The sequence below is a fragment of the Streptomyces sp. NPDC026394 genome (genome assembly GCF_055567735.1).
On sequence record NZ_JBVHPX010000015.1, the window covers coordinates 1 to 53939 of the forward strand.

The 53939-nt window shown below is 74.0% G+C and carries 53 protein-coding genes, 1 tRNA gene and 1 riboswitch (1 of these 55 running past the window's edge); of the genes, 14 read left to right on the forward strand and 40 right to left on the reverse strand.

Annotated features, from left to right (window positions below; genetic code table 11):
• Positions 1–154 precede the first annotated feature (154 nt).
• Complete coding sequence (locus ACZ4QV_RS29035; RefSeq protein ID WP_361155283.1) at positions 155–364, reverse strand: tautomerase family protein; 210 nt, start codon at positions 362–364, stop codon at positions 155–157.
• A 144-nt stretch (positions 365–508) separates the two neighbouring features.
• Positions 509–1303 carry an SDR family oxidoreductase gene (locus ACZ4QV_RS29040; RefSeq protein ID WP_361155285.1) on the reverse strand — a complete coding sequence of 265 codons (795 nt, stop codon included), beginning with the start codon at positions 1301–1303 and terminating at the stop codon, positions 509–511.
• 78 nt (positions 1304–1381) lie between these two features.
• On the opposite strand from ACZ4QV_RS29040, the gene ACZ4QV_RS29045 reads away from it, so the two are divergent.
• A complete protein-coding gene (locus ACZ4QV_RS29045) occupies positions 1382–2251 on the forward strand; it encodes a helix-turn-helix transcriptional regulator (RefSeq protein WP_361155287.1) in 870 nt (289 codons plus the stop codon).
• Positions 2252–2485: 234 nt separating this feature from the next.
• Here the strand turns inward: ACZ4QV_RS29045 and ACZ4QV_RS29050 are convergent, their stop codons facing one another.
• A complete protein-coding gene (locus ACZ4QV_RS29050; protein ID WP_361155289.1) occupies positions 2486–2791 on the reverse strand; it encodes a helix-turn-helix domain-containing protein in 306 nt (101 codons plus the stop codon).
• Between the two features lie 64 nt (positions 2792–2855).
• Between ACZ4QV_RS29050 and map the strand changes: the two genes are divergently transcribed.
• On the forward strand, positions 2856–3638 hold the full coding sequence (gene map, locus ACZ4QV_RS29055) for a type I methionyl aminopeptidase (protein WP_361634479.1): 783 nt from the start codon (positions 2856–2858) through the stop codon (positions 3636–3638).
• A 130-nt stretch (positions 3639–3768) separates the two neighbouring features.
• On the opposite strand, the gene ACZ4QV_RS29060 is transcribed toward map, so the two are convergent.
• The 3 genes from ACZ4QV_RS29060 to ACZ4QV_RS29070 form a co-directional block, all read right to left on the reverse strand.
• A tRNA-Ser gene (locus tag ACZ4QV_RS29060) sits at positions 3769–3855 on the reverse strand.
• Positions 3856–3923: 68 nt separating this feature from the next.
• Positions 3924–4457 (reverse strand): tRNA adenosine(34) deaminase TadA, encoded by a 534-nt coding sequence (gene tadA / locus ACZ4QV_RS29065; RefSeq protein WP_361634476.1) that lies wholly within the window; start codon positions 4455–4457, stop codon positions 3924–3926.
• A 24-nt stretch (positions 4458–4481) separates the two neighbouring features.
• On the reverse strand, positions 4482–5045 hold the full coding sequence (locus ACZ4QV_RS29070; protein WP_361155302.1) for a tRNA adenosine deaminase-associated protein: 564 nt from the start codon (positions 5043–5045) through the stop codon (positions 4482–4484).
• 769 nt (positions 5046–5814) lie between these two features.
• Between ACZ4QV_RS29070 and upp the strand changes: the two genes are divergently transcribed.
• Positions 5815–6450: a uracil phosphoribosyltransferase gene (gene upp / locus ACZ4QV_RS29075; RefSeq protein WP_030018025.1), complete on the forward strand. Its 636-nt coding sequence runs from the start codon at positions 5815–5817 to the stop codon at positions 6448–6450.
• Positions 6451–6555: 105 nt separating this feature from the next.
• Here the strand turns inward: upp and ACZ4QV_RS29080 are convergent, their stop codons facing one another.
• From ACZ4QV_RS29080 to ACZ4QV_RS29135, 12 genes are all read right to left on the reverse strand, one after another.
• Entirely contained in the window at positions 6556–7218 is a 663-nt protein-coding gene (locus ACZ4QV_RS29080) for a LytR C-terminal domain-containing protein (protein ID WP_361155304.1), read from the reverse strand.
• A gap of 179 nt (positions 7219–7397) precedes the next feature.
• Positions 7398–7694: a type II toxin-antitoxin system VapB family antitoxin gene (locus ACZ4QV_RS29085; RefSeq protein WP_003986294.1), complete on the reverse strand. Its 297-nt coding sequence runs from the start codon at positions 7692–7694 to the stop codon at positions 7398–7400.
• 404 nt (positions 7695–8098) lie between these two features.
• Positions 8099–8725: a hypothetical protein gene (locus ACZ4QV_RS29090; RefSeq protein ID WP_361614431.1), complete on the reverse strand. Its 627-nt coding sequence runs from the start codon at positions 8723–8725 to the stop codon at positions 8099–8101.
• Positions 8722–9438 carry an RNA polymerase sigma factor gene (locus ACZ4QV_RS29095; protein WP_361155309.1) on the reverse strand — a complete coding sequence of 239 codons (717 nt, stop codon included), beginning with the start codon at positions 9436–9438 and terminating at the stop codon, positions 8722–8724. The genes ACZ4QV_RS29090 and ACZ4QV_RS29095 overlap by 4 nt, the downstream gene beginning before the upstream one ends.
• A gap of 34 nt (positions 9439–9472) precedes the next feature.
• Positions 9473–9997 (reverse strand): LAETG motif-containing sortase-dependent surface protein, encoded by a 525-nt coding sequence (locus ACZ4QV_RS29100; RefSeq protein WP_467763589.1) that lies wholly within the window; start codon positions 9995–9997, stop codon positions 9473–9475.
• 115 nt (positions 9998–10112) lie between these two features.
• Complete coding sequence (locus tag ACZ4QV_RS29105; RefSeq protein WP_030018020.1) at positions 10113–10412, reverse strand: hypothetical protein; 300 nt, start codon at positions 10410–10412, stop codon at positions 10113–10115.
• A 160-nt stretch (positions 10413–10572) separates the two neighbouring features.
• Positions 10573–10977, reverse strand: a complete 405-nt coding sequence (locus tag ACZ4QV_RS29110) for a Fur family transcriptional regulator (RefSeq protein WP_361155315.1) — start codon at positions 10975–10977, stop codon at positions 10573–10575.
• The gene (locus ACZ4QV_RS29115) at positions 10962–12194 is read right to left on the reverse strand and encodes a GTP-binding protein (protein ID WP_361634471.1); all 1233 of its coding nucleotides are present in this window, start codon (positions 12192–12194) and stop codon (positions 10962–10964) included. Before ACZ4QV_RS29115 ends, ACZ4QV_RS29110 begins: the two co-directional genes overlap by 16 nt.
• A gap of 6 nt (positions 12195–12200) precedes the next feature.
• Positions 12201–12371, reverse strand: coding sequence for a 50S ribosomal protein L32 (gene rpmF, locus ACZ4QV_RS29120; protein WP_361587977.1), 171 nt, complete (start codon positions 12369–12371; stop codon positions 12201–12203).
• A 134-nt stretch (positions 12372–12505) separates the two neighbouring features.
• On the reverse strand, positions 12506–13912 hold the full coding sequence (locus ACZ4QV_RS29125) for a hypothetical protein (protein WP_467763590.1): 1407 nt from the start codon (positions 13910–13912) through the stop codon (positions 12506–12508).
• 92 nt (positions 13913–14004) lie between these two features.
• The gene (locus ACZ4QV_RS29130; RefSeq protein WP_361155323.1) at positions 14005–14454 is read right to left on the reverse strand and encodes a hypothetical protein; all 450 of its coding nucleotides are present in this window, start codon (positions 14452–14454) and stop codon (positions 14005–14007) included.
• Positions 14455–14567: 113 nt separating this feature from the next.
• Positions 14568–15404, reverse strand: coding sequence for a hypothetical protein (locus tag ACZ4QV_RS29135; RefSeq protein WP_361587981.1), 837 nt, complete (start codon positions 15402–15404; stop codon positions 14568–14570).
• A 325-nt stretch (positions 15405–15729) separates the two neighbouring features.
• Between ACZ4QV_RS29135 and ACZ4QV_RS29140 the strand changes: the two genes are divergently transcribed.
• Genes ACZ4QV_RS29140 through ACZ4QV_RS29150 form a run of 3 tightly spaced genes read left to right on the forward strand, consistent with a single transcriptional unit; the run spans position 15730 to position 18413 of the window.
• Positions 15730–16632, forward strand: a complete 903-nt coding sequence (locus tag ACZ4QV_RS29140) for an aminoglycoside phosphotransferase family protein (RefSeq protein ID WP_361587983.1) — start codon at positions 15730–15732, stop codon at positions 16630–16632.
• Positions 16629–18146 (forward strand): amidase, encoded by a 1518-nt coding sequence (locus ACZ4QV_RS29145; protein WP_361587985.1) that lies wholly within the window; start codon positions 16629–16631, stop codon positions 18144–18146. Before ACZ4QV_RS29140 ends, ACZ4QV_RS29145 begins: the two co-directional genes overlap by 4 nt.
• 39 nt (positions 18147–18185) lie before the next feature.
• On the forward strand, positions 18186–18413 hold the full coding sequence (locus ACZ4QV_RS29150; RefSeq protein WP_361587987.1) for a hypothetical protein: 228 nt from the start codon (positions 18186–18188) through the stop codon (positions 18411–18413).
• 49 nt (positions 18414–18462) lie between these two features.
• On the opposite strand, the gene ACZ4QV_RS29155 is transcribed toward ACZ4QV_RS29150, so the two are convergent.
• From ACZ4QV_RS29155 to ACZ4QV_RS29215, 13 genes are all read right to left on the reverse strand, one after another.
• Positions 18463–18993, reverse strand: a complete 531-nt coding sequence (locus ACZ4QV_RS29155; RefSeq protein ID WP_361155332.1) for a pyridoxamine 5'-phosphate oxidase family protein — start codon at positions 18991–18993, stop codon at positions 18463–18465.
• Positions 18994–18995: 2 nt separating this feature from the next.
• On the reverse strand, positions 18996–20513 hold the full coding sequence (locus tag ACZ4QV_RS29160) for a purine-cytosine permease family protein (protein WP_361587989.1): 1518 nt from the start codon (positions 20511–20513) through the stop codon (positions 18996–18998).
• Positions 20514–20770: 257 nt separating this feature from the next.
• Complete coding sequence (locus ACZ4QV_RS29165; RefSeq protein WP_361614416.1) at positions 20771–21832, reverse strand: ROK family protein; 1062 nt, start codon at positions 21830–21832, stop codon at positions 20771–20773.
• Between the two features lie 23 nt (positions 21833–21855).
• A complete protein-coding gene (locus ACZ4QV_RS29170) occupies positions 21856–22977 on the reverse strand; it encodes an iron-containing redox enzyme family protein (protein ID WP_467763591.1) in 1122 nt (373 codons plus the stop codon).
• On the reverse strand, positions 22978–23979 hold the full coding sequence (sbnA, locus tag ACZ4QV_RS29175) for a 2,3-diaminopropionate biosynthesis protein SbnA (RefSeq protein ID WP_361614411.1): 1002 nt from the start codon (positions 23977–23979) through the stop codon (positions 22978–22980).
• Complete coding sequence (locus tag ACZ4QV_RS29180) at positions 23976–25700, reverse strand: GMC family oxidoreductase (RefSeq protein WP_361155342.1); 1725 nt, start codon at positions 25698–25700, stop codon at positions 23976–23978. Before ACZ4QV_RS29180 ends, sbnA begins: the two co-directional genes overlap by 4 nt.
• Positions 25678–27234: a GMC family oxidoreductase N-terminal domain-containing protein gene (locus ACZ4QV_RS29185; protein ID WP_361614407.1), complete on the reverse strand. Its 1557-nt coding sequence runs from the start codon at positions 27232–27234 to the stop codon at positions 25678–25680. The genes ACZ4QV_RS29180 and ACZ4QV_RS29185 overlap by 23 nt, the downstream gene beginning before the upstream one ends.
• Complete coding sequence (locus tag ACZ4QV_RS29190; RefSeq protein WP_361587998.1) at positions 27231–27593, reverse strand: hypothetical protein; 363 nt, start codon at positions 27591–27593, stop codon at positions 27231–27233. Before ACZ4QV_RS29190 ends, ACZ4QV_RS29185 begins: the two co-directional genes overlap by 4 nt.
• A complete protein-coding gene (locus ACZ4QV_RS29195) occupies positions 27590–29056 on the reverse strand; it encodes an aspartate aminotransferase family protein (RefSeq protein WP_361155347.1) in 1467 nt (488 codons plus the stop codon). The genes ACZ4QV_RS29190 and ACZ4QV_RS29195 overlap by 4 nt, the downstream gene beginning before the upstream one ends.
• Positions 29049–30494 carry an NAD(P)/FAD-dependent oxidoreductase gene (locus ACZ4QV_RS29200; protein WP_361588002.1) on the reverse strand — a complete coding sequence of 482 codons (1446 nt, stop codon included), beginning with the start codon at positions 30492–30494 and terminating at the stop codon, positions 29049–29051. Before ACZ4QV_RS29200 ends, ACZ4QV_RS29195 begins: the two co-directional genes overlap by 8 nt.
• Positions 30491–31501, reverse strand: coding sequence for a glycosyltransferase family 2 protein (locus tag ACZ4QV_RS29205; RefSeq protein WP_361614405.1), 1011 nt, complete (start codon positions 31499–31501; stop codon positions 30491–30493). The genes ACZ4QV_RS29200 and ACZ4QV_RS29205 overlap by 4 nt, the downstream gene beginning before the upstream one ends.
• A gap of 62 nt (positions 31502–31563) precedes the next feature.
• Positions 31564–32799: a DegT/DnrJ/EryC1/StrS family aminotransferase gene (locus ACZ4QV_RS29210; RefSeq protein WP_361155352.1), complete on the reverse strand. Its 1236-nt coding sequence runs from the start codon at positions 32797–32799 to the stop codon at positions 31564–31566.
• Positions 32800–32923: 124 nt separating this feature from the next.
• The gene (locus ACZ4QV_RS29215; protein ID WP_361634459.1) at positions 32924–34246 is read right to left on the reverse strand and encodes a GNAT family N-acetyltransferase; all 1323 of its coding nucleotides are present in this window, start codon (positions 34244–34246) and stop codon (positions 32924–32926) included.
• Positions 34247–34718: 472 nt separating this feature from the next.
• On the opposite strand from ACZ4QV_RS29215, the gene ACZ4QV_RS29220 reads away from it, so the two are divergent.
• Together ACZ4QV_RS29220 and ACZ4QV_RS29225 are read left to right on the forward strand one after the other, a co-directional pair.
• Positions 34719–35030, forward strand: coding sequence for a hypothetical protein (locus ACZ4QV_RS29220; RefSeq protein ID WP_361155356.1), 312 nt, complete (start codon positions 34719–34721; stop codon positions 35028–35030).
• A 243-nt stretch (positions 35031–35273) separates the two neighbouring features.
• Positions 35274–36875, forward strand: a complete 1602-nt coding sequence (locus tag ACZ4QV_RS29225) for an ABC-F family ATP-binding cassette domain-containing protein (RefSeq protein ID WP_467763592.1) — start codon at positions 35274–35276, stop codon at positions 36873–36875.
• A 24-nt stretch (positions 36876–36899) separates the two neighbouring features.
• Here ACZ4QV_RS29225 and ACZ4QV_RS29230 read toward each other — a convergent pair whose 3' ends face one another.
• Together ACZ4QV_RS29230 and ACZ4QV_RS29235 are read right to left on the reverse strand one after the other, a co-directional pair.
• Positions 36900–37664, reverse strand: coding sequence for a class I SAM-dependent methyltransferase (locus ACZ4QV_RS29230; RefSeq protein WP_361155360.1), 765 nt, complete (start codon positions 37662–37664; stop codon positions 36900–36902).
• Between the two features lie 144 nt (positions 37665–37808).
• Positions 37809–38747 (reverse strand): alpha/beta hydrolase, encoded by a 939-nt coding sequence (locus ACZ4QV_RS29235; RefSeq protein ID WP_361155361.1) that lies wholly within the window; start codon positions 38745–38747, stop codon positions 37809–37811.
• Positions 38748–38859: 112 nt separating this feature from the next.
• Between ACZ4QV_RS29235 and ACZ4QV_RS29240 the strand changes: the two genes are divergently transcribed.
• Entirely contained in the window at positions 38860–39861 is a 1002-nt protein-coding gene (locus tag ACZ4QV_RS29240) for a GlxA family transcriptional regulator (RefSeq protein ID WP_361878858.1), read from the forward strand.
• Between the two features lie 164 nt (positions 39862–40025).
• The gene (locus tag ACZ4QV_RS29245) at positions 40026–40664 is read left to right on the forward strand and encodes an HD domain-containing protein (protein ID WP_467763593.1); all 639 of its coding nucleotides are present in this window, start codon (positions 40026–40028) and stop codon (positions 40662–40664) included.
• 39 nt (positions 40665–40703) lie between these two features.
• On the opposite strand, the gene ACZ4QV_RS29250 is transcribed toward ACZ4QV_RS29245, so the two are convergent.
• Positions 40704–41768 (reverse strand): LacI family DNA-binding transcriptional regulator, encoded by a 1065-nt coding sequence (locus tag ACZ4QV_RS29250; RefSeq protein WP_361155367.1) that lies wholly within the window; start codon positions 41766–41768, stop codon positions 40704–40706.
• Between the two features lie 596 nt (positions 41769–42364).
• Between ACZ4QV_RS29250 and ACZ4QV_RS29255 the strand changes: the two genes are divergently transcribed.
• Positions 42365–43324, forward strand: a complete 960-nt coding sequence (locus ACZ4QV_RS29255) for a carbon-nitrogen hydrolase (RefSeq protein ID WP_361155369.1) — start codon at positions 42365–42367, stop codon at positions 43322–43324.
• Between the two features lie 233 nt (positions 43325–43557).
• On the opposite strand, the gene alaS is transcribed toward ACZ4QV_RS29255, so the two are convergent.
• From alaS to ACZ4QV_RS29270, 3 genes are all read right to left on the reverse strand, one after another.
• Complete coding sequence (gene alaS, locus ACZ4QV_RS29260) at positions 43558–46209, reverse strand: alanine--tRNA ligase (protein ID WP_467763594.1); 2652 nt, start codon at positions 46207–46209, stop codon at positions 43558–43560.
• A 58-nt stretch (positions 46210–46267) separates the two neighbouring features.
• A complete protein-coding gene (gene tsaD / locus ACZ4QV_RS29265) occupies positions 46268–47332 on the reverse strand; it encodes a tRNA (adenosine(37)-N6)-threonylcarbamoyltransferase complex transferase subunit TsaD (RefSeq protein WP_467763641.1) in 1065 nt (354 codons plus the stop codon).
• Between the two features lie 211 nt (positions 47333–47543).
• Positions 47544–48140, reverse strand: coding sequence for a histidine phosphatase family protein (locus ACZ4QV_RS29270; RefSeq protein WP_467763595.1), 597 nt, complete (start codon positions 48138–48140; stop codon positions 47544–47546).
• 150 nt (positions 48141–48290) lie between these two features.
• Positions 48291–48372: riboswitch (cobalamin riboswitch) on the forward strand.
• Positions 48373–48426: 54 nt separating this feature from the next.
• Here ACZ4QV_RS29270 and ACZ4QV_RS29275 point away from each other — a divergent pair.
• Positions 48427–48645: a CbtB domain-containing protein gene (locus ACZ4QV_RS29275; protein ID WP_361878846.1), complete on the forward strand. Its 219-nt coding sequence runs from the start codon at positions 48427–48429 to the stop codon at positions 48643–48645.
• 15 nt (positions 48646–48660) lie between these two features.
• On the forward strand, positions 48661–49422 hold the full coding sequence (locus ACZ4QV_RS29280; RefSeq protein ID WP_361155377.1) for a CbtA family protein: 762 nt from the start codon (positions 48661–48663) through the stop codon (positions 49420–49422).
• Positions 49423–49645: 223 nt separating this feature from the next.
• Here the strand turns inward: ACZ4QV_RS29280 and ACZ4QV_RS29285 are convergent, their stop codons facing one another.
• Entirely contained in the window at positions 49646–50443 is a 798-nt protein-coding gene (locus tag ACZ4QV_RS29285; protein WP_467763596.1) for a CAP domain-containing protein, read from the reverse strand.
• Between the two features lie 290 nt (positions 50444–50733).
• Here ACZ4QV_RS29285 and guaD point away from each other — a divergent pair, with 290 nt between their 5' ends.
• Positions 50734–52113 carry a guanine deaminase gene (guaD, locus tag ACZ4QV_RS29290; protein WP_361878837.1) on the forward strand — a complete coding sequence of 460 codons (1380 nt, stop codon included), beginning with the start codon at positions 50734–50736 and terminating at the stop codon, positions 52111–52113.
• Between the two features lie 40 nt (positions 52114–52153).
• Here the strand turns inward: guaD and ACZ4QV_RS29295 are convergent, their stop codons facing one another.
• Together ACZ4QV_RS29295 and ACZ4QV_RS29300 are read right to left on the reverse strand one after the other, a co-directional pair.
• Entirely contained in the window at positions 52154–52714 is a 561-nt protein-coding gene (locus ACZ4QV_RS29295; RefSeq protein ID WP_361155383.1) for a glycoside hydrolase family 25 protein, read from the reverse strand.
• 361 nt (positions 52715–53075) lie between these two features.
• On the reverse strand, positions 53076–53939 hold the 3' portion of the coding sequence (locus ACZ4QV_RS29300; protein WP_467763597.1) for a DUF72 domain-containing protein. Its footprint extends 27 nt past the window's final position; 864 of the gene's 891 nt are visible here — the last part of the coding sequence; its start codon lies beyond the right edge, outside the window; the stop codon is at positions 53076–53078.

Consider the following 53939-nt stretch of genomic DNA (forward strand, 5'->3'; position numbering starts at 1 on the left):
AAATGGCCCTGGGGCCCCCTCGTCGACCAGCGCAGCGCCACCCACCCCGCCACCTTCGTCAACCCCATCGGCTGACCCCACCGCACTGCCGCACCCACCGACCGCACGACTCGCCCGGCCCGCACGCTCCCGCGCGGACCGGGCTCCTGTCTCGTCAGGCTTCGCCGTTGAGCATGGCGGCGGTCAGGACGTCGCCGGCGACGCCCCAGCCGCCGTCGGCGACCTCGTCGACCAGGACGACGGTGGTGGGGCGGGCCCGCTCGCCGTAGATCTCCGCGTACAGGTCGGTGGTGCGCTCGACGATCTTCTTCTTGTCGTCGGCGGTGACGGTGCCCGCGGGAACCTTGAAGTGGGCGAAAGGCATGGGTGTTTCTCCTTGATGTGGTTTCTTCCGGCTCTTCCGGAGTGGGGGGCGGGGAATCGGCTCGGCGGTGAAGCAGGCGTCAGGGAGGGCGGGGAACCGTCACGGGACGAGGAGCAGCCGACCCGCAGCACGTGTCGTTCCCGGTCACACCAGGCCGCCGTTGGCCCGCAGGATCTGGCCGTTGACCCAGTGCCCTGCCGGGCTGGTGAGGAAGGCGACCACCTGGGCGATGTCCTCGGGGGTGCCCAGCCGCTCCAGGGGCGGGGCCTTGGCGAGCTGCTCGACCTGCCCAGGCGTCTTGCCTTCGAGGAACAGGTCCGTGGCCGTGGGGCCGGGGGCGACGGTGTTGACGGTGATGTCCCGTCCGCGCAGCTCGCGGGCGAGGATCAGGGTGAGCGCCTCGACGGCCGCCTTGCTCGCCGCGTACGCGCCGTAAGCGGGGAACCGGGTGCCGACCACGGAGGTCGAGAACCCCACGAACGCGCCGCCCGCGCGCAGTCGGCGGGCGGCCTGCTGAGCGACGACGAAGGTGCCGCGGATGTTGGTGCGGTGTACGGAGTCGAGCACCGCCAGGTCGAGTTCGGCGATCGGTGACAGGGCGAGCCGCCCGGCGCAGTTCACCACGGAGTCCACACCGCCGAACTCCCGCTCCGCCCGGTCGAACAGGGCGGTGACCGCGTCCTCGTCCGCCACGTCCGCCCGTACACAGAGGGCCCGCCCACCGGCGGCGATGACCGCCGCCGCCGTCGCCTCGGCGGCAGCCGCGTCGTGGGCGTAGTTCACCACGACGGCCAGACCGTCCTGGGCGAGCCTGCGGCAGACCGCCCGGCCGATGCCGCGCGATCCGCCGGTGACGACGGCGACCCGCCCGCCCGCCGTGGCGGTAGCCGGTACGGGAGGGGCTGGTACATGGGCGGGAGGGGGATGGTTTGCCGTCATGGCCTCCACGATGCGCGGTGCCGGGCGACGTAACCAGGGGATGGCATCCCCTGGGTCGCCGGCCCGGCCGGGCGCACAATGCCAGGCATGGGGTCTGCGAAATACACCGAGCTGGGGGCCTTCCTGCGCTCGCGGCGTGCCCGCATCCGACCGTCCGACGTGGGACTCGCCCACGGGCCCCGCCGCCGGGTGCCCGGACTCCGCCGTGAGGAGGTCGCCCAGCTCGCCGGCGCGTCGGCGGACTACTACAACGAACTTGAGCGCGGCGCCGGATCCCAGCCCTCCGAACAGATGATCGCCGCGCTGGCCAGGGCCCTGCGCCTGACCGCCGACGAGCGCGACTACCTCTACCGCCTGGCCGACCGCCCGGTCCCCGCGCACGGCGGACCCGCCTCGCACGTCCATCCCGGCATGCTCGACCTGCTCACCCGCCTGACCTCGACACCCGCACAGGTCATCACTGACCTGCACGTCACCCTCGTACAGAACAGGCCGGCGGTGGCGCTGCTCGGTGACCACTCCGGCCTGCGGGGCGCTCGGGCGAGCTTCGTGTACCGCTGGTTCACCGAACCCGCTTCCCGGCGGCTGTACCCCGAGGCCGACCACCCGGGCCAGTCGCGGGCCTTCGTCGCCGACCTGCGGGCAGCCGCCGCCCGGCGCGACGCCAAGGACACCGAAGTCCGCTCCATGATCAGCTCGCTGCTGGCCGCCTCCTCCGAATTCGCCGCTCTGTGGGCCGACCACGAGGTGGCGTTCCGGCGCGACGACCGCAAACGCATCGACCACCCCGCACTCGGCCTGATCGAGGTCAACTGCCTCAACCTGTTCAGCGAGGACGGCCGACAGCGCCTCCTCTGGTTCACCCCCGCGGCCGGCACCGACAGCGCCGGCCTCCTCGACCTGCTGGCCGTCCTCGGTACCCAGGAAGTCACCGTCCCGGCGCGCTGACAGCCACGTACGCTGCGATCAGTCCGTCCCGACCCGCGCTCCGGCGGCACGTGCCGGCGCTCCTGCCCCAGGGCTGACGCCCTTCTTGCGGGGCGACGGCCGGGAGCCCGTCGCCTCCCGTCGGGCGACCGGCACCAGGCGCCTCGGCCCGGGGGCGCGACGACGCCTGCCCCCACACGTTTTTCGCCGGCCGAGCAGCGCGGCCGGTGAACCGCCGACTCTCCGAGCGCGGCGTTACGAAGCGAGCGAGGGATGCCGTGTGACCGGCAGGACCGACTGTTCCTCGGCGGTTTCCTCCACCCGGCTCATCTCGGCCCAGAGGGCGTCGAGAGACAGGCCGAGGGTGTCGGCGATCGCGGCGATGGTCGGGAAGGCGGGGGTGGCCACGCGGCCGGATTCGATCTTTCGGAGGGTTTCCGGCGAGATGTGGGAGGCGAGCGCCACGTCCAGCATCGAGCGGCAGCCCCGGGCTTGGCGGAGCAGGGCGCCGAGGCGCTGTCCGCGTGCTACCTCGGCGGGGGTGAGCGGCAACCTGACCATGGGCCCATTCTAATACCGGTATAGTTAGACCGGGATAGTTATTGGACGTACGCGAGAGGCCACCATGATCGAGATCCTGAACGCCGCACGCCTTGAGCGTGCGAGGGACGCCGGCGCCTTGGTCGGGGACATCCTGCACACGTTGCGGCAGCGCAGCACGGTCGGGACGAACCTGCTGGACATCGACCAGTGGGCCAAGGAGATGATCACCGAGGCGGGGGCGCAGTCCTGCTACGTCGACTACGCGCCGTCCTTCGGGCGCGGCCCGTTCGGTCACTACATCTGCACGGCCGTCAACGACGGGGTGCTCCACGGGCGGCCGCACCACTACACGCTGGCGGACGGGGATCTGCTGACCCTCGACCTCGCCGTGGCCAAGCGCGGGGTGGCCGCGGACGCCGCGATCAGCTTTCTGGTGGGCGAGGCCAGACCGGCGGAGAGCGTCGCGATGATCGAGACGACCGAACGCGCCCTCGCCGCCGGCATCGCCGCCGCCAGGCCCGGGGCGCGCATCGGCGACCTCTCGCACGCCATCGGCACGCTCCTCGGCGAGGCGGGCTACCCGATCAACACCGAGTTCGGCGGCCACGGCATCGGCTCGACCATGCACCAGGACCCGCACGTCGCGAACACCGGACGGCCCGGCCGCGGATACAAGCTGCGCCCCGGACTGCTGCTCGCCCTGGAACCCTGGATCATGGCCGACACCGCCACCCTCGTCACCGACGCCGACGGCTGGACGCTGCGCAGCGCTACGGGCTGCCGGACCGCACACAGCGAGCACACCATCGCCATCACCGACGACGGAGCCGAAATACTCACGCTGCCCTCGCATGCGAGGCCGTAGGGGACCGGGCCACCGCCCGCGCTTCGCACGCTGGACGCGAGGGGCGGGCGGCGCGGGCGACATGGGCGCCCGGGCAGCACGCAAAACACCCCCCTGACCGCGTTTCCGCAGATCAGAGGGGTGTTACAAGCGGTAGCGGTGGGATTTGAACCCACGGAGGAGTTGCCCCCTCACGCGCTTTCGAGGCGCGCTCCTTCGGCCGCTCGGACACGCTACCGAGAGGAACTCTAGCCCACGGGGGGCCGTACGCCGAAATCGGTATCCGGCGGTGGGGGTGGGCGGGGGTCAGCGGGAGCGGAAGAAGGTGGTCAGGAGGGCGGCGCAGGGGGCGGCCAGGACGTCGGTGATCACCTCGGGGCGGTGGTTGAGGCGGCGGTCGCGTACAACGTCCCAAAGGGAGCCGGCGGCGCCCGCCTTCTCGTCGGCCGCCCCGTAGACGACGCGGTCCAGGCGGGACAGGACGATGGCGCCCGCGCACATCGTGCACGGTTCCAGGGTGACGACGAGGGTGCAGCCGGTCAGCCGCCAGTCGCCGGTCTGCCGTCCGCCGTCGGCAGGGGTGCTGCGCAGGGTGCGCGCCGCCTCGCGGATGGCGAGGACCTCGGCGTGCGCGGTGGGGTCGCCGGTGGCCTCGCGTTCGTTGCGGCCGGTGCCGATGACCGTGCCGTCGGGGGACAGCACGACGGCGCCCACCGGGACGTCACCGGTCCCGGGGGCACGGGCAGCCTCGTCCAGCGCCCGTCGCATCGCCGCGGTCCAGGGATCGCGCAGCGGGTCGGGCGCCGGGGTGTGGAGGGGGTCGGGCAAGGAGGCGGTCATGCCTTCCAGTGTCCGTGACGGGCGTTACCTCACGGCCTCCAGGACGTCCGTGCAGCCGAGGGCGTCGGCGATCTCGGACAGCGCGTCGGTGTCGAGCGCGAGCAGCTCCTTGTCGCCGATGCCCAGGTCGGTCAGCAGGCCCGGGTCACCGAGCGGCCCCGGGGGTGGCGCGGGGGCGTCGGAAGCCGTCGCCGTCTCGTCGCCCTCGCCCGTGCCGTCCGCCGGGTCGGGTTCGCCGTCCTCCGTACCGTCCAGGTCGAGGCTGTCGAGATCGTCGGTGCCGTCCTCGTCGCGGCCGAGCAGTTCGTCGGTGAGCATCGCACCGTACGAGCTGCGGGCAGCGGCGGCGGCGTTCGAGATGAAGATCCGCGGATCGTCCTCGCCGTCCACACGGACGACGCCGAACCACGTGCCTTCCTGCTCGATGTATGCCACCACCGTGTCGTCGTCGACCGCGGCCTCACGGGCCAGGTCGGCCAGATCGGTCAGGGTCTCCACATTGTCGAGCTCCGTGTCGCTCGCTTCCCACCCGTCTTCGGTGCGCGCGAGCAGTGCGGCGAAGTACACCGTGACTCTCCCACTGGTCATAGGCGTGCCGGGCCGGACGGGGCGGCGCCTCGGCGCCGCAGGTCCCCGCCCATCGGAATCGTGGCAGAAACAACGCGATTGCGCGGGGTCTTCGGCGTTGCGTCGTGCGGGCGTTATGAGAGATGTGGCTCACGTCTTGTGGGACGAGAGGTTCTGATGGGGCAAAAGTGACGTTCGGCTACCAGCGGAACGTGCGCATTCTCATGGCCTGCCGCATCCGTGCGGCCCGGGCGCGGCGCGGCTGGACGCGGTCGCGCAGTTCCTTGGCCTCGCTGAGATCGCGCAGGAACTGGGCGCGTCGCCGTCGGCGCGCCGCGTCGTTCTCACCGCCGGTGGCGCCTTCGTCGGGAGTGCCTTCGTCGGGGGCGACTTCTTCGGGAACGACTTCTTCGGGAACGACTTCTTCGGTGGTGGCTGTTTCTCGGCGATCCCGGGGTCCCCGGGGCTCCCGGGACGGTCGTACGGGACCGGCGCCGGCGCCTCTGCCGGCCCGGCGCCGGCTCGCGGATCCGCTGCCGCCCCCGCCGTTCCCACCGCGTCCGGCACCGCGTCCGGCCCCGGTTCCGTTGCCGCTCCCATTCCCGTCGGGCACGCCGTACACCGCCTTGGGACGAGGTCCATGCCCGGCGCCGGTACCGCGGACCGGGCGTTTGTGCCCACTTTCCCCCGGACCGGTGGTTCGATGCCATCGGGGACGGAATCGGTTTCCGGGCCGCGCGGCGCGGACGGGCGGGCACCGGCGCCCGTGACCTCGGCTACTGTCGATGTCATGCGGATCCACGTCGTCGACCACCCGCTGGTGGCGCACAAACTCACTACCCTGCGCGACAAGCGCACCGATTCCCCGACCTTCCGGCGTCTCGCCGACGAGCTGGTCACCCTGCTCGCCTACGAGGCCACCCGCGATGTGCGGACCGAGCAGGTCGACATCGAGACCCCGGTGACGGCGACCACCGGAGTGCGGCTGTCCCACCCCCGGCCGCTGGTCGTGCCGATCCTGCGGGCCGGTCTGGGGATGCTGGACGGCATGGTCCGGCTGCTGCCCACGGCCGAGGTCGGCTTCATGGGCATGGTCCGCAACGAGGAGACGTACGAGGCCCACACGTACGCCACGCGGATGCCGGACGACCTCTCGGGCCGCCAGGTCTACGTGGTCGACCCGATGCTGGCCACCGGCGGCACGCTGGTCGCGGCCATCCGGGAACTGATCAACCGCGGTGCGGACGACGTCACCGCGATCTGCCTGCTGGCGGCGCCCGAGGGTGTCGAGGTGATGGAACGCGAGCTGGCCGGCGCGCCGGTGACGGTCGTCACGGCGGCCGTGGACGAGTGCCTGGACCCCGACCGCTACATCGTCCCCGGCCTGGGCGACGCGGGCGACCGGATGTACGGCACGGCGGGCTGAGACCGGTCCGCGGAGGCCGGTGAGCTTCCGGGCCGGGTGGGGAGGCGCTCGTCCCGTCCCGTGCGGGCAGGCGCTCGTCCCGTGCGGGCGTCCGGCCCGGGCCGGTCACTTCCGGCAGTGCGGGTCCGTCCTGGGCGGTGCCGTCAGCGCGGAGAGCGACTTCTGGGCCGCGGCCGGCTCGGCCAGCGCCTTGAACGTCTCGCCGATGAGCAGGTCGACGTCGCCCGTCTTACGGGTGTCGGTCTTCAGCTCCGCGCCGGCGAGCTGCGTGCCCAGCACCTTCTGAGCGCCTTCGGACGTCGTCCGCGCGCCCAGCAGCACGCCGGTGCCCTTGATCTTCTTGTCGTACGCGGGCGGGGCGTTGCCCACCTTGCCGACCTTGAAGCCGCGCTTCTTCAGTTCGTCCGCGGTCGTCTTGGCGAGGCCGCCGCGGGCCGTCGCGTTGAGGACGTTGACGGTGACGTCGGCGGGCTTGGGCAACGCCTTGCCCGTACCGGCGACCAGGGCGCCGGCCGGCTGCGTGCCGTCCCCGCCGCCCTTGCCGGGGCACTTCTTCTTGTCCTGCGCGGCCTGGGCCGTACCGCCCCGGCCGCCGAAGACGTCGATGAGCTGCAACGTGCCCCAGCCGGCCAGGGCCAGGGCACAGACGGCGGCGGTGATCGCCAAGGCGATCCGCCGGCGGTGACGGGGGCGGCGCATCCGCGGATATCTGTCGCCCGTGATGCGGTACTTCTTACCGCCCATGCCAGGGGGCGTCAGCATGCTCATGTTCGCAGCGTAGTGCGGGGCCGGTCCCGTGCCTATCAAATGATCAATACGCGTCGTGAGGCCCACCCGAAAGGGCCAATGCCGTGCGCCGATCGGGGGGGCGGACCGTGTCGGGCGGCGGCCGTGGGGCCCGCGGCCCCGTACGTCGGCCACCCGTACCGGAGGGGCCGGCCGGTGCGTCAGCCCAGTTCCAGAACGCGGGCGTGCAGCACCTGGCGCTGCTGGAGGGCGGCGCGCACGGCGCGGTGCAGCCCGTCTTCCAGGTACAGGTCGCCCTGCCACTTCACGACGTGGGCGAAGAGGTCGCCGTAGAAGGTGGAGTCCTCGGCGAGCAGCGTCTCCAGGTCGAGCTGCTGCTTGGTCGTCACCAACTGGTCGAGGCGTACCGGACGAGGGGCGACATCCGCCCACTGGCGGGTGCTTTCCCGGCCGTGGTCCGGGTACGGCCGCCCATTTCCGATGCGCTTGAAGATCACACGGAAAGCCTACCGGGCCACCGGCTCCGGGCGCAGCCATGCGGCCGGAGAGCGAAGACGGCAAAGAGGGGCATTTCCGGAGTGGGGCGGGAGAACGGCGGCTGCGGTGCGGCACCGGGGAGGTGGTGCGCGTCCGGCGCGGCCGTGGTGGGGAAAGGGCCGCTCCCCGTGCCGAAAGGCGGCCGCCGCCCCGGGGAAGTGGCGCGACGTGCTCCCGAGGACGGCTGGAAATGAGCGTTCGGCGGGGTGAGGCGGGCGGGGCGGCGGCTCGCGGCAGGGCGTGAAGAAGGCCGAATTCCGCAACGTCCGTGAAGGATGGGGTGTGGGGGAATTCGACACGATCGGAGTACTGCTCGTCGCGCCGGGCGGACGAAATCCGGGGTGAGTGCTAAGCGCGCCCCTCCTCAGTGGCCGGACGCGCTGCTCGAAGCCGCCGCCCGGCCCGGCCGCGGCGCGCTGGGCCCCGCCGTCGCCGTCCGGACCGGCCCGGCCGGGGGCGGTGCGGACGCTTGCCGCCGTGCCTTCGAGGGGGAGGGGTGTCCGCTCGGGTCGGGGGTGGCCGTACGCGGGGCAGGCGTGCCGGGCCGCGCGGTGGGACCGGACGAGGGGGGCCGCTCCGGCGGGGAAGAGGTGGCCGCGTCGGCGGGGGACGACGGCGAGGGGGTGGGGTCGGCCGGTCGGGGACTGGCCGGCGCGGGGCGGGTCGGTACGGGGCTGGGCGTCGCCGCGGGCACGGGGCGCGGCGGGACCGGGGTGTCCGGGGCCAGGACCAGGCAGCCCACCGCGGCGGCGGCCACCGTGGCCGCCGCCGTCAGCGGCAGGACGAGGCGCCGCACCCGCAGCCGTGGGCCGCGGAACGCGCCGCGGCGGAGGCCGGAGGGGCCGGGGGGTGCGGCGGGCCGCAGCTCACGGAGGTCGATCTGTTCGGCGCGGGCCGCGAGGGCGAGGCGCAGCCGTGCTTCGACGGGGCGGGTCCCGGGCCCGGAATCCGGTTCGTGGTCGGCTCCCGACCCCGGCCTGTGCGGTGTCATGGCCGCGCCTCCAGCATCTTCTCCAGGGAGTCCAGCGCGCGGCTGGCGATCGACTTCACCGCGCCCCGGCTGATGCCCAGCGTGGCCGCGATCTGCGCCTCGGTCAGCTCGCCCCAGTACCGCAGGACGAGGACCTCGCGGCGGCGGGCGGTCAGCCGGCCCAGGGCGGCGAGGACCTCGCGGTGCTCCTCGTCGAGCACGACGCGTTCCTCGGCGGAGGGCGCGTCCGTCTCGTGCGGGGGTGTGTAGTCGCGGGCCGTGCGCCGGCGCCGCAGTACCGAGCGGGCCGCGTTGACCACGGCGGTGCGCAGGTACGCGAGGGCGTTGTCGACCTCGTCGAGGCGCTCGCCGTGGCGCTTGTAGAGGGCCGCGAACGCGTCCTGGACGACGTCCTCGGCCGTCGCCCGGTCGTCCACCAGCAGCACCGCCAGCCGCACCATGGACAGCCGGTGGGCGTGGTAGAGGTCCGTGACGGTGGGGCTCTCGTCGGGGAGGCGGGCGGCCGGACCGTCACCGGGGAGGGGGGCGGTGGGGCCCACGGGGCCGACGGGGCCGGTGGGGCCGGTCCGGGCGGCGGACCGCTGGGCGGGCGCCGGCCCGTACGCGTTCTGCGGCGCCGTGGCGCGGGCGAGCAGGCGCCGGCGCAGGGCGCGCCAAGGCCCCGGCACGGCGGCCCGTGCCGGGGAGAGGGACGCGGCGGCGGTGAACTCCATCGGTTCCTCGGCCGTCGGCAGCGCTGCGGGTGGCTCAGGCGGCGCTGTTGCGGCGGCGGGCGGCGTACACGGCACCGCCGCCCCCGGCGATCAGCAGGACGGCTCCGGCGCCCAGCGCCACGTTGGTGGTCGTGGAGGTGCCCGTCTCGGCGAGTTCGTCCTTGGCGTGCGAGGGCGCGGGGGCGGGCTTCGCGGCGGAGCCGTCGGACGGCCGGGCGGAATCGGCGCTGCCGGAGCCCTGGCCGGGTACCTTGCTCGCGCTCGGCACGGGGCTCGGCGCGCGGCTGGGCTCGGCGCTGGGGCGCGAGGCGGACGGGGTGCTCGTTCCTGGCGCCGGCTGCGGGGCGGAGCCGGCCTCCTCCGGGGCGCTCGCCTTCGGGGCCCGCTCCTCGGCGTGCGCCGTACCGGTCAGGGAGAACGCGGACAGGGCGACCGCCGCCAGCAGTCCGGCGGTCACGGCACTCCGTACCCTGCGGCGGGCCCCGTGCCCGGCGCCGCCGGACGGTGCGTACGAGGGGGCGGGCGGGCAGGACGAGGCGGAGGTGCGGGAGTCGTTCACGATGGCTGCTCCACGATCGGCGGGACGACGCCGGACGGCGCCCTCACCCGTCACGACGTGCGGAAGTCACGGGGGTTGCCGGTGGGGCGGAAAAATTTTCGGGGCGGGCCGCGCCTCAGTGGTCGTCCCAGTGGTCCTCGTGTGCGGCGTGCCGGTGGCCGTCGTGGACGAAGTCCACATGGGTGCCGTGCGGTACGGCGACGTGGCCGCAGCCGGGGCGGTGGTCGTGGGCGTGACCCTCGTGGACGGTGTGCGCGGCGGGCTCGCACTCGTCGGCGTGATCGCCGTGCGGGCGGTGGAGGTGGCCGTCGTGGACGTAGTCGACGTGGTCGTCGTGGGGCACGGCGACGTGGCCGCAGCCGCTGCCGTGCTCGTGGGTGTGGTGCGGATGCGGTGTGTGGGTGGTGGCTGTCATGGCAGGCGCCTTCTTTCCTTCCTCGCCATGGGGTCGCCTTGGACGCGCCTGGGACGCGCGCCCCCTCTTCGAGTCTCCCGCCGTCCGGCGCCGGGCGCATCGCCGAACGGGACGCACCGTCGTAGGGGCCGCACGTCCACGGGCGCCGTGCTCCGCGACGCTATGGGCACGCCCGGTGCAGCCCGGTGCAGCGGGCGCAGATGCCGCTGAGTTCCACGGTGTGCTCGACGGCGCTGAAGCCGCTCTCCGCGCCCACCCGATCCGCCCAGCGCTCCACCACGTCGGAGTCCAGCGGGCGGCTGCGGCCGCAGCGGCGGCAGAGCAGGTAGTGGCGGTGGCCGTCGGCGGGCCGCGGCCGGTAGAGGCGTTCGCCCGCCTCGTCCCGTACGACGTCGACCTGCCCCGTCCGCTCCAGGGCGTGCAGGGCCCGGTAGACGGTGGACAGGCCGACGGATACGCCGGTGGCGTCCAGACGCAGGTGCAACTCCTGGGCCGAGACGAAGTCCTGGCACCCGGCCAGTGCGCGCAGCACGGCGGCGCGTTGTCGGGTCAGCCGCCCGCCCATGCCGGTTCGCCCTCGTGGTCGCAGGTGTCGTCCACGCCGTACGTGGCCCAGGCCGGGAACGGGTCGGCGCCGTACGCCTCCGTACGCGTCTCCGCGTCCGTGACGAGGCAGTCCCCGAGGGCGGCGTGCAGGGCTTCGGCGCGCAGCCCGGTCCCGATGAAGACCAGTTCCTGGACGTCTGCGGGAAGGCCGTCCCGGCCACTGTCCCCGTCCCGACCGGCTCCGTCCGGGGCGTGGGTGCCCGACGGCTCGATGCGGGCGACGGAGCCCGCCTGCGACCACAGTCCGGTCACGTGCGGGCGGCCGGCGAGGCGGAAGAAGCCCTTGGACCGCAGGATCTCCCCGTACGCCCCGCTGTCCATGCCCTCCGTGACGAAGGCCCAGAGCCTGCCGGGGTGGAAGGGGCGCGCCGCGCGGAAGACCGTGCTGGAGATCCCGTACTCCTCGGTCTCCGGTACGTGGTCGCCGTTCAGCTCCCTGACCCAGCCGGGAGCCTGCTGGGCGCGCTCCAGGTCGAAGCGGCCGGTGCCCAGGATCTCGGCGGGCGCCACCCGGCCGTGCCGGGCGGGGACGATCCGGGCCGCCGGGTTCAGCCGGGCGAGGGCGGCCCGCAGGCGTGCGGCCCGCGCCTCGTCCACCAGGTCGAGCTTGTTGACGACGATGACGTCGGCGAACTCGACCTGGTCGACCAGCAGGTCGCTGACGGTCCGCTCGTCGTCCTCGTACGGGGCGAGGCCGCGCTCGGCCAGGCCGTCGCCGCCCGCCAGTCCGTCGTGGAAGTGCGCGGCGTCGACCACGGTGACCATGGTGTCCAGCCGGGCCAGGTCGTTCAGCGTCGCGCCGTCGTCGCGCGGGAACGCGAAGGTGGCGGCCACCGGCATCGGCTCGGAGATGCCGCTGGACTCGATGAGCAGGTGGTCGAAGCGGCCCTCACGGGCCAGCCGGGCGACCTCGTCGAGGAGGTCGTCGCGCAGGGTGCAGCAGATGCACCCGTTGGTCATCTCGACCAGACGTTCCTCGGTGCGGGACAGGGCGCCCTGGCCACCGCGGACGAGCGCGGCGTCGATGTTGATCTCGCTCATGTCGTTGACGATCACGGCGACGCGCAGTCCCGCCCGCTGGTGCAGGACGTGGTTGAGCAGCGTGGTCTTGCCCGCGCCGAGGAATCCGGAGAGCACGGTGACGGGCAGCGGGCCGGCCGGGTGCGGCGGGACCATCGGCGATCAGTCCTCCGGGCGCAGCAGGCCGAGCCGGTACGCCTTCACCAGGCGGCGCGGCACCTGGTGGACGGAGCCGTCCACGGTCACCGGGACCAGGGCGGGCGTGCGGGCCTTCCACTGGGCGCGGCGGTGGCGGGTGTTGCTGCGGGACATCTTCCGCTTGGGAACGGCCATGGTCCGGGAACCTCTCCTGGGCGCGGGTGTGCTGACGGGCACGCGGTGCGCGGCACGCCGCCCCGAGGCGTTGCGCGGACACGAACCGGTGCCGGTTCCGGACGAGGCTATATGAAAATGAATCCCATTACGAGCTAAGGGTCGCGGCGTCCCGGACGGGGTGACGGCCGCGGGCCGGGCAGGGCGGCCATCTCCTCGTCCAGCTCGGGGTACGGGATGACGTGCCCGCGGCCGAAGCTCTTGTAGGCCGCCGGGCGGTTGCGGCGCCCCGCGTTGTTGGCGTGGCAGATCTCGCGGCGCCCGCACTGCGCGCAGTACAGGCTGGCGACGAACGGTGACAGGGTGACCGGGCCCGCCGGACTGAGGGCGTACACCGTGTCGTCGGCGACCGGGGCCGGGCAGGAGAAGGTCATGCGGTCGAAGTCCGGGTGGTCGCCCATCAGATGGTCCGCCACGACCTCGAACGTGCCGGTGCGGCGCTGGTAGGCGCACGAGACGGTGAGCAGCCAGGGCAGCCCGGTCAGGAACTGGGCGGACATCAGTGCCTGTTCGAGGGTGAGCTGATGCTCGGCGACGCGCAGGGCGGCCTCCTCCTGCGTCCGCGGCTTGTCGCCGTGCGAGGTGCGGTTGCGTTCGCCCTTGAGGCGGTCGAGGAGCTGGGCGAGCCCGGGATCGTCCGGCCGGGCCGCCATGTCGGAGTCGTCCCGGAGCGCCTCCGCCAGGCCGGGGATCACGTCCGTGCGCTCCCGCGCGACCTTGCACAGGTGGTGGAGCCAGACCGTCCAGGTGCCGAAGGTGGTGCCCGTGCCGGCGAGGGCGGTACGCAGCTCCGCGAGGTTGCGCTCACCGGCGCCGTGCGCCGTGAGCAGTCCCGCCGCGGTGACGGCGACGGCGGCGGCGAGCGTCTCGCCGGCTTCGAGCAGCGCCTCGTGGCGGTCTTTGGGAGTGTGCGCCCGCTGCATCTCGTGCACGGTCCGGGCCACGGGGTGCGGGAAGGCCCGGCGGGCGGCGGCCAGCGGGTCGGGGGACGGCGGGTACGCGGACTCGGGGCGGGCGGGTCCGTGGGGCGGCGGTGGGGGCGTGCGTCTCGGCGCGGTGGTGCGAGGGGGTGGCGGGTCGGTGCGGGGAGCTGGGGTGGTGCGAGGGGGAGGGGCGGTGTGGAAGGACGCGGTGGTGTGAGCGGGTGGGGCGGTGCGCGGGGCCGTGGCCGGGGCCGGGGTCACGCCGGGTGACGGCTTCGGGTGGCTCGGCCGGTCGCGCCACCGCCACTTGCGGATGCCCAGCCGGATCCAGGCAGGCACCACCCCGAAGAGCAGCGTGAAGGTGAGCACCGCGAGCAGGGTGTCCAGCCAGCGGGGCAGACCGCTCGTCTGCTCCTTGCTCGTGCCGATGCTGAGCGCCGCCAGGACGGCGAAACCGACGGTGAGCCAGAAGGCCCAGTCCCGGTGCAGCGGCGCGTCGTACAGCCGGAGCACGGTGTTGTACCGCCGCGGCGACGGCTGCGGCGGACCCGACGGCGCACGGCCGGTGGCCCTGGTCATGTACCCATAGTGCCTGTGTGGCGTGGGTCACAGCCAGCCCTGTGGATAACCCCCTTGGGGAACATCGGTACGGCCGTATCCGGGGTGAACCGCTACGAGTTCTGGATCCCCGTGCCGTGCGGCCGGGCACCGGTCCGGCCCCGCCCCGAGCGCCGTGACGAGGTCTGACGGTCGGACAGCGCGCAGCCGTGGGACGTCAGGCTGCTCCGGCCCGGCCTCCGCGACGACCGTGAGGCGAGCGGGGGCTCGATGTCGGCGGTCTCCTCCGGCCGGCGCCTCAGCTTCGACTTGAGACTGGTCAGTCCGCTTTTGACGTACGGCGCGGCCTTCACCGCAGCGGCCCCCAGTGCGACGCCCGCGCCGAGGATCACCAGAGCCGTCTTGGTCCCGTCGAACAGCACGGCGTGCGTGACGAGCTTGTTGTCGTCGTCCAGCGCCAGCGGGCTCTTTCCGCCCGGGGTGCTCGACTGCGAGAGGTGTGTGCCGGTGGGACGCTGCACCAGCATCAGTTCCCAGTTCGAGTCACCCCGGTCGAAATCCATGACGCGACAGTAGAGGCGACCGGGCACGCCGCGGCCCGGAATGCCGCGTTCTCCATCACCGCGTAGCCGCGCAGCGACGGTCCCGGCGGGTCCGGGCCGCCCCGGGAGCAGAGCTACCGCTCCTGGCGGTCCGGGCTTTCGTACGCCGGGCTTCCGTAGGCGGGCCTGCCGTAGCCGGGGCTGGCGTACTCGGGGCTGGCGTATTCCGGGCTGCCGTATTCGGGAGCGGAGTAGCCGGGCCGGGTACGGGCGCGGGGCGCCGGTGCTGCTGTCGGGGCGGTACGGGCCTCTTCCTCTTGGGCGCGGATACGGTCCAGCAGGAACGGCAGGACGCCGCGCTCCAGCAGCGCGCGCTGCCAGGCCGCGCGGGCCCGCGCCACCTCGGACTCCAGGTCCCGCGCACCGGTACCGGCATCGGCGCCAGGACCCGGGGCCGGGCCGCCGTCCGCGGTCGTCGCCGAGCGGTTGCGGGCCGCGGTCACCAGCATCCAGGCCAGTCCGGCCACGGTCGCCGCCGCCGCGATGCCCGCGGCGAGCCAGCCCGCGTACACCAGCTCGTCGGCGAACTGCCGGTGGAAGCCGACGAGCCGCATGCCGAAGCCGATCGCGAGGAAGAGGACGGCGGCCACCGCTCCCAGGCTCGGTACCAGGACGGCGAGGGCGGGCAGCAGGCCGCCGCCGGAGTCCGCGGCCGTACGGGACCGTGGGTGTGTCTCGTCGGGCGGCGCGCCGTGCGCGGAGCGTAGCCGGGCGTACGTCTCGTACTCGGGTGCCGCCGCGGCGCAGAGGGCGTCGCGTGCCCGGTGGGCCTGGGTGCGCAACTGTTCCCGGCCGGCGGTTCCCGGGACGCGGCGCATCGCCTCCCTGACCTCCGGGGAGTCGAGTGCCTGGCCGAGGGCGTGCGCGAAGGCGGCGGCCACCTCGGTCCGTAGGGAGTCGGTGCCTGGCATGGGATCCCCCCGGCGGATCGGTGCGCTCCCGCGCAGCGCTGATTAAGTTGCTGGATTGCGCAACTGTACAACTCCGTAGGGTGGTGACCGTTCCGACGCTGCCGACTTCCGGCCATTCGGCAGCCCGTCGGCTGTCCGCAATCCCCGGATCGGGTGGCCGGCCACGGCCGGGTGAACCGTGCCGCGCGCGACCCGTGCCGGGTCGCGCGTTGACGGGCCGGTCGAACTTTCGACCGAGAGGGCGCCCGCGTGGGACCGTGACGGACGGTCCGCGGGCCTCGTTCTGCGAGCACCCGTCCGAACCGGCGTCAACCGAGGAGGAACTGTGCCAACCGTCCCGAACCCCGTCGCCGCCTGGGCCCGCAGCCGGGCCGGCGGTGAGATCACCGAGGTCCGCGACGTCTCGCGGCAGCGGGCCGGCGCGCGGGTGTGGGAGCTGACGCGCGCGGACGCGGCCCGGTTCTTCCTCAAGGTGGCGCCGACGCCGGACCGCTACACGCGTGAGACGCACGCGTACCGGCACGCCGTCCCCGCCCTCGGCCACGCGCACGCGCCGGTCCTCGTCGACAGCGACCCGGGCCGCCTCGCGCTGCTGCTCACCGCCGCGCCGGGGTCCGGTCTGCCCGCTTCCGCGCCCGGCCGTGCCGACCGTACGGAGCTGTACCGGCAGGCGGGCGGGCTGCTGCGCCGACTGCACGACGTGTGCGGCCCGGCGGGCGCGGCGGGCCCGGTGGGCGGCGCGGACCGGTGGGCCGCCGGCCGGCACGCCGCCGCCGAGGAGCAGGTGGCGCAGTTGACGGACGCGGGGGTGCTCGACGCGGCGGAGCGGCGGTTCGTCCTGGACCGGGCCGCGGTGCTCCACCTGCTCCCGCCGCTGCCCGCGGGCTTCCTGCACGGCGATGTCGGCGAGCACCACTTCCTCTGGGACGCGGCGGGCCGCCGCCTGGCGCTCGCCGGGTTCGCGCAGGCGCGGCTGGGGTGCGCGGCGGAGGATCTCGTACGGGTGGCGTACGGCGCGTGCCTGCGTGATCCGGCCCTGCGCGCCGCCTTCCTGCGCGGTTACGGGCGGGAGCTGACGGACGCGGAGCGGTACGCGCTGCCGGCGCTGGCCGCGCTGGACGCCGTGGAGGTGTGGGCGCGCGGCCTGCGGACGGGCGACGAGGAAGCCGTCGGGCGGGCCCGGGGGGTGGTGGGTGCGCTGATGGACGGTGTTGGGTTGCGGGTATGAGTGGTGACAACGACCTCACCGACGCCGCCGACACCGGCACCGGCCGCACTTCCGCCGCCACCGGCCTCACCGGTACCGACGCCGACATCACCGGCCTCACCTACACCGACGCCACCGACCTGGCCGCCCGCATCCGCCGCCGCGAGGTGTCCGCGCGGGAGGTCGTACAGGCCCACCTGGACCGCATCGAGCGCGTCAACCCACGCGTGAACGCCCTCGTCTCCCTCGATCCCGAAGGCGCGATGGCGGCCGCCGCGGCCGCCGACGAGCACCTGGCGCGCGGCGGGACGGCCGGGCCCCTGCACGGGCTGCCCATCGCCTTCAAGGACACCCACCTCACCCGCGGCATGCGCACCACGTACGGCTCGCCGCTGCGCGCGGACAGCGTCCCCGACGAGGACGAACTGCTCGTCCAGCGCATCCAGGCCGCCGGGGCGATCCGCATCGCAAAGACCAACGTGCCGGAGTTCGGCGCCGGTTCGCACACCTTCAACCCCGTCTTCGGTGTGACCCGCAACCCGTACGACCTCACCCGCTCGGCGGGTGGCAGCAGCGGCGGTGCGGCGGCCGCGCTGGCCGCCGGGCTGCAACCCCTCGCCGACGGCTCCGACATGGGCGGTTCGCTGCGCAACCCCGCCTCGTTCTGCAACGTCGTCGGGCTGCGCCCCACCCCCGGCCGGGTGCCGTCGTACCCGGCGTGGAATCCGTGGGACACGCTGACCGTGCCCGGCCCGATGGCCCGTACGGTCGTCGACGCCGCGCTGCTGCTCTCGGTCATGGCGGGGCCCGATCCGCGGTGCCCGGTGAGTCTGGAGGGACCGGGGGAGCCGTTCCGGGAGCCGCTGGAGCGTGACCTCGCCGGGCTGCGCGTGGCCTGGACGCCCGATCTGGGCGGCCGGGTGCCGGTCGACGCCGAGGTGCGGGAGGTGCTGGAGCCGCAGGCGGAGGTGTTCCGGCAACTGGGCTGCCGGGTCGAGGCGGACTGCCCGGACCTGGACGGGGCCGACGACGTGTTCCGCATCCTGCGGGCCCACCACTTCGACCTCGCGCTCGGCGCTGCGCTCGACGCGTCCCGCGAAGCCCTGAAACCGAGCCTCGCGTGGAACATCGAGCAGGGCCGCCGCCTGACCGGCCCCGACCTGGCCCGCGCGACGGCCTGCCGCGCGCGGCTGCATCTGAGCGCCGTCGACTTCTTCACCCGGTACGACGTGCTGCTGGCGCCGGTGTCCCAGGTCGCGCCGTTCGACGCGGCGGCGGAGTATCCGGCCACGGTCGCGGGGGAGCCGCAGCACACCTACATCGACTGGATGCGGTCGGCCTACTTCGTGTCCGTACTGGGCGTGCCCGCCCTGTCCGTACCGGCGGGCTTCACCCCGGACGGCCTCCCGGTGGGCCTCCAGATCGTCGGCCCGCCGCGCGCCGACCTGGCCGTCCTGCGGGTCGGTGCCGCCTACGAAGCGGCTACGGGGCACGGCCGACACCATCCGGACATCCTTGGCAAGATCGCCACCTGAGCCCGCCGCCGGTCACTTCTCATCCTTAGAATCACCCTCATGAGCGAGGGGGAGCGTGCGGAGCAGCTCGGCAACCGGGCGGCCCGCATCACGGTGTCCGTGGTGTGTGCCGTTCTGGTGGTGGGCCTGGCCCTGTTGCTGGCCTGGTGGTGGGGGCTGTGGGTCCCCTGGTTCGCGTGGCTGTCGACGAAGCTGGCCGTCAAGGCCGCCGTCCTCGGGCCGATCGCACTCGTGGGACTGCTTGCCTGGCGGCGTAAGTGCCTCTGAGGAGCTGCCCGTTCGCGTCGTCCTGAGACCGCCGGCCCGGATCGCCGTCTCACCCCGGTTCGTACGCCTTCGCCCACGCCGTGGTGAACGGAAAGGTGACCCGGTGGGGCACCGTGGTGCCGTGGACCGGGTGGGGGTCGGGGGTGAGGGCCGAGTAGGCGTGGACGGTGGCGCAGTAGAAGCGCTTGGGGGAGCCGCCCTGGAACTCGGCGGGTTGGCGGGCCTTGCGGGCGCGGACGGCGGGGTCGGGGTAGCGGCGGGCGTAGAAGACCGCGAGGGCCGTCGGCAGGTCGGCCGGGGCGAGGGCGTGGGCGGTGCCTTCCCCGTAGAGGGCCTGCGCCTCGGCGTCGGACACCTGGGAGTCGAAGACCAGGACCGAGACGGCGGGGTTGGCCGCGATGTTGCGGGAGTGCGCCGCGTCCGACGCGGACCACCAGTAGAAGTGGTCCGCGTCGTCCCAGGCATAGGTGACGGGGACGGCCCAGGGGGTGCCGTCGGGTCCGGCGGTCCCGAGGGTGAGGTAGCGGTTGGTGTGCAGGAGGCGGGCCGCCTCGGCACGTAAGTCGGGGGTGGTGGACATGGTCAGGAGCCTTCCTGGGGGAGGGCGTGGGCGGGGGCCGTGGTGGCGAGGGTGTCGGGCGCGGTGCGGCGGCGGGCGATGAGCCAGTACGCGACGCCGGGGATCAGCAGGCCCACGGCCCAGGAGAGGTCTATCCCGTCGAGGGCCGCGGCGACCGGCCCGGTGTAGGCCGAGGTGTGCATGAAGGGGATCTCCAGCGCGAAGCTGACGGCGTAGACCAGGACGGCCGGGCCGTTGACGCGTCCGTACACGCCGCCGCCGGGGGCGAAGAAGGACGGTACGTGGTAGTGGCCGCGCCGGATCAGGTAGTAGTCGACGAGGTTGATGGCGGTCCACGGGATCAGGACGTACTGGAGGATCGCCAGGAAGTCGGTGTACGAGGCGAGGAAGGTGTCCTGGAAGGCGAGGGCCAGCGTCAGGCCGAGGGCGAGCGGTCCCGCGATCAGCGCCGTACGGGCCGGTCGGCCCGGCAGCCAGTCGTGCCGGAACGTCTGGGCGGCGGTCACCAGGCACAGGGAAGTGCCGTACAGGTTCATCGAGTTGACGTGGACGACGATGACGGCGAAGGAGCACAGGACGACCGCGGACAGGGTGCCGCCGAGGACGGTGTCCAGTCCGGCGATCGCGTCGTCGGCCACCGCCAGGGCCATCACGATGCCGAGGAACATCGGCAGCACGCTGCCCAGGACGCTGCCCCAGTAGGTGAACCACAGGGTGGAGCGGCGGGACGCGGCGTGTGCGGGCATGTAGCGGGTGTAGTCCGAGACGTACGGGGCGTAGGTGATCTGGAGCAGGATGCCGATCGCGGTCATGCCGACGAAGCCGGAGAGGGTGAAGCCGGTGGCGTTCGTGGCGCGTTCGAGGACGCCGGGGGCCATGAACACCCGTACGGCGCACAGGGCGAGCAGCGCGAGGGTGACGACGGTGGCCCAGCGCCCGACCCGGTGGATCAGGCGGTAGCCGACGACCGCGACGACCAGCCCGGCCAGCGCGCACAGCACCAGCCAGCCGGAGGTGGCCACGGCGGGCACCGACCGGTTCAGCGCCTGCCCGGCGATGACCAGGTTGGACGCGAACCAGCCCGCGTACATGAAGACGACCACGAGCGTGACGAGCAGCGAACCGTGGCTGCCGAACTGGCCGCGGCTCTGGATCATCTGGGGAACCCCGAGCCGCGGGCCCTGCGCCGCGTGCAGCGCCATCAGGAAACCGCCGAGCAGGTTGCCGAGGGTCACGGCGGCGACGGCGGGCCACAGGCCGAGGCCGAAGACGAGCGGGGCGATGGTGCCGGAGACGATGGTCAGCGGGCTGATGTTGGCGGCGAACCAGACGGCGAACAGGTCGCGCGGGCGGCCGTGCCGTTCGGTCTCCGGCACGGCGTCGACGGTGCGGCCCTCGACGAGGTGGTGGGCCTGGCCGCCGGGCCCGGCGTGGGGGCCGGTTCCGGCGGATTCCGGGGCGGCGGTGGGGCGGGGGGCTCCGGAACCGGAGGGGCCGGCGCCGGAGACGGGGTGCTTCATGGTCGGGACCCTTTCAGGGGAGGAGAACCCGGCGGGGGAAAGCGAACCCGATGGACGGCCCTCGGGGACGGTCCGCCGCGCCCACTGCGGTGTACATGCCCGTTTCCCCCGCGTCCGCCGCGCCGCGGGCAGACCTGGTCAGCGGGGGCCGCACGGCCGGTCAGGGCCGGGTCGGCAGCCGACGCGGGTGTGCGGCTGGGGCGGGCTGTGCCCGCGTACGGGCACGGACACGACCGCTTGTGCCCGGCCGTGGACGCTCATGTCCGTACGCCTTCGTGGGCGTGGAGGAGGTCCCAGGCCAGCAGTCCGGCGCCGATCCGGCCCGCCCGTTCACCCAGCCGGGCGAAGACGAGGTCGGGCAGCGCCTGGAAGGCGGCCCGCTGTTCGAGGCCGCGCCGCAGCGGCGCACGCAACTGCTCACCCGCCTGGCTGAGCCCGCCGCCCAGCACCAGGACGGCCGGGTCGAAGAGCGTGACCGCCGCCAGCAGCGTCCGGGCCATCGCGTCGGCCGCCTCCTCCCACACCTGTACGGCCACCGGGTCGCCGGCCGCCGCGCGCCGCGCCACCTCCTCGGCGCCGGAGACCGGGGGCAGGGCGCCGCACCGCTGGTTGTAGCGGCGGGCCACGGCGACGCCGCCCGCGATGGTGTCCAGGCAGCCGCGCTGGCCGCACGGGCACGCGTCGCCGTCCGGCCGGGTGACGACGTGCCCGACCTCCGCCGAGCGCCAGTGGCTGCCCGGGAACGGCTTCCCGTCCAGCAGCAGCGCGCCGCCCACCCCCGTACCGACGGGCACGAACAGGACGACCCGGTGGCCGCGCCCGGCGCCCAGCCGCGCTTCGGCGAGGCCGCCGGAGCGTACGTCGTGCCCGAGGGCGACCGGCAGGCCGAGGCGCTCGGCCGCCAGCCGCCGCAGCGGCAGGTCGCGCCACTGGATGGAGGCGGAGAACACGACGGTGCCCGCGTCCTCGTCCACCAGCCCGCAGGAGGCGATGCCCACCGCGCGGACGTCCTCGCCCGCGTCGCGGGCCACGGCCAGGGCCTCGGCGGCGTGGTCGAGGACGGCGCCCAGGACGGCGTCGGGGCCGTCCGCGCTCCGGGTCGGGCAGCGGCTCTCGTGCCGGACCGTGCCGTCGGCGGCGACCAGCGCGGACTTGACGAAGGTGCCGCCGATGTCGAGGCCGAGGGTGCAGCCACCGGGCCCGCCGGGCCCGCCGTTCACCCGGCCGGGTCCCGGTGGGGTGAGGATCGTGCCGGGCAGGGTCAGTACGGCGTCGGCCGCCCCCGCCTGCTGGTGGGCGCTCCGGTCCGGGTCCGTCATGCTTCCTCCGATCGCAGCCGGCCTCAGTGGTCCTGGGGCCGCGGCGCGCGTTCGCTCCGCGAGCCCATGGTCTCCAAGTGACGCCGGATACGGTCGTACTGCCGCACGCCCGTGTCGACCGCGAGGTGCGCCCCGTACAGGGCAGCCCGTACCTCCGGGGGTGTGAGGCGGGGGCGCTGGGCGCGCAGCCCGTCGCACAGTTCCCGGCTGTGGCGGGGATCGATGCGGGTGTGGGCGGTGTAGTACACGCGGGTGGCGTCGTCGTGGATGCCCACCCGCGTCATTCCCTCCAGGAGGAGGGTGAAGTGCGGCTCGACCCAGCTTTCGAAGACGAGGAAGCAGCCGTATGCGGCCTGCACGCGCGCCGGGCGCAGCAGCAGCGCGGCGAACAGGTTCGAGGTCGGCTTGGCGAACCAGGGGTGGGCGCGGCGGTACCGGGCCAGCGCTTCCCACCCGGCGGGGGAGCCGAGCTGGCGGCGCAGCCAGTACGTGTGGAAGTTCTCCAGCCGCCCGCGTCCGCACTCGTCCCACAGGTTGGCCGCCGCGACGGCCTTCTGCTGTCCCTGGAGGCCGACGACGAGCAGGGCGACCTCGTCGTCCACGACTTCGTTGCGGATCAGTTCACAGCGCAGGAAGTACTCGATCTGCTCGCGGGTGGCGTCGGCGGCGAGGAAGCGGAAGAGGGGGTGGGAGGCGCCGGGGTTGTCGGCGGCCAGCGCTTCCAGGTGGTCGGCGGCCGCTTCCTGGGTCGGCAGGGCCGGTACGGGCCCGGGGGCGCAGCCGTACGTCAGGAACTCGTGCTCCAGCCGGGTGCGCGCCGCGTACAGGGCGATCTCCAGGTCGTCGTCGGGGGCGTGGGCGGCCGGGCCGTCGCGGTAGCCGAAGGAGTGGGCGTAGAGGGTGGCCAGGTGGTCGTGGAGGAAGCGGCCGTGGGCCTCGGGGTCGGCGCGCAGGCGGGCGAGGTGCGCGGCCTGGGCGGGCGGGGGAGCGGCCAGGAAGCGGACGAGCGCGGGGTCGAGGGAGCGGAAGGGGTGGACGGGGGGCCAGTACAGGTCCTGGAGGCCGTCGGCGTCCTCCGGGGCGGCGTGCGTGGCGGAGGCCGGGGCGGCGGCGGGGGCCGGGACGGCGTCGGCGGGCGGGTTCATTCAACGCACCTCCTCTGGGGCGGACTGCGCGGTGCCGGGCATCCGGGGGCGGCCGGTCGTCGCGGCGCCGAAGTGCTCGGTGACCCAGACGTCGTCGTACACGGTGTCCAGGTAGCGGTCCCCGAGGTCGGCGGAGAGCGCCACCACGCGGGCGCCCGGCGGGATGCCGGACCGCAGCCGCAGGACGGCGCAGAGCACGGAGCCGGTGGAGCCGCCGACGGCCAGGCCGTGGGAGCGGGCGAGGCGGCGGCACATCCGTACGGCGTCCCGTTCGGGTACGGCGACCACCCGGTGCACGGCGCGCGGACGGCAGAGTTCCGGCACCCGGCTGGTGCCCAGGCCCGGTATGCGGCGGGTGCCGGGCGGTCCGCCGAAGGTCACCGAGCCCTCGGCGTCCACGGCGACCACGGTGGTCCGGGGCGAGCAGCGGCGGAAGTGCGCGGCGCAGCCCATGACGGTGCCGGTGGTGCCGGCGCCGACGAAGAGGTAGTCCACGGTGCGGATCTCGCGCAGCACGGCGGCGGCGGTGCGGGTCGCGTGCACGGCCGGGTTGGCGGCGTTGGCGTACTGGTTGAGCCAGGTCAGGGACGGGTCGAGGTCCAGGGCGCTGCGGATCAGGGCGATCCGGCTGCCGAGATAGCCGCCGTTGCCGTCGGGGGTGTCCACGACGCACACATGGGCACCGAACGCGCGCATCAGCGCGACGCTCTGCCGCGGTACGTGCGGGTCGGTGACGCAGGTGAAGGTGTAGCCCTTGGCCGCGCAGACGGCGCTCAGGGCGATGCCCAGGTTGCCGGAGGAGGACTCGATCAGGGAGCCGCCGGGGCGCAGCAGGCCACGGCGTTCGGCGTCCTCGACCAGGCCGGTGGCGGTCTTGAGCTTGACCGATCCGGCCGGGTTGAGCCCTTCCAGTTTGAGGAAGAGTTCGGCGTGCGGCAGCAGTCCGGGCAGGCGCAGGAAGACGTCGTCGGTGATCAGTTCGTAGGCGTGGTCGACGATCATGTGCCCGCGGTCCCTCCGTCCCCGGGGCCGCCGCCGCGCCCCGCGTCGGAGGCGCGGATGGCACCGGCTTCGCGGCGAGCGTCGGCCGTGGGGACTTCGTACGTCTCCTCCGGAACCTCCGGAGCCCCCGCCACGTCCGGCGCGATGCGCAGCGCGTTGGCGGCGATCGTCAGCGCCGGGTTGACCGCGGCCGACGACGGGAACCAGGAGCTGTCCGCGATCCACAGGTTGTCCAGCTCGTGGGCCTTGCACCCCGGGTCGACGACGCTGGCCGCCGGGTCGGACCCGGCCACCGCCGTGCCGCACTGGTGCGAGTTGACCGCGATGCCCAACCGCCGGGTGCGGACCAGGGGGAAGCCCGCACGCCGCATCATCTGTACGGCGCGGCGCGTCAGTCGGCGGTGCGGCGGCAGGTTCCCCGGCCGCCAGTGCACCTCGGTCCGGCCCCCGGGGCCGACGGCCACCCGGTTCTCCGGCACCGGCAGGTCCTCGCTGGTGAGGTACAGGTCGACGCTGCGCCGGGTGGCGGCGGCGAGCAGCGGGCGCGGTGTCCGGGGCCACAGTCCGCCCGCCGACGGGGGACGCAGCTTGCCCAGGGCCTGGATGTTGCCCAGGGGCCCGTGCGAGCCGTCGCCCAGGTACCAGTCGTTGACGCCCAGCGTCTTCTGGAACACCACGTCGTTGGCGTGGCGCGGGTCGACGGCCATGAGGAAGGTGCTGTTGTGCACCATGTAGTTGCGCCCGGCCTGTCCGGACCCGTTCGCCAGACCGGTGGTCCGTACCGGTCCCGTACGCAAGGAGCCGGGCTCCGAACGCAGCAGCAGCGCGGCCGTGTTGACGGCGCCGCAGGCCAGGACGTACCGGTCCGCGCGGATACGCAGCTCACGGCCCTCGTACCGGGCCAGCGCCTCGGTGACCCGCCGTCCGGACGCGCCGGTCACCAGCCGGGTGACCGTGGCCCGGGTGAGCAGCGAGACGTTGCCCGAGGCCAGCGCGGGCCGCAGCGCGCACACGTCGGCGTCGCTCTTGGCCTCGACCAGGCAGGGGAAGCCGTCGCAGGTGCCGCAGCGCAGGCACCGCCCGTCCTCCCGGAGGTCGACGCCGGTGGGCAGGGTGAACGGGGTCAGGCCCTGGTCGCGCAGCGACTCGGCGAGCGCGGCGACCGCGGGTTCGTGGGGGACGGCCGGCCAGGGGTAGTCGCCGGAGCGCCACGGGTCGGTCGGGTCGGCGGCGCGGGTGCCGTGCACCCGGTAGAGGCGTTCGGCGTGCGCGTAGTGCGGTTCGAGCGCGCCGTACGGGAACGGCCAGCCGGGCGAGATGCCTTCGGCGTGCTCCAGCGGCCCGAAGTCGGCCTCGCGGAAGCGCGGCAGGGTGGCGCCGAAGACCTTGGTGTTGCCGCCGACGTAGTAGTGCACGCCGGGGGAGAAGTACCGGCCGGCCGTGGCGTCGTACCAGGGTTCGGCGTTGCGGTAGCGCGCGGCGGTGAAGACGTCGGGCGCCGACCAGTTCTGCCATTCCCGCGGCAGGAAGTCGCCGCGCTCCACGACCAGGACCCGTGCGCCGGTGCCGCGCAGCGCGTACGCGAGGGTCGCGCCGCCCATGCCGGAGCCGAGTACGGCGATGTCGCAGTCCAGGACGGGCCCGGCCGGGCGCAGCAGGCCGCGCGGGCGCCCCGCGGCGTCGGTGGCGTCAGGGGCGTCAGGGGGTGGTGTCGCTGTCACAGTGCCTCCTCGTGGGGACCTGTGGTGCGGAGGAGAGGTGGCGGGCGACGATCTCGTGCGCGAAGGCCATGACCGTGCCCTGGGGGCTGATACCGGACGGCCCCGGCAGCACCGACGCGTCGCACAGCCGGAGATTGGTGAAACCGTACGGTCGGCCGTCCTGGTCGCACACCCCGCCGAGCGCGGGCCGCCCCATCGGGCAGGACGCCATGGCGTGGACGGAGACCAGGTCCCAGCCGCGCGGGTCCGACCGGGCGGCGAACTCCTGCGCCGTACGGTCCGAGCGCAGCACACCCGGGCACGGCGGGTACAGCTCCACGGCCCCCGCCCGGAACAGCAGCCGTGCCGCCCGGCCGAGCGCGAAGCGCAGCAGGCCGTGGTCGTACGGGGTGATCCGATGGCGCAGGAACCGCGCCCCGCCCCCGAGGTGGCGCACGGCGACGCGACCGCTCATCCGTACCTGCACCGTGTACACGGCGACTCTGCCCAGGTCCGCCAGCAGCGCGTCGAGCACCGCCGGGCCGTGTCCGGCGAGGGCCGCCGCCAGTGATCCGGCGGTGAGGTTGGCGGGCATCAGGTGGATGCCCAGCTCGTCGAACTCCCGCACCTGCGCGGTGAAGATGGTGCCCCGCACGGCGTGCAGCGGGTCCGCGAAACGGGCCGCCAGACGGAAATTGACGTGGAACCCCATGGCGCGTCCGGCCCGGCGGCGGTGGATGCCGCTGCGCTGGAGGAGGAGGGCGCTGCCGACGGCCCCGGCGGCGAGGAAGACCGTGCGCGGGCGGTAGTCGATGCGGGTGCGGCCGTCCGGGCTGTGCGTCCCGCCCGGATCATCCGGTCCGTCCGGTCCGCTGAGGGCCGTCACGCCGTGTACGGTCCGGCCGTCGTGCCGGAGCAGGACGGCCCGCGTCCCGGGTTCGATCCGGGCGCCGTACCGCTCGGCCTCCGGCAGGTAGCTGACGAGCATGCTGCGCTTGGCGCCACTCGGGCAGCCGGTCGGGCAGCGGTTGCGGTGCCGGCAGCCGGGGGCAGCTCTTCTGGCGGCGGCCCAGCGCCAGTTCAGGTCGTCGGCGGCGGTGGCCAGCAGCCGGGAGTCCGCGTTGCCGTCGCCGTGCGGCTGCTCGCCGACGCCGAGACGCTCGGACACCGTACGGATGTGCTCCGCCAGCCGGCCGGCGCGGTAGTCGGTGGTGCCCATCACCCGCGCCCAGCGTTGCAGCAGCTCGTCCGGCGGTGCCCACAGGACCCCGCCGTTGACGACCGTGCTGCCGCCCACGCAACGGCCCTCGCCGTACGGGACGACCGGGCTGCCGAAGAGCGGGGTGAGTCCGGCGTCGCGGTAGAGGCGGCGCAGGTTCTCGGCGGGCGCCGAGGCGGCTATCCGGGCGGTGCTCGTCCGGGGCCCTTCCTCCAGGACGACGGTACGGTGACCGGCCCGCGCCAGTTCCAGCGCGGCGACCGCGCCGCCAGCGCCGGAGCCGATGACCAGGGCGTCACAGGGGACGGTGCGGGACGGTGCACGGCGGCGGGTCATGTGTCCGGCTCACCGTCCCGTGCGCTGTCCGGTGCTCCGTCCAGTGCGCCGTACAGCGCGAGGGCGTCGGTGACGGCGAGGAAGCGGCCGAAGCCGGGGAGCCGCGCGAGCCGGTCGTACCCGGCGGCGGGTGCGGAACTCCGCGCCGGAACCAGCCCGGCGACGCGCAGCGCGACCTCGGCGCCGACTCGGTAGGGCCTCGGCAGCCGCTCCAGCGAGCCGCTGACATGCGCGGCGGCGCGCGCGCTCGCGAGGGGCCCGGCGAGTGCCGGGTAGCGGGCCGCCCACAGACGCGGCAGACCGCTGGCGCGCAGTGCCCGCGCCATCCGGCTGCCGTGCCGTGCGCGCGCGCCGCTCACCGCGCCACCGCCTGCTCCCTGGCGTCCTTGCCCCGCATGGGCACATGCTGCGCCAGTACGTCCTTGGCGAAGCGGCCCAGCAGTCGTCCGGCCCCCTGCTCCAGCACCGAGTCCAGCGCCTGGAGGAACACCTCGACCTCGGTCTCCCCGGCGACCAGCGGCGGCGAGGCGATGAGCGGCAGGCCGTGGTTGGAGCCGTAGTAGGCCAGGACGCCGAAGTCGCGGTAGAGAGAGGCGATCACGGCGGCTGTGACGAGCTTGCGGCGGGCCCGCGGATCCCGGGCGAAGGAGGAGGGGACCAGGCGCAGCAGCCGGTCCAGTGCGGGGTTGCCGTCGTTGAGGAACAGGCCGTGCAGTGCGCCCCGCCCGCAGGTGCCGGACACCAGGGAGCGGTGGCGGGCGGCGAGGTCGGCGAGGCCGCCGCCCAGCCGCTCGCCGATCCGCACGGCGCGCGCCGGGTAGTCGTCCTCGACGGCGATGGCGACGGCTTCCAGCGCGGTCGCGGTCTCCTCGCCGAAGCCGTAGTAGGTGGTGCTGTGCAGGGTCGCGTCGGCGAGGTTGTCGTACGCGGCGCGGAATACCGGCTCGCGCGCGACGTAGCCGGAGATGGACGCCTTGCCGCCGCCGAACGACTTCGAGGTGGTCAGGACGTCGGGCAGCAGGCCGGGGTGGCGCATGAAGTGGAAGAGCGTGCCGGTCCGTCCCCAGCCGGTGTACACCTCGTCGAAGACCAGCACGATGTCCCGTTCCGTGCACAGCCGGCGCGCCTCGTACAGGAACTCCGCCGAGCACTCGCGCACGCTCGACGCGCTGAACGGCTCCAGCACCACCGCGTACACGTCGCTTCCGCCGTCCCCGGTGCGGTGCCGTTCCAGGGCGAGGGCGAAGGACTCCAGGTCGTCGTAGGCGAAGTGGTCGGTGCCGGGCAGTCCGGGATAGGGGAAGCCGACCTCGGGGGAGGCGGTGAGGCTGCCCGCGCCGAGGAGCTTGCCGTGGAAGGAGATGTCGCTGTGCAGCACGGTGCCGCGGTGGCCCCGGTGGTACTTGAAGGCGAGCTTCACGGCGCCTTCGACGGCCTCCGCACCGGAGTTGGGGAAGTAGCTGAGGTTCAGGTCGCCGGGGAGCAGCCGGGCCAGGTTGTGGCTGAGTGCGGCGACGTACGGGGACAGGAAGTTCTTGTGGACCTCCATGGCGCGCCGGTCGGCGAAGCGGCGGCGCGCGGCGAGCAGCCGGGGGTGGTTGTGGCCGTGGTTGAGGACACCGATCCCGCCGGTGAAGTCCAGGATGCGCCGCCCGTCGCGCAGGGTGATCCAGCAGCCCTCGGCGTGGTCGACCAGGTCCTGGCCGAAGCCGAAGGAGCCGAGCAGGGAGACCTGGGCGCGGCTGACGTACTGCCGGTAGAGGTCGTGCACCTGGTGGGCGGGCATCCGCTCGCAGTCGTCGACGCTGAACAGCTCAGACATGGTCCGCTCCGGTCCGATGGGTGGTGTGGGCAGGGGCGGGGGCGGTGCCGCCCGTGCGGCGCTCCGCCGTACGGACGCGGTCGGCGATCAGCCGTCCGGCGCGCTGCCCGCCCCGCAGCGCGTAGTTGGTGCCCCGGTCCTCGGGGAAGACCTGGGCCATTCCGGCGAGGTAGAGGCCGGGTACGGCGTTCTCGACGCCGGGCACGGTCCGCGAGTAGTGCCGGGTGATGACCGGCTGCGCGTACCGGGCGCGCCAGACGTGGTGGGCGCGCACCCACTCCGCGCGGAACGCCGGGAACATCCGCCGCAGGTGCGGAAGGCTGTACCGGAAGACCTCCGGGTCGCTCATCCGGTACAGCGCGGCGTCCGCCGGCAGGTACGTGGACAGGTAGACGAGGTGCCGCCCGCCGTAGTGTTCCGGGGCGTCGAGGTTGGTGTGCTCGATGACGCCGACGTACGGGAAGTGCGGGTCGGTGACGTTGAGCCAGTACGTGTCCGACAGCGGCCGGTCGTTCTCCAGCACCAGACAGAGGTTGGCCAGGTACGGGATCGCCGTGAGGCGGCGGCGCAGGGCCGGGGCGGCGGGGTGTGCCGACCGGTCGAGCAGCGCGGCGGCGGGCCCGGGGGCGCAGGTCACCAGCGTGCGCGGGGCGCGCGTCACTTCACCACCGCAGCGCACGCCGCGTACGCCCTCCGGCCCGGTCAGCACCTCCGTCACCGGGCTGCCGGTCCGTATCCGTACGCCCAGCCCGGCCAGCCGGGGCAGCCAGGCGTCCAGCAGGGCGCCGCAGCCCCCGCGCAGGTAGTGCAGCACCTCGCGGCCCGACCGGCTGCGGCTGCCGCCCCGCAGATGCAGCTTGGTCCACATCCAGGTGGCACCGACCTCGGGCGCGTACGGGCCGAACTTGCCTTCCAGCAACGGCCGCCACACCCGGTCGTACACCCGCCGCCCGCCCAGCCCGACCAGCCATTCCTCGGCGGTCAGCGCCTCCAGCTCGCGCCAGTGCCGGACCCGGCCCGCGCGCAGCACGGAACGGCCCAGGCGCAGCCGGTCGGCGGGCGGCAGCGGCGCGAAGCGCAGTACGTCGAGCGGGGTGGAGAGGCGGTGGATGCCGCCCGCGTAGTAGAAGCCGGTGCGGCCGTGGTGGCGCTGGACGAGGTCGGCGCGGCCGAGGGCGGCGCAGAGCCGGAAGATGTCTGTGTCGGAGGCGAACCAGTGGTGGTAGAAGCGCTCCAGTTGCCGGTCGCCGACGGTGAAGGTGCCCGCGAGGCCGCCGACGTGGTCGTCCGCCTCCAGGACCAGGCAGCGCAGCCCGGCGCGGCCGAGTTCGTGGGCGGCGGCCAGGCCGGTGAATCCGGCGCCGACGACGATGACGTCCCAGTCCGCGCCGCCGGGGCTCGTGTCCCGTACCTCCCGGTCGCCGTTAACGGCCGTCACCGCGCGCTCCCGGCGGCCCATGCCTCCCGGGGCCCGGTCACGTCGTCGGCCGTCAGTCCCGTCGGTGCCGGGACGCCGGCCGCCCACCGCTGGAGGACCACGTACGGCGGCCTGCCGCGCACCTCGCGGTGGACCAGCAGCAGGTACTCGCCCAGCACCCCGAGCAGCACCGCCTCGCAGCCGAAGGTCCACGCGGCCAGCGGCACCGGGCGGCGCAGCACGGCCGAGGTCACGGCCGTCCCGCCGAGCCAGGCCAGGCCGACGGCGGCGGGCACCCGGGCCGGGGCCGAGGAGCAGGCGAGCAGGCCGCGCCGGGACAGGCCCGCCATCTTGCGCAGCGTGTACTTCGTCCGGCCGGCGAGCCGCGGCCGCCGCCCGTACTCCAGGCTCGTCTCCGGGAAGCCCGCCCAGCACACCGAGCCGCGCAGGTACAGCTCGCTCTCCGGGAGCAGCGTGAGGGTGCGGACGACTTCGCGGTCCAGCAGCCGGAAGTCGCCGGTGTCGAGGCTGACGGGGTGGTCGGCGACCGCCGCCAGCAGCCGGTAGAAGACGTGCGCGGTGCCGGTCTTGAAGCGGGTCTCGCCCTCCCGGCCGGAGCGCCGCGCGGAGACCACCGGCCAGCCCGCGCGCCAGCGTTCGACCATGTCGGCGATGAGGCCGGGCGGGTCCTGGAGGTCGGCGTCGATGGTCACCACGGCGTCCCCGGCCGCCTCGCGCAGGCCCGCGAGGACGGCCGGCTGGTGCCCGAAGTTGCGGGTCAGCCGCACCAGCCGGATGCGCGCGTCGGCGGCGGCGAGCGCCGTGAGCCGGTCCCACGTCCCGTCCCGGCTGCCGTCGTCCACGTACACGACCTCGTACTCGCACTCCGGCAGGCCGCGCAGTACGGCGCGGAGCCGGCGGTGCGTCTCCCCGATGACGGCCGCCTCGTCGAAGCACGGCACCACCACGCTGACCAGGGGCCTGGCGGCCACGGCGGTGAGCTGCGCGGACGTTCGGGTCGCGGGCATGACGGTCCTTAGGTCGGTGGGTGGCCGGGGGAGGGGAGCGGCGGATCGGACGGTTCGGCCGGTCAGCCGAGCACGTCAGCGACCGTCTCGCGGAACCGTTCGGCGACCTCGGCGACCTCGTCCGTACCGCTGAAGACGTTCACCCCGAAGTCGGCGCCCAGGTAGGTGTCGGAGGTGCCGACGGTCAGCGCCAGCGACCGGCTCAGCACGTCGTCGGTGCGCGGCAGCGCACCCGCCCGCCAGCCGTCCCGCCGCCAGGACTCGGCGGCCGGGCGGAACGGGCAGGAGGAGCCGTCCGGCGCGGCCAGCGCGGCCAGTTCGGGCATGCCGCCGTAGTGGTGCTTGGGCGAGTGCAGCAGCGTCTTGGTGCCGAGCCGCTTCGCGACGGCCTCGGCGTCCGCCCGCTCGTCGAAGACGTGGACCAGGAGGGTCGCGCAGTCGCCCGCCGCGTCGTGCAGGGGGCGGCGGACCAGCCCGTCCCGTACGGGGATCTGCGCCAGCAGTTCGTCCCGCAGCTCCCGGGTACGGGCCAGCACGGCGTCCAGCCGGCCGAGCTGGGCGCGCGCCACGGCCGCCGTCAGCTCCGTCATCCGCAGGTTGAGTCCCCACAGCCGGTCGCCGGGGCCGTCCTCGCGGCGGTACGGGAACCAGCCGTGGTCGTGGAAGCCGTACGCCCGCTGGAAGACCCGCTCGTCGGCGGTGAGCAGGAACCCGCCGTCCCCGCCCGTGATCACCTTGAACATGTTGAGGGAGAAGGCCCCCGCGTGCCCGAAGGTGCCCAGCGCCCGGCCCCGGTACGTACCGCCGCACGCCTGCGCGGCGTCCTCCAGCACCAGCAGCCCGTGCTCGTCCGCGATCCGCCGCAACGCCGCCATGTCACAGGCCGCGCCGAGCATGTGCACCGGCATCAGCGCCTTCGTGCGCGGCGTGATCCGCTGCCGTACGTCGTCGGGGTCGAGGGTCAGCGAGGCGTCCACCTCGGCCAGTACCGGCGTCGCCCCGCTGTACGCCACGGCGGCGAGGCACGCGCCGTACATGTATCCGGGCACGACGATCTCGTCACCGGGTCCGATGCCGAGCGCCGCGAGGCCCGCCTGGAGCGCGGACGTGCCGCTGTTCACGGACAGGCAGTACGGGCTGCCCAGCCGGTGCGCCGCGGCCTGCTCGAACAGCCGGGTCTGGGTGAGGTCACCGAGCGGGTAGGAGTGCGCGGCGGTCGTGCGCGCCCAAGCGTCCAGCACCTGCTGGACGTTGTCGCGCTCCTCGTCACCGAAGAAGGCATAACCGGGTCCGGGCATGGGGGACTCCTCGCAGGAAGACGGGTGGTGCGGTCACCGGCGGCTTCCCTCGGCCCGCGGGGACGCCGCGCGGCCTGCCGCCGGCGGGACGGCGGCTCGCGGGCCGCCGGTCACCTCACCGGCCTCAGAAGGCCGTCGGACAGAACGGCGCCGGATCGTGGCGGAAGGCGGCGGAGGCGGCGCGCAGCGCGCCCGGCCGCAGCTCCGCGACCCGGCCCGCGAGCGCGAGCTGGACCGGCGAACCACCGCCGAGCAGCACCGCACCGACGTCCCGGGCGTCCAGCGCGAGATCGGCCGCGGCCCCCGTCCGCGCACACACGGCACCGCCCCCGGCTTCCGCGCACAGCCGCCAACGCCCCTCGTTCCAGGGACACATCACGTCCCGCACCTCCAGCACCACATCCACCGGCGCGCTGTACGTACGGGAGGTCAGCGCGCGGTCCAGGTCCACGGCACGGGCGTACAACTGATCACGAACGGTCGGCGCGGCGCTGCGCGGATCGTCGAGCAGTGCCAGCAGCGGGTCGTCGACCGGGCGGCACGCAGCGCTGACGGTCCCGGCCAGGTCGGTGTCCAGCAGCGCCCGCCACACGAAGGCGTACGCGGCCGGGTCGCGCGCGAACACCTCCCGGACCGACAGGGCATAGCGCGGCCGGGACCGCTCCCAGGCGGGCCGCAGCCGGTACAGCGCGTACGCGCGCGCTTCGCCGCCGGGCCCCGAGACCACCATGCACAGCAGCCGGCCCGCGCCGTGCCGTCCGTCCGGCTCGTCCTCGACGGCGCGGCGCTGCCAGGCGGCGTCCCGGCGCAGCAGACCGGGCCGCTGGGACAGACAGGCGCGGTAGACATCGGCTATGACCGCGTGCGCCTCGTCGGGCGGGACGACGTCCAGGGTCAGCCCCGCGGCAGCCACCTCCCCCGTGAAAGCCCGTGCCTCGGGCGGCACGGACACCTCCACGGCCTGGGAGGCGAGCCCGAACCCGAACCGCCCGTAGATCCCCGGCTCGGTCGAGTGCAGGACCGCGACCGGCTCGGCCCGCTCCTCGTGCAGCGTGGTGAGCGCCTGTCGCAGCAGCTCGCGCATCAGCCCGCGGCGCCGGTGCGGCGGCGCGACCGCCACGTACCCGATGCCGGCCACGGGGGCCGGGCCGCCCGGCAGCGTCATCTCCAGCGCGTACCCGGCGAGGGTGGCACACGGGCGGCCGCCGTAACACGCGACGAGGGAACGCTTCGGTTCGAAGAGGGCGCCGACCACGGCGCTGTGGGCCGGCGAGTGCGGATGTCCGCCGTACGCGAGGTCGAGCACCGCCCCGAATTCCGCCCATTCCGCGGCGGCCCGGAAGGTGTATCCCGCGGCGGCCCGGCCGCCTTCCGCACCGGTCCGCACGGCCGTTCCGGTATCCGGCCGCACGTCCTCCCGCGCTGCCGTGTCCGCCACGTTCCCCATAACCCGCTCCAAGCCCGTCATCGGCCTCGTGCCCGGGAAGAGGTGCGGCGAGCGCGGCGCGTAAAGGTCGTCGGCGTTCGACGCAGAGGCCGTATCGGCTGCTCCGGTGCGGCGCGGTACGCCGCGGAACCGGAGAGATGGTGATCGCGAGGCCCGGATCGCGAATTCCTCATGCGTCGATGTGCCGGGGCCGCCGGAAAGGCTGGGTTCCAGGTTTGTGAGGCGGCAGGGGACTGTCAACCCTCCGGAAAAAAGAATCATGCCCCCGCCACCGCCGCCGGTTACGCCCGCCCCGCCCCCCGGTCAACCCTCCATTCCGGCCAGCGGGCCCGCCGCCGGCCCGCACTCCCCACATCTGGCCAACGTTGTCGAACGCCCTTGCTGGCCAGTGACGTCCGGGCCCAAACTGCCCTAGCCGCCGGTCAGTTGATCGCCGGCCCGCATTCCTACGAGGACGCGACAGGAGCAGGCAATGCAGAACGGCACGTTCCTCTCCGGCAAAACCGCCCCCGGCGAAGGCTGGCAGAACTACCCCGACCGCAATGGCGACGGCATCTACATCGACGTCGACACCAGCGCCGGGCAATTCACCGAAACCCCCGCCTATATCGCTGCCCTCACCGGAGACGACCGCATGTGGATGACCACCGGCGGAAACACGGTCTACGCCGCTACCCCCACCGGCTTCCGCATCTACGTCCGCCGCGTCGACCGCCAGCCCATCGACCCCGAATACGCCGCCAAGAACGGCTGGCACATCGCCTGGATAGCCGCCGAAACGTGACGCCAGGGCCTCGCCCGCCGGCCCCCGCGGGAAATGCCGCGGGGGCCGGCGGGGTGGGATGCATTCCCCGCACCCGCCTGACCAGGCGTTCGGCCCCTCCTCCGGATCCGCCACCGAAAATCGCGTGCGCTTCCCCGCCCCACCCTCTACCCTCGCCACCATGTCGACCCCCCGGATCTCCTAGCTCGGACACCCGCTTTCGCGCCACCCGTGTGTCCTTGAGCTGTTCCGGAGTGTCAAATCATGATTACCGTTCGTGGTGCCGACGTGCGCGTCGGTGCCCGGCTTCTGCTGTCCGGTGTGTCCTTCCATGTGGGGCCCGGTGACCGTGTCGGTCTGGTGGGCCGTAACGGGGCGGGGAAGACGACCCTGCTCGACGTCCTGGCGGGGCGGGTGCCGCCGGCTGCCGGGGAGATCGTGCGTACGGGGAGTCTCGGCCACCTGCCGCAGGACTCCCGGGCGGCCGACCCGGCCGTCACCGTCACCGACCGCATCCTGTCCGCGCGCGGGCTGGACCGAGCCGCGGCGGAGCTGCGGCGGGCCGGGGACGCGCTGGCCGCGGCCGTGGGGCCGGGGACGCAGGAGAAGGCGATGGCCGCTTACGCGCGGGCCGAGGACGCCTTCCAGGCGTCTGGCGGGTATGCGGCCGAGGCCGAGGCGGCGCGGGTCGCGGACGGGTTGGGGCTGCCCGAGCGGGTGCTGCGTCAGCCGGTGGGCGGGCTGTCGGGCGGGCAGCGGCGGCGGGTGGAGCTGGCCCGCATCCTGTTCGCCGGACACGGCACGCTGCTGCTGGACGAGCCGACCAACCACCTCGACGCCGACTCGGTCGCCTGGCTGCGCGGCTACCTGGCCGCTCACCGGGGCGGCCTGGTACTGATCAGCCACGACACCGGGCTGCTCGCCGACACCGTCAACCGGGTGTTCCACGTGGACCCGTCGCGGGCCGCCCTCGACGTGCACAACACCGGGTGGCACGCCTACCTCGCCCAGCGCGCGGCGGACGACCGCCGCCGGGCACGGGAGCGCGCCAACGCCGAGCGCAAGGCGGCGGCGCTGCACAGCCAGGCCGACAAGATGCGCGCGAACGTCGCGACGGCCGTCTCCGCGAAGAACATGGCCCGCCGCGCCGACCGGCTGCTGGCCGCGCTGGAGCCGACGCGCCGCAGTGCGCGGACCGCGCGCATCCGGCTGCCCGAGCCCGCGCCGTGCGGCCGGGTGCCGCTGGGAGCCGTGAGCCTGGCCAAGGCGTACGGGGAGCACCGGGTGCTGGACGGCGTGGACCTGGCCGTCGACCGGGGGAGCCGGCTGGTCGTGCTCGGCCTCAACGGGGCGGGCAAGACGACGCTGCTGCGGCTGCTGGCCGGGCGGGAGACACCCGACGCGGGCCGGGTCGTCGCCGGGCACGGCCTGCGGCTGGGCTACTTCGCGCAGGAGCACGACACGCTGGACCCGGCCCGTACGGTCCGGGAGAACCTGGCCGCCGCGGCGCCGCATCTGAGCGACGGCGAGGCCCGGCACGTCCTCGGCTCGTTCCTCTTCTCCGGGGACGACGCGGACAAGCCGGTACGGGTGCTCTCCGGCGGCGAGAAGACCCGGCTGGCGCTGGCCGGGCTGGTCCACTCGCGCGCCAACGTCCTGCTCCTGGACGAGCCGACCAACAACCTCGACCCGGCCTCCCGGGACGAGGTGCTGGGCGCGGTCGGCACCTACCCCGGCGCGATCGTGATGGTCAGCCACGACCCGGGCGCCGTCGAGGCGCTCCGGCCCGACCGGGTGCTGGTGCTGCCGGACGGTACGGAGGACCTGTGGGGGCGGGAGTACGCGGAGCTGGTGGAGCCGGCGTGAGGGGCGGCCGGCCTCCGCGGGAGGTCAGGCGGGCTTGCGGGCCTCGATGAGGAAACGGGTGGAGTGGGCCACGAACGGGCCCTCCGCCCGGATCTTCTCGTCCAGTTCCCGCAGCCGGCCGCGGTAGCGGTCCACCGTGAAGCCCGGGACCATCCAGATCACCTTGCGCAGGAAGTAGACCACCGCGCCGATGTCGAGGAACTCCGTACGGAGGGCTTCGGCGCGCAGGTCGGTGATCTCCAGACCGGCGGCCTCGGCGTCCCTGCTCTCGTCGTCGGGGTGGCGCCGGCGCCGTACGTCCTCGGGCTGCGGGCCGAGGAAGTACTCGACCAGCTCGAAGACGCTGGCCGGGCCGACGTGCTGGGCGAAGTACGTGCCGCCGGGCCGCAGCACCCGGGCGATCTCCGACCACCACACGGTGGCCGGGTGGCGGCTGGTGACGAGGTCGAAGGCGCCGTCGGCGAAGGGCAGCGGCGGCTCGTCCGGGTCGGCGACGACGACCGCGCCGAGCGGGTGCAGCAGCGCGGTCGCCTTCGCGACGTTGGGCGGCCAGGACTCGGTGGCCGCCATGACGGGCGGCAACGGCCCGGCGCCCGCGAGGACTTCGCCGCCGCCGGTCTGGATGTCCAGCGCCGCCCGGGCGTGGGCCAGCCGCTCGCCCAGGCGGCGCTGGTACCCCCAGGAAGGGCGCTGCTCGGTGGCCCGGCCGTCCAGCCAGGAGAAGTCCCAGCCTTCGACGGATACGGATTCCGCCTCGGCCACCAGGTCGTCGAAGGTGCGTGTGGTCATGGGGGGATCGTCTCAGGGGGAGGGGGTGGTTTGCTACGTAATTTGGTGGTTTGTTCGGAGGGAGGGAGGGAGGTCAGGCCGGTGTCGGGGCCGGTGGCCGGGGCGGTGGCAGGCCCCGGGTCAGGGGTGATGGCGAGTCCGGTGTCACGGGCGCAGGGCTTCGCGCAGGGCGCGTACCTGGTCCGCCAGACTGCGCTCGCTGACCCGAGCCTTCGGGAACAGCAGGTCGAAGCCGTGCACGGCGCCCGGGACCTGGACCAGTTCGGTGGTGACCCCGGCGGCGCTGAGGCGCCCGGCGTAGGCGCGGCCCTCGTCGCGCAGCGGGTCCACCTCCGCCACGGCGATGTAGGCGGGCGGCAGTCCGCCGAGGTCGGCGGCCCGGATCGGGGAGGCGTACGGCTCGGGGTGGCTCTCTTCCGCGTAGTAGCGCCAGGCCAGCTCCATCGCGGCCCGGTTGAGGACCGGGGTGTCGGTGAACTCGCGCACCGAGGCGCTCGTCAGGCCGCCGTCCACGCCCGGGTAGGTCAGCGCCTGGAAGACGATGTGCGGCCCGTCGAGGTCACGGGCGCGCAGGACGGTGGAGGCCGCGATGTTGCCGCCGGCGCTTCCGCCGGCGACGGCGATGCGCTCCGGGTCGCCGCCGATCTGCGCTGCGTTGGCGGCGATCCAGGTCAGGGCCGCGTAGGCGTCGTCGGCCGCGGCCGGGTAGGGGTGTTCGGGCGCGAGGCGGTAGTCGACGGAGACGACGACGGCTTCGACGTCCCGGGCGTACCGCAGGGAGCGCTCCTCCTCGGCCTCGGGGGATCCGTAGGTGAAGGCTCCGCCGTGCACGTAAAGGATCATCGGCAGGCTGTCGCGGGTGTCGGGCCGGTAGACGCGCAGGCGCAGTTGTCCGCCCGGCCCCGGGATGAACAGGTCCCGGACCTGCACCCGGTCGTCGGCGGGAAGGTCGGGGTGCTCCCGCAGCAACGCGTACCGCTCGGGGTCGGCGAGGACGGCGTCCAGGCCGTACACGGGGAAGATGCCGGTGTCGGCGGTGTCGAGCAGCGTCTGGATCTCGGGGTCGACAGCGGGAACGGTCATGACGGGCCGCCACCTTTCGGGTGGGAGTGCGGAAAAGGAGACGGCACCAGCTTCTCCGGACTCCGAGAGCGACAGAAGTGGCCCGGGGGCCAGCATGTGCAACTATCGGGCCATGACTGTCGCAGCTCCGCACCGGGTGACGGTGCTCGCCCTCGCGCCCGTGGTCGCGTTCGACCTCAGCATCCCCGCCCAGATGCTCGCCATGGTCACCCCGCGGGCCGGAGACGCGGCGTACGAGGTGCGGGCCGTCACACCGGACGGCTCCACGGTGGCGACGGTGAACGGGTACGGCGTCATGCCCCAAGGCGACCTGTCCCTGCTGGAGCACGCCGACACCGTGATCGTCGCGGGCACCCGCTGCCCGGACGTGCTCGACGACGGCGTGGTGGACCCCCGTGTCGCGGACGCGTTGCGCGCGGCCACCGGGCGTCGCGCCCGGATGGTGTCCCTGTGCACCGGGTCGTTCGTACTCGCGGCCGCCGGCCTGCTGGAGGGGCGCCGGGCCGCGACGCACTGGCGCTACGCGGAACAGTTCCGGCGCCTCTTCCCGTCGGTCGCCCTGGACACCGACCCGCTCTACGTCGCCGACCGCGGGATGCTGACCTCGGCCGGCGGCGCGGCGGCCATCGACCTGTGCCTGCACCTGATCCGGGAGGACCACGGCAGCTCCGTGGCCAATCAAGTGGCCCGGTACAACGTCGTCGCGCCCATGAGGGACGGCGGACAGGCCCAGTACATCGACCATCCGGTCGCGGAGGACGCGGGTACGTCGACGGCCGCGGCACGCGCGCTGATGTCGGAGCAACTGGACCGGCGGCTGTCCCTCAAGGAGCTCGCGGCGCACTGCCACATGAGCGTGCGGTCGTTCACCAGGCGGTTCCGGCAGGAGACCGGCACGTCACCGGCGGACTGGCTGACGTCCGCCCGCCTGAAGCACGCCCGCTACCTGCTGGAGTCGACGGAACTGCCCGTGGACGACATCGCCGCCCGTACCGGTCTGGGAAGCGGTACGAACCTGCGTCAGCACATGCGGGTCACCCTGGACACCACCCCCTCCGCCTACCGGAGGGCCTTCCGCTCGACCACCGCTTCCCGTACGGAATCACGGCCCTGACCGCGGCCCCGGGTGCACGGTCCACACGGGGCGTGTCCGGATGCGTGGCCCTCTTGCCCGTACGGCCATGGCGCCGGGCGGGCCGACGGGCGAAGGTGGAAGCCGGCCCCGGAACCCTGGGACCGAAAGGCCGGAACCCTGGGGCCGAGAGGAAGGAGGACGTCGTGAGCGAGGTGATCGCCGATGTGCGGATCCCGGACAGCGCCCTGGCGCGGGAGGCGACCGAGCTGGTGCGCGAGGCCGCGCCGCCGCTGCTGTTCGACCACTCCCGCCGGGTGTTCCTGTTCGGGGCGCTGCGCGGGCGGGAGCAGAAGCTGGAGTTCGACTCGGAACTGCTCTACGTGGGAGCGATGTTCCACGATCTCGGGCTGACCGAGCGGTACCGCCGCACCGACCAGCGTTTCGAGATCGACGGTGCCGACGAGGCCCGCGCCTTCCTGCACCGGCACGGCATCACCGGCGAACCGGCCGACCGCGTCTGGACGGCGATCGCCCTGCACACCACACCGGAGATCCCGCTGCACATGGCGCCCGAGGTGGCCCTGGTCACCCGGGGCGTGGAACTGGATGTCCTGGGCATCGGCTACGACGCCGTCTCCGACGAGCAGCGTGCCACCGTGGTCGCGGCGCACCCGCGGCCCGACTTCAAGAACCGCATCCTGGCGGCCTTCACCGAGGGCATCAAGGACCGGCCCGGCACCACCTTCGGGAACGTCAAGGCCGATGTCCTCGCCCACTGCCTCCCCGGGTTCGAGCGCGGCGACTTCGTGGAGGTCGTCCGGGGGTCCGACTGGCCGGAGTGACGGAGTGGGAGCCGTGCGGGGACGGTGCGGGGCTGCGTGTCAGGTGGCGCGTGAGGTGGACGAGCCGCCCGGACCGACCCGACCGCCCGGCCCCTCCGTCGCCCCCTCCGGGCGGCTGGAGGCCCGTACCCGCAGGGACCAGTCGTGGTGGCGTACGGTCAGCGGCCCGGCGCGGCCGGCCAGGATGTCGCAGAGCAGGGCGGCGCAGGCCCGCCCGTACGCGTCCGGGCGCAGGTCGATCGCCGTCACGGGCGGCGCGCAGGCGCGCAGGGCCGGGCCGTCCACGCAGGAGGCGACGAGCAGGTCACGCCCGGCCGTACGGCCGAGTCCGGCGGCGGCCCGCAGGACTCCGGCGGCGGCACCGTCGGGCGCGCAGACCACCGCGTCGACGGCGGGCGTGTCCGCGAGCAGGTCCACGGTGGCCTGCGCGGCCTCGTCGGGGGTGGCGGCGAACGGCACGGTCCGCACGGTGACGGGAAGCCCGTGCGTACGGCTCCAGTCGTCCGCCGTCCCGCGCAGCGCGGTGGCCCACGCCGAGGTGCCGGCGGGCGCGAGCAGCGCCGGGCGGCGGGCGCCGGACGCGCGCACATGGTCCAGCAGCGCGGTCAGCGAAGCGGCGTTGTCGCAGACCACGGCACCGGCGGGGGCGGCGGCCGTACCGAGGTACCGCTCACCCGTGACGACGGGTACGCCCGCGTCGAGCAGGCCGGGCACGTCGGCATCGGTGGCCTCCGGGTCGATCACGAGCAGGCCGTCCACCCGGGAGGCGAGCCGCCCGGCGGCCCCGCCGCCCGGGGCCAGCAGCACCACGTCCAGGCCGTCTTCCTGGGCGCGGGTCACCGCCCCGAAGGCGAGGGTCATGTAGTAGTCCAGCCGGGTCGCGGTACGGGGCAGGTGCAGGCCGATCGCCCCGGTGCTGGCCCGGCGCAGCCGCTGGGCGGCGCTGTTGGGCCGGTAGCCCAGCCGGTCGGCGGTGTCCCTGACCCGGCGGCGGGTGTCCTCGGCCACCCGGCCGGACCCCTGGAGCGCGTCGGAAACCGTGCTCTTGGAAACCCCGGCGGCCCGCGCCACATCGAGCAGGGTCACGGTGCGGCGGCTGGTCACGGGGCGCAAGTCTAGACGTACGGGGGCGCTGGCGGGCCGGGGCGCGGGCCGGGTACGGGGAGGGAGGAGGGGACGAGGGCGTCGCGTCGTGACGGTGGCGTGTCGTTGGTACGCCGGCGTCGCGTCGATACGCCTGCGGCTCGTTGGTACGAGGGTGTCGCGTCGCTACGCCCGGAGCTCGTCGATACGGGAGCGTCGCGTCGTCACGGTAGCGGCTCGTCGGTACGGGGGCGTTGCGTCGTTACGGCCCTGGCTCGTCGAGTCGTGTGCGCCGCGTCGTTACGGTGGCGTATCGCCGGTACGGGCAGGGCAGGTCACGTCGGTAACGGCGGTGATCCGTCGATGCGGGGCCGGTTCGTCGATACGGTCCCGTTGCGCCGATACGGGGCTGACCCGTCGCTACGGCCCCGACTCGTTGCTGCGGCCTCGACTCGTCGCTACGGGCCGTCCCGTACGTCGGCCACCCCCTTGCCGGAACGTTCCGGCACTCGTACATTGCTCTCTGCCGGAACGTTCCGGCGCGGTGTGCCTGCCTCCGCGCTCCGCCGCATCCGTCTACCTACGCCCCCGCGACCTCCCGCGCCCCAGGAGCCCCCATGCGTGTGATCACGGCCCTCACCCCGCCCGCCTCGCCGGCCCGTACCCGGCCGGCCGACCGTGCCCCGCTGCGCGTCGCCCTCGTCCAGGAGCGCTGGCACCCCGACCCCGCCGAGCACCGCGCCGCCCTGGCGGAGGGTGTCCGGCTGGCCGCGGCGGAAGGCGCGCGCGTCGTCTGCCTCCAGGAGCTGACGCTCTCGCCGTACTTCGCGGTGGTCCGCAAGGCCGACCACCCCGAGCCCGCCGAGCCGGAGGACCTGCGCACCGGGCCCACGGTGACCTTCGCCGCCGAGGCCGCCCGTGCCCACGGCGTGTACGTGCACGCCTCGCTGTACGAGCGGGCCGACCCCGAACCGGGTCCGGACGGCACGGTGACGCCCGACGGCCTCGGCTACAACACGGCTGTCCTGGTCGCCCCGGACGGCACCCTCGTGGCCCGTACGCGCAAGACCCACATCCCCGTCACCGAGGGCTACTACGAGCACCACTGGTTCCGCCCGGGCCCGGCCGGCGCCGACGCCTTCCCGACCCACGCCGTCGAGAACGCCGTCCTCGGCCTGCCCACCTGCTGGGACCAGTGGTTCCCCGAGCTGGCCCGCGCCTACTCGCTGGCCGGCGCCGACGTGCTGGTCTACCCGACCGCCATCGGCTCCGAACCGGGCCACCCCGGCTTCGACACCCAGCCGCTGTGGCAGAAGGTGATCACCGGCAACGCCGTCGCCAACGCCACCTTCATGGTCGTGCCGAACCGTATCGGCACCGAAGGCCCGCTGACGTTCTACGGCAGTTCCTTCATCGTCGACCCGTACGGCCGCGTCCTGGCCCAGGCGCCCCGCGACGAACCCGCCGTCCTGGTGGCCGACCTCGACCTGGACGCCCGCCGCGACTGGCTGGAGCTGTTCCCGTTCCTCGCCACTCGCCGCCCGGACGCCTACGGCCCGCTGACGGTGACGGACTGACCGCGGTACGGACCGACCCCAGTACGGACCGACCGCGGTACGGACCGATCGCGGTACGGACCGACCCCAACTCCCTGCGAAGACGGCCGACCGGCATCACCCGTAAAGACACCCGACCATCCCCATCCCCAAAGACAGCGGCGGGCGCCCCCGTCCAGGAGCCGCCCGCCCGTGTCACCTCACGCCTGCCTCTACTCCCCGAGCAGCCCCCGCTACTCCCCGAGCAGCCCCCGCTACTCCCCGAGCAGCCCCGGCAGCGCGCCCAGCGTCTGCGGCAGTTGGTCGGCCGCCAGGCCGCCGCCCTGGGCGAGTTCGGGGGAGCCGCCGCCGCGCCCGTTCAGCAGGCGCTTGACCAGGTCCGACGCCGAACCCCCGGCGGCCTTGCCGGCCTTGTTCAGGGCGACCACCAGGGCCGCCTTGCCCTCCGTGGCCGAGCCGACGGCCACGGCAGCGGGCTGCCCCGCCGGCATCCGGTCCCGTACGGCCATGGCCAGCGCGCGGGCCTCGTCGGCGCCGCCGTCCGCGGTGGCGGTGACCACCAGGAAACCGGCGGCCTGCACGGCGGAGCCGGCCAGCTCGGCGGCGCGCGCCACGGTGGCCTGCTGCCGCAGCCGCTGGTTCTCCCGGTCGCTCGCCTTCAGGCGCTCCAGCAGTCCGGCCACCCGGTCGGACAGTTCGGCGCGCGGGGCCTGGATCTGCTCGGCGATCCGGGCGACCAGGTCGCGTTCGCGGGCGAGGTAGCCGAAGCCCTCGATGCCGACGGAGGCCTCCAAGCGGCGCATGCCGGCGCCGACGGACGATTCCGCGGTCAGGGCGACGATCCCGACCTGCGAGGCGTGCGAGACGTGCGTACCGCCGCACAGCTCGCGCGACCAGGCGCCGCCGATCTCGACGACCCGCACCTTCTCGCCGTACGTCTCGTCGAAGAGCGCGAGGGCGCCCAGTTCCTTCGCCTCGGGGAGCGTCATCCACCGCACGCCCACCGGCAGGTCGCGGCGGAGCGCCCGGTTGGCGGCCTCCTCGATCTCGCTGCGGGTGGTGGCGGAGAGGCCGCCGCGCCACGGGAAGTCCAGGCGCAGGTAGCCGGGCCGGTTGTACGAGCCGGACTGGAGGGCCGTCGGGCCGAGGATCTCGCGCAGCGCGGCGTGCAGGACGTGCGTACCGGAGTGGGCCTGGCGTGCGCCGAGCCGCCACTCGGGGTCGACGGCCGCGTGCAGGGCGTCTCCGAGGGCGAGTTCACCGGCGGTGACCCGTACCTGGTGGGCGACCAGGCCGGGCACCGGCCGCTGCACGTCCAGCACCTCGGCCTCGACGGAGGTGCCGGACAGCCGTCCGGCGTCGCTGTCCTGGCCGCCGGACTCGGCGTAGAACGGAGTGCGGTCGAGGACGACGGTGACGATCTCGCCCTCGCGGGCCACCGGCACCGGGCCCTGGGCGCCGAGCAGGGCCAGCACCTTGGAGTCGGTCTCCAGGGTGTCCCAGGCGCGCCAGTCGGTGGGCCCGTGCTCGTCCAGGACCGTGCGCAGCGCGGAGGTGTCCACCGCGCCGCCGGACTTGCGGGCGCGGGCGTCGGCGCGGGCCCGTTCACGCTGTTCGCGCATGAGGGCGGCGAAGCCCTCGCGGTCCACCTCGACGCCCTGCTCGGCGGCCATCTCCAGGGTGAGGTCGATGGGGAAGCCGTAGGTGTCGTGGAGGAGGAAAGCCTGCTTGCCCGGGAGCGAACGGCCGCCCTCGGCCTTGACCTTGGTGACGGCGGTGTCCAGGACGGCGGTGCCCTGGCGCAGCGTCGCGCGGAAGGCGTCCTCCTCGCCGGCCGCCTGGCCGGCGATCCGCTCGTAGGCCTCGGCGACCTCCGGGTAGCTGGGCGCCATGCAGTCGCGGGCGACCGGCAGCAGTTCGGGCAGGGCCCGGTCCTCGTAGCCGAGCTGGCGCATCGAGCGGACGGCGCGGCGCAGGATGCGGCGCAGCACGTAGCCGCGGCCCTCGTTGCCGGGGGTGGTGCCGTCGGCGAGCAGCATCAGGGCCGTACGGACGTGGTCGGCGACCACGCGCAGCCGTACGTCGTGCTGCTCGTCGTCGCCGTAGCGGACCCCGGCGAGGGCGGCGGCGCGGTCCAGGATGGGGCGGGTCTCGTCGATCTCGTAGAGGTTGTCGACGCCCTGGAGGAGGGTGGCCATCCGCTCCAGGCCCATGCCGGTGTCGATGTTCTGGCGGGGGAGTTCGCCGAGGATCGGGTAGCCGGACTTGCCGGTGCCCTCGCCGCGCTCGTACTGCATGAAGACGAGGTTCCAGAACTCCATGTACCGGTCCTCGTCGACCTCCGGGCCGCCCGCCCGGCCGAACTTGGGCCCCCGGTCGTAGTACAGCTCCGAGCAGGGCCCGCACGGTCCCGGCACGCCCATCGACCAGAAGTTGTCCTCGTCGCCGCGCGAGACGATGCGCTCCTCCGGCAGCCCGGAGACCTCCCGCCACAGGGTGCGCGCCTCGTCGTCGGAGTGGTGCACGGTGACCCAGATCCGTTCGGGGTCCAGGCCGTACCCGCCGTCGGCGACGGACTTGGTGGACAGCTCCCAGGCGAACCGGATGGCGTCCTCCTTGAAGTAGTCGCCGAGCGAGAAGTTGCCGTTCATCTGGAAGAACGAGCCGTGCCGGGTGGTCTTGCCGACCTCTTCGATGTCCAGGGTCCGCACGCACTTCTGCACGCTGGTCGCCCGCGGCCAGGGCGCCGCCACCTCACCGGTCAGGTACGGCTTGAAGGGCACCATGCCCGCGTTGACGAACAGCAGGGTCGGGTCCGGCGTCGGCAGCGGCGCGCTGGGGACGACGGTGTGGCCGCGCTCGGCGAAGAAGTCGAGGAAGCGGGCGCGGATCTCGGCGGTACGCAAAGGGGGCTCCGGGGCGGTCGGTGGCGGAAGGGGGCGGTGGCGGTCGGCCGTCGGGCCGTCAGGCTGCGGTCGCCGCCGCGGCCCGCGCCGCCCTGGCGACCGGGTGCAGGGCCGCGTACTCCAGCGGCGCCGACGGGTCGATCGAGAGGTCCAGCGGAGCCGGTGCGGCGCCCGCCTGGACGAGGAGGTCGCCGACGGCGGCGATCATCGCGCCGTTGTCCGTGCACAGCCGCAGGGGCGGCACGCGCAGCGTGATGCCCGCCTTCTGGCAGCGCTCCTCGGCGAGGGACCGGACGCGCGAGTTGGCGGCGACACCGCCCACCACCACCAGGGTGCCCACGCCGTGCTCCTTGCAGGCCGCGACGGCCTTGCGGGTCAGGACGTCGGCGACCGCCTCCTGGAGGGAGGCCGCGCCGTCCGCGACGGGCAGTTCGCCGTCGGTGTGCCGTTCGGCCCAGCGCGCGGCGGCCGTCTTGAGGCCGGAGAAGGAGAAGCCGTACGGGTCGTCGCGCGGCCCGGTCAGCGGGCGCGGGAACGCGACGGCCTTCGGGTCGCCCTCGCGCGCGGCCCGGTCGATCGCGGGGCCGCCCGGGTACGGCAGGCCGAAGACCCGCGCGACCTTGTCGAAGCACTCCCCGGCGGCGTCGTCGAGGGTGTCGCCGAGGTGCACGATCGGGTCGCGCGCCAGGTCCCGTACGAGGAGGAGGGAGGTGTGCCCGCCGGAGACGATGAGCACCATGCAGGGGTCGGGCAGCGGGCCGTGTTCCAGGGTGTCGGCGGCGACGTGCCCGGCGAGGTGGTGCACCCCGTACAGCGGCACGCCCAGCCCGTACGCCAGGCCCTTGGCACCGGCCAGGCCGACCTGGAGGGCGCCCGACAGGCCGGGGCCGGTGGTCACGGCCACCGCGCCGATGTCGGCCATGGTCAGACCCGCGTCGTCGAGGGCGCGGTGCACGACGGGGGTGAGGGAGTGCACGTGCGCGCGGGCCGCGATCTCCGGCACGACGCCGCCGTAGCGCGCGTGCTCGTCCATGCTGGACGCCACCGCGTGCCCGAGCAGCTTTCCGTCGCGGACCAGGCCCGCCCCGGTCTCGTCGCAGGAGGACTCGATCCCCAGCACCACTGGAGAGCCTGGAGATGCCACCGCACCGCTCCTTCGTACCCGTTCCGTACCCGGCTTCGCCGCCGCCTTGCTGCAAGTGGGGCGCCTTGTTGCGAGTGATGTGCAACAACCCGTCTCCGACCAGGATACGGCGGCCCGTACCGGCCCGGGCGGGGGCCGCGGGCGGGCCGGCCCCGCCGGGGAAGGGCCGCGGGGCGGTCCGCGCGGGCGGTCACGGCGCCCCGGGAGCCGCCGGCCCGCCGAGTTCCCCCGCCACCCGGGCGTTCCACCGGCCGTCCCGCCCGCTCAGCGCCGTCACGGTCAGCGGCGGTACGTCCACCCGCCAGAAGGACGAGGGCGGTGCCCCCAGCGCGCACACCACGCACGCACGTACGACGTCCGGTTCCGCTACGGCCACGATCCGGCCGCCCTCCGCCGCGAGGCCCGCCAACCAGTCCGCCACCCGGCCGAGGAACTGCGCCAGCGTCTCGCCGCCGTGCGGCGCGCTGTGCGCGTCGGACAGCCAGGCCGTGACTGCCGCGGGCTCGGCGGCCAGCACGTCCTCCAGAGCCAGCCCCCGCCAGCGGCCCATCGCACGGCCCGCCGCCCCCGGAGCCGGGTCCGCGCGCAGGCCGAGCGCTTCGGCCGTCTCCCGGCAGCGCGCGGACGGGGAGGTCAGAGCCCGGTCGGCGGGCAGTGCGGCGGCAGCGGGGCGGGCGGCGTGGGCCCGGCGCAGACCGTCCGGTGTCAAGGGTTCGTCGGCCGGGAAGCGCACGGCGCCCAGGGCGTCGTCGAGGGACGGTGAGACCAACATCACCCGAGTTGTCATGCGCACCTCTTTCGACGGGGAGAACTGAGGGCGCACCAGGGGAACGGCCGGGCGCGCGCCCGTCGCCGTGCGCCCTCGGCGCCGTCCGCGGGGCCTTGGCCCGGCCGCCGCCACGCGGTACGTTCCCGATGATATTGACGATGACATGACGGAAGCCGGTGGAATTCCGGCGCGGTCGCGCCACTGTGAACCCGCACCGGTCCCGTACGGGACCGACGGGCGAGCCAGACCCGCCCTGTCGTCACGACTCCCCGACCGGGACGCGAGTTCCCCAGGAGGTTCCGCCATGGCCCAGTCCGTCGCGCCGCCCGCCACCGGCCACGCCGCGCCCGCCCCCCTCCCCGTCCGGACGGTCCTGCCGTGGGCGGTGTTCGGCGGCATCCTCATGCTCGTCCTGCTCTACTTCGTCGGCGCCGAACAGGGCGCCACCGCGCTGTTCTCCGGCACCGGCGTGCACGAGTGGGTCCACGACGGACGCCACCTCCTCGGCTTCCCCTGCCACTGACCGGGGGCTCCGCACATGAACTCCGCCACCGTCAGATCCCTCCTGGTGCGCGGCATGCTGGCCGGCCTCGCCGCCGGCCTGCTCGCCCTGCTCGTCGCCTACCTGCTGGGCGAACCGCAGGTCGACGCCGCCATCGCCTTCGAGGACGCGCACGCCCACGAACACGGTGCCGAGGTCGTCAGCCGCGCGGTGCAGTCCACCGCGGGCCTGGCCACCGGCGTCCTGGTGTACGGCGTCGCACTGGGCGGGATCGCCGCCCTGGCCCACTGCGTCGCCCTCGGGCGCGTCGGCCGCTTCGGCCCCCGCGCCACCGCCCTGCTGCTCTCCGGCGCCGCCTTCGGCGCGCTCTGCCTCGTACCGTTCCTGAAGTACCCGGCCAATCCGCCGTCCGTCGGGGACCCCGACTCCATCGGCACCCGCACCGCGCTGTACTTCCTGATGATCGCCCTCAGCGTGCTGCTGGCCGTCGCCGCCGTCATCCTCGGCAAGCGGCTCGCACCCCGCCTGGGCACCTGGTACGCGACGGTCGCCGCCCTGGCCGCCTTCGCCGCGGCCGTCGGCCTCGCCTACGCGTTCCTCCCGGCCGTCAACGAACTCCCCGCCGACTTCCCGGCCCTGCTGCTCTGGAAATTCCGCCTCTCCGCACTCGGCGTCCAGCTCGCCCTGTGGACCGCCTTCGGCCTGCTCTTCGGCGAACTGGCCGAACGGGCCGTGGGAGTACGGGCGGCCACCGCTCCACGAGGGGCGGAGGGGGACGCCGTGCCGTCGGCGCACTGAGCCGGGGCGTCACCGCGGTTCCGGAGCGCGAGCATCCGCAGCGGTCCGGGACCGTAGGGGGTGCCGGCCGGGGCACGTCCGGTGCCTCCCGGAGACGTACGTGCCGTCAGGTGGCGTACGCCGGCCGGGGCGCTGGCACCCCTCTCAGAGTGAGCGGATCCCAGAAGGGCGGACCTCGGAGTGAGCAGATCCCAGAGGGGGAGAACCTCGGAGTGAGCGGATCTCAGAGGGGGCGGGCCAGCAGCAGCGTCCACCACGGGCCGCGGTCGTCCGTGCCGCTGTTGATCCCCACTCCCGCGTGCCGGAACGCGCAGTCCGCCAGCACCACCTGGTGCTCCGGGCTGCGTGCCCACGCCCGCACCACCTCCGCGGCCCCCCGCTGGCCGCGCGCGATGTTCTCGCCCGCGCGGCGCCAGTCGTACCCGACGGCCGAGAGCCGGCTGCCGGGGCCGGAGCCGCCGCGTTCCCGGTGCGAGAGCGAGCCCTCGCGGGCCATGTGGTCGCTGTGCCGCTGGGCGGCCTTGGTGACCGTACGGTGCGCCCGTACGGGACGGCAGCCGGCCTTCGCGCGCTCCCGGTTGACCAGCCGGACGACGGCCGCCCTGGTAGCCGCGGCGTTACGGGGGGCGCGGGCGAGGGCGGGTGCCCGGAGGGTCTGCGAGGCCGGGGCCTCGTACGGTGCCAGTGCCGTGTACGGCGAAAGGGCCGGGTGGGCCAGCAGTGTCTCGTACGGCGCCAGTGCCTCGTACGGCGACGGGGCCTCGTACGGCGACGGGGCCTCGTACGGTGCCAGTGCCGCATACGGCGACGGGGCCGCGTACGACGAAAGGGTGGTGGACGCGGCTTCCGGAAGCCCCGAGCGTCCGCCCGGAGGCGTCGCGATGGCGGACCCGCCCACCGTCAGCCCCGCCAGGGCCAGTACCGCCACCACCGCCCGTACCGCGTACCGCGCAGCCCGCCGGTCCGCTCCGCGTCCCCGACGCCCGCGCGCTCCCGCCGCCGCGCCCCGGTCCGCGGTCACGTCCGTACTCCCGCCCGCACTCCCGCGCTGACGTCCACCTGTACTCCCACGCTGACGTCCACCCGTACTCCCGCCCATTCGGCCCCAGTTCCTCGACAGTCATCGGCTGTGGCGACCCGTCGTCACCCGGCCGGCGCCGTACCCGGCAGCCAGCCCGGTGACAGTCTTGCCGTCCCCGCCCCCGCCTCTGTCGTCCGCGGCCGATACCCGACCCGTTCGGCTGTACGGACCGGCCACCCCGCTGACGTACGCCAGATCCATCCCCGCCCGGAACGGGTACCCGCCCGCCCATGACCACCAGCACTCCGGCCCCCACTCCCGCTCCCGCTCCCACTCCCACCCCCGCCCCCGCCCCCGTCTCCGCCGTCCGCGGCCCCCTCGTCCGCTTCCGCGCCGACCCCTTCCGCACCGGCACCGCGGAAGCCCTCGTCCACGACCCCGACGGGCTGCTGATCTGCGAGGCGGGCCGTATCACCGCCGCAGGCCCGTACGCCGCCCTCCGCGACCGGCTGCCGCACGGCACCGAACCCGTCCACTACCCCGGGCACCTCATCACCGCCGGCTTCGTCGACGCCCACACGCACTACGTGCAGACGGAGGCCGTCGCCCGCTTCGGCGCCCAGCTTCCCGACTGGCTCGACCACACCTACGTGACCGAGGAACGCTTCGCCGACAGCACCCACGCCCGCCGCGTCGCCTCCTCCTTCTGCGACGAACTCCTGCGCAACGGCACCACCACCGCCCTCACCTTCGCCTCCGTGCACCCCGGCTCGGCCGACGCCCTGTTCGAGGAAGCCACCCGGCGCGACCTGCGCATCGCCGCAGGCAAGGTCCTGATGGACCGCAACGCCCCCGAGAGCCTGCTCGACACGGCCCAGCGCGCCTACGACGAATCCCTCGACCTGATCCAGCGCTGGCACGGCAAGGGCCGCAACCTCTACGCCGTCACCCCCCGCTTCGCCCCCACCAGCACCCCCGCCCAGCTCGAAGCCGCCCGCGCCCTACGCGCGGCCCATCCCGACACCCTCCTGCACACCCACATCTCGGAACACCGCGACGAAATTCCCTGGGTCCGCTCCCTCTTCCCCGACCGCGACGGCTACCTGGACGTCTACGACCACTACGGCCTGCTCGGCCCCCGCACCGTCCTCGCGCACGGCATCCACCTCACCCCCTCCGAACGCGACCACTGCGCCCGCACCGGCACCGCCGTGGCCCACTGCCCGTCCTCGAACCTCTTCCTCGGCAGCGGTCTCTTCCCCCTCCGCGAAGCCAAGGAAGGCGACCACCCGTTCACCGTAGCCCTCGGCACTGACATCGGCGCCGGCACCAGCTTCTCCCTCCTCCAGACCATGCGCGACGCCCACCAGGTCGCCAAACTGCGCGACCACGCCCTCGACGCCGTCAAGGCGTTCCACCTCGCCACCCGCGGCGGCGCGGAGGCCCTGGGCCTGGCCGACACGATCGGCTCCCTGACACCGGGCCAGGAAGCCGACTTCACCGTCCTCGACCCACGCGCCACACCCCTCCTGGCCGACCGCACCGCCCGCGCCGAGTCCATCGAGGACCTCCTCTTCGCACTGAGCATCCTCGGCGACGACCGAGCCGTACGGGCCACCTACACAGCGGGCCGACTGGCGTACGAGCGGGACGGGGGCGAGGGGGAGTAGGCGGTGGGCACGTGTCGTCCCCCACCCTCGCTCGTACCCGTCACTCCTTCCCGGCGGCAGCCCACTTCTTCAGCGCGTCACGGTTCTCGAACTGCGCGACGTTCTTGTCCAGCGGCCGGTCGGTGTGCTGGTGGAAGAGCCACTTCGCCTTGATACGCGGCTTGCCGGGGCTGACGTAGTCGGCGATCCACAGTCCGTCCGCCGCGTACGACGAGGTGTCGTGGCCCTTCCAGAAGGACACGTTGGTGTACAGCAGTACGCGATGGCCCGGGGCCAATTTCTTCACCTCGCGCAGGAACTGGTCCTTCTGCGCCCCGCTCGCGTGCGTACCGGAACTTGTCGTTTCCCAGTCGGCGGCGAGCACGTCACCTTCTTTCGCCCCGCATTTCTCGACGAAGTACCTGGCCTGGGCGGCGATGTTGCCGGGCCAGAGGAAGTGGTAGAAGCCGACCACACACCCCGCTTTCCGGGCCTCGGCCGCTTGATCCGCCCGGTGCGGGCTGGCGTAGGAACGCCCTTCGGTCGCCTTGATGAACACGAAGTCCAGACCGGCCGCGTCGTAAGAGGACTGGTGAGCGGAGATGTCGACGCCGTGCAGCATGGGATGCCTCTCGGTGGGGGAAGGGCGAAGGGACGTGATGTGGCGATTCGTGCGAGGAATGCGGAAGGCCGCTTCGCCGGGAAGCGGGAACGCAGGCCATCGCGCCGCCAGGACAAGGGAGCGGGAGAGCAGCAGAGCGATAGATCAACCGGTCAACAGCGCAACAAGGGGTCGGAACCTCAACCCGAACCCAAGGCATCACAGAATGCGAATCCGGACGCCTCTCGCCCCACTCCCGCTCCACGTCCTCCTCGGCACGCCTCCCTCATACATTCCCCGTAATTCCCGCGTGTCATCCCCCGCCGTCCCGAGCCCCCGTGGCACTCGTGTGCGCCCCCACCCTCACTTCACCCCTCGACCCTCACCCCAGCCCTTCGGGCAGACCGAGCAATCTCCGCATCGACTCGGCGGCCCGCACGGCCGCGTCCGCACAGCAGTTGTTGAACAGCACGTGCACCAGGCCGGTTCGCCCCGCCATCGTGCGAAGGCGCGGCACCCACTCCGCCAACTCCGTCTCCGCATACGTGTACCTGAACCGCTCCTCCTTGCTCCCGGTGCCCCACGCGGCATTACGCCCGTGAAAGCGCACCACCGCGAGCCGGTCGTCCGTGACCGGGGTGACCGGAGGTATCGACACCGGCAACGTCTGGGCCATGTCCACCGCGACGGCCGTCATGCCCAGTTCCGTCAGCATCGCGGCCGTGGACGCCTGCCGCTTTCCGTCCCGCCACCATTCGGGATGCCGGAACTCCACCGCGACCGGCCACCCTTTGGTCCGCTCCCGGCACCGCCGGAGAAACGCCTCCGCCCGCGCGCCCGGCGCGAACCACGGCGGAAACTGAAACAGCAACGTACCGAGTCGCCCCGCCTCCCGCAGCGGCTCCACCGCCCCGCTGAACCGTCGCCACACCTCGTCCAGCAGCCCACCGTCCTCCGCGTCGGTGCTTCCCCTGCGGCGCACGAAAGCGGACCGCAGATCCGCGGGCAACGCGGCCGGCCGCGTCGGATGCCCGGTGAGCAACGAAAACGCCTTCACATCAAACCGGAACGTCTCCGGCGTCCGTTCGGCCCACAGGCGGCTGTTGCGCTCGCTCGGCAATGCGTAATACGTCGCATCGACCTCCACCACCGGAAACCGTCCGGCGTAATGCCGCAACCGCCCCTCCGGGTCCCGCCGCCCCGCCGGATACCACCCACTCGAAACCAACGCCCGATCCGTCCACGA

What these genes read in the sequence shown, in the direction of transcription:
- ACZ4QV_RS29035 (WP_361155283.1), bottom strand. Translation starts at nt 364, where the DNA reads ATGCCTTTCGCCCACTTCAAGGTTCCCGCGGGCACCGTCACCGCCGAC.
- ACZ4QV_RS29040 (WP_361155285.1), bottom strand. Translation starts at nt 1,303, where the DNA reads ATGACGGCAAACCATCCCCCTCCCGCCCATGTACCAGCCCCTCCCGTA.
- ACZ4QV_RS29045 (WP_361155287.1), top strand. Translation starts at nt 1,382, where the DNA reads ATGCCAGGCATGGGGTCTGCGAAATACACCGAGCTGGGGGCCTTCCTG.
- ACZ4QV_RS29050 (WP_361155289.1), bottom strand. Translation starts at nt 2,791, where the DNA reads ATGGTCAGGTTGCCGCTCACCCCCGCCGAGGTAGCACGCGGACAGCGC.
- map (WP_361634479.1), top strand. Translation starts at nt 2,856, where the DNA reads ATGATCGAGATCCTGAACGCCGCACGCCTTGAGCGTGCGAGGGACGCC.
- tadA (WP_361634476.1), bottom strand. Translation starts at nt 4,457, where the DNA reads ATGACCGCCTCCTTGCCCGACCCCCTCCACACCCCGGCGCCCGACCCG.
- ACZ4QV_RS29070 (WP_361155302.1), bottom strand. Translation starts at nt 5,045, where the DNA reads ATGACCAGTGGGAGAGTCACGGTGTACTTCGCCGCACTGCTCGCGCGC.
- upp (WP_030018025.1), top strand. Translation starts at nt 5,815, where the DNA reads ATGCGGATCCACGTCGTCGACCACCCGCTGGTGGCGCACAAACTCACT.
- ACZ4QV_RS29080 (WP_361155304.1), bottom strand. Translation starts at nt 7,218, where the DNA reads ATGAGCATGCTGACGCCCCCTGGCATGGGCGGTAAGAAGTACCGCATC.
- ACZ4QV_RS29090 (WP_361614431.1), bottom strand. Translation starts at nt 8,725, where the DNA reads ATGACACCGCACAGGCCGGGGTCGGGAGCCGACCACGAACCGGATTCC.
- ACZ4QV_RS29095 (WP_361155309.1), bottom strand. Translation starts at nt 9,438, where the DNA reads ATGGAGTTCACCGCCGCCGCGTCCCTCTCCCCGGCACGGGCCGCCGTG.
- ACZ4QV_RS29105 (WP_030018020.1), bottom strand. Translation starts at nt 10,412, where the DNA reads ATGACAGCCACCACCCACACACCGCATCCGCACCACACCCACGAGCAC.
- ACZ4QV_RS29110 (WP_361155315.1), bottom strand. Translation starts at nt 10,977, where the DNA reads ATGGGCGGGCGGCTGACCCGACAACGCGCCGCCGTGCTGCGCGCACTG.
- ACZ4QV_RS29115 (WP_361634471.1), bottom strand. Translation starts at nt 12,194, where the DNA reads ATGGTCCCGCCGCACCCGGCCGGCCCGCTGCCCGTCACCGTGCTCTCC.
- rpmF (WP_361587977.1), bottom strand. Translation starts at nt 12,371, where the DNA reads ATGGCCGTTCCCAAGCGGAAGATGTCCCGCAGCAACACCCGCCACCGC.
- ACZ4QV_RS29125 (WP_467763590.1), bottom strand. Translation starts at nt 13,912, where the DNA reads ATGACCAGGGCCACCGGCCGTGCGCCGTCGGGTCCGCCGCAGCCGTCG.
- ACZ4QV_RS29130 (WP_361155323.1), bottom strand. Translation starts at nt 14,454, where the DNA reads ATGGATTTCGACCGGGGTGACTCGAACTGGGAACTGATGCTGGTGCAG.
- ACZ4QV_RS29135 (WP_361587981.1), bottom strand. Translation starts at nt 15,404, where the DNA reads ATGCCAGGCACCGACTCCCTACGGACCGAGGTGGCCGCCGCCTTCGCG.
- ACZ4QV_RS29145 (WP_361587985.1), top strand. Translation starts at nt 16,629, where the DNA reads ATGAGTGGTGACAACGACCTCACCGACGCCGCCGACACCGGCACCGGC.
- ACZ4QV_RS29150 (WP_361587987.1), top strand. Translation starts at nt 18,186, where the DNA reads ATGAGCGAGGGGGAGCGTGCGGAGCAGCTCGGCAACCGGGCGGCCCGC.
- ACZ4QV_RS29155 (WP_361155332.1), bottom strand. Translation starts at nt 18,993, where the DNA reads ATGTCCACCACCCCCGACTTACGTGCCGAGGCGGCCCGCCTCCTGCAC.
- ACZ4QV_RS29160 (WP_361587989.1), bottom strand. Translation starts at nt 20,513, where the DNA reads ATGAAGCACCCCGTCTCCGGCGCCGGCCCCTCCGGTTCCGGAGCCCCC.
- ACZ4QV_RS29165 (WP_361614416.1), bottom strand. Translation starts at nt 21,832, where the DNA reads ATGACGGACCCGGACCGGAGCGCCCACCAGCAGGCGGGGGCGGCCGAC.
- ACZ4QV_RS29170 (WP_467763591.1), bottom strand. Translation starts at nt 22,977, where the DNA reads ATGAACCCGCCCGCCGACGCCGTCCCGGCCCCCGCCGCCGCCCCGGCC.
- sbnA (WP_361614411.1), bottom strand. Translation starts at nt 23,979, where the DNA reads ATGATCGTCGACCACGCCTACGAACTGATCACCGACGACGTCTTCCTG.
- ACZ4QV_RS29185 (WP_361614407.1), bottom strand. Translation starts at nt 27,234, where the DNA reads ATGACCCGCCGCCGTGCACCGTCCCGCACCGTCCCCTGTGACGCCCTG.
- ACZ4QV_RS29195 (WP_361155347.1), bottom strand. Translation starts at nt 29,056, where the DNA reads ATGTCTGAGCTGTTCAGCGTCGACGACTGCGAGCGGATGCCCGCCCAC.
- ACZ4QV_RS29205 (WP_361614405.1), bottom strand. Translation starts at nt 31,501, where the DNA reads ATGCCCGCGACCCGAACGTCCGCGCAGCTCACCGCCGTGGCCGCCAGG.
- ACZ4QV_RS29210 (WP_361155352.1), bottom strand. Translation starts at nt 32,799, where the DNA reads ATGCCCGGACCCGGTTATGCCTTCTTCGGTGACGAGGAGCGCGACAAC.
- ACZ4QV_RS29215 (WP_361634459.1), bottom strand. Translation starts at nt 34,246, where the DNA reads ATGGGGAACGTGGCGGACACGGCAGCGCGGGAGGACGTGCGGCCGGAT.
- ACZ4QV_RS29220 (WP_361155356.1), top strand. Translation starts at nt 34,719, where the DNA reads ATGCAGAACGGCACGTTCCTCTCCGGCAAAACCGCCCCCGGCGAAGGC.
- ACZ4QV_RS29225 (WP_467763592.1), top strand. Translation starts at nt 35,274, where the DNA reads ATGATTACCGTTCGTGGTGCCGACGTGCGCGTCGGTGCCCGGCTTCTG.
- ACZ4QV_RS29230 (WP_361155360.1), bottom strand. Translation starts at nt 37,664, where the DNA reads ATGACCACACGCACCTTCGACGACCTGGTGGCCGAGGCGGAATCCGTA.
- ACZ4QV_RS29235 (WP_361155361.1), bottom strand. Translation starts at nt 38,747, where the DNA reads ATGACCGTTCCCGCTGTCGACCCCGAGATCCAGACGCTGCTCGACACC.
- ACZ4QV_RS29240 (WP_361878858.1), top strand. Translation starts at nt 38,860, where the DNA reads ATGACTGTCGCAGCTCCGCACCGGGTGACGGTGCTCGCCCTCGCGCCC.
- ACZ4QV_RS29255 (WP_361155369.1), top strand. Translation starts at nt 42,365, where the DNA reads ATGCGTGTGATCACGGCCCTCACCCCGCCCGCCTCGCCGGCCCGTACC.
- ACZ4QV_RS29270 (WP_467763595.1), bottom strand. Translation starts at nt 48,140, where the DNA reads ATGACAACTCGGGTGATGTTGGTCTCACCGTCCCTCGACGACGCCCTG.
- ACZ4QV_RS29275 (WP_361878846.1), top strand. Translation starts at nt 48,427, where the DNA reads ATGGCCCAGTCCGTCGCGCCGCCCGCCACCGGCCACGCCGCGCCCGCC.
- ACZ4QV_RS29280 (WP_361155377.1), top strand. Translation starts at nt 48,661, where the DNA reads ATGAACTCCGCCACCGTCAGATCCCTCCTGGTGCGCGGCATGCTGGCC.
- guaD (WP_361878837.1), top strand. Translation starts at nt 50,734, where the DNA reads ATGACCACCAGCACTCCGGCCCCCACTCCCGCTCCCGCTCCCACTCCC.
- ACZ4QV_RS29295 (WP_361155383.1), bottom strand. Translation starts at nt 52,714, where the DNA reads ATGCTGCACGGCGTCGACATCTCCGCTCACCAGTCCTCTTACGACGCG.